Annotated in this window: 46 protein-coding genes and 1 pseudogene (1 of these 47 running past the window's edge); 29 read left to right on the top strand and 18 right to left on the bottom strand. The window is 71.8% G+C overall.

The genetic code is table 11. The features are described from left to right. Positions 1–318 carry the 3' portion of a hypothetical protein gene (locus ACFYW9_RS28420; RefSeq protein WP_389156065.1) on the top strand. The gene continues 969 nt to the left of window position 1, outside the view, so the window shows 318 of its 1,287 coding nt (coding positions 970–1,287); its start codon lies off the left edge, out of view; it ends in the stop codon at positions 316–318. 136 nt (positions 319–454) lie between these two features. Here ACFYW9_RS28420 and ACFYW9_RS28415 read toward each other — a convergent pair whose 3' ends face one another. Next, positions 455–1,960, bottom strand: a complete 1,506-nt coding sequence (locus tag ACFYW9_RS28415) for a peptide MFS transporter (protein ID WP_389155938.1) — start codon at positions 1,958–1,960, stop codon at positions 455–457. Positions 1,961–2,486: 526 nt separating this feature from the next. Between ACFYW9_RS28415 and ACFYW9_RS28410 the strand changes: the two genes are divergently transcribed. After that, positions 2,487–3,164 carry a response regulator transcription factor gene (locus tag ACFYW9_RS28410; protein ID WP_018566970.1) on the top strand — a complete coding sequence of 226 codons (678 nt, stop codon included), beginning with the start codon at positions 2,487–2,489 and terminating at the stop codon, positions 3,162–3,164. A 207-nt stretch (positions 3,165–3,371) separates the two neighbouring features. Further along, positions 3,372–4,655: an ATP-binding protein gene (locus ACFYW9_RS28405; protein ID WP_389155935.1), complete on the top strand. Its 1,284-nt coding sequence runs from the start codon at positions 3,372–3,374 to the stop codon at positions 4,653–4,655. A gap of 112 nt (positions 4,656–4,767) precedes the next feature. On the opposite strand, the gene ACFYW9_RS28400 is transcribed toward ACFYW9_RS28405, so the two are convergent. Then, positions 4,768–5,307 carry a GtrA family protein gene (locus ACFYW9_RS28400; protein ID WP_389155932.1) on the bottom strand — a complete coding sequence of 180 codons (540 nt, stop codon included), beginning with the start codon at positions 5,305–5,307 and terminating at the stop codon, positions 4,768–4,770. 208 nt (positions 5,308–5,515) lie between these two features. Between ACFYW9_RS28400 and ACFYW9_RS28395 the strand changes: the two genes are divergently transcribed. The 3 genes from ACFYW9_RS28395 to ACFYW9_RS28385 are packed head-to-tail and all read left to right on the top strand — an operon-like array spanning position 5,516 to position 8,414. Then, positions 5,516–6,676 carry a 5-(carboxyamino)imidazole ribonucleotide synthase gene (locus tag ACFYW9_RS28395; protein WP_351876196.1) on the top strand — a complete coding sequence of 387 codons (1,161 nt, stop codon included), beginning with the start codon at positions 5,516–5,518 and terminating at the stop codon, positions 6,674–6,676. Next, complete coding sequence (gene purE, locus ACFYW9_RS28390; protein ID WP_151471261.1) at positions 6,673–7,197, top strand: 5-(carboxyamino)imidazole ribonucleotide mutase; 525 nt, start codon at positions 6,673–6,675, stop codon at positions 7,195–7,197. Before ACFYW9_RS28395 ends, purE begins: the two co-directional genes overlap by 4 nt. A gap of 5 nt (positions 7,198–7,202) precedes the next feature. Beyond that, positions 7,203–8,414 (top strand): dipeptidase, encoded by a 1,212-nt coding sequence (locus ACFYW9_RS28385; protein ID WP_389155928.1) that lies wholly within the window; start codon positions 7,203–7,205, stop codon positions 8,412–8,414. Positions 8,415–8,634: 220 nt separating this feature from the next. On the opposite strand, the gene ACFYW9_RS28380 is transcribed toward ACFYW9_RS28385, so the two are convergent. Further along, positions 8,635–8,994 carry a VOC family protein gene (locus tag ACFYW9_RS28380; protein WP_328669481.1) on the bottom strand — a complete coding sequence of 120 codons (360 nt, stop codon included), beginning with the start codon at positions 8,992–8,994 and terminating at the stop codon, positions 8,635–8,637. 535 nt (positions 8,995–9,529) lie between these two features. Then, the gene (locus tag ACFYW9_RS28375) at positions 9,530–10,873 is read right to left on the bottom strand and encodes a UDP-glucose/GDP-mannose dehydrogenase family protein (protein ID WP_329300054.1); all 1,344 of its coding nucleotides are present in this window, start codon (positions 10,871–10,873) and stop codon (positions 9,530–9,532) included. A 191-nt stretch (positions 10,874–11,064) separates the two neighbouring features. Here ACFYW9_RS28375 and ACFYW9_RS28370 point away from each other — a divergent pair, with 191 nt between their 5' ends. Further along, complete coding sequence (locus tag ACFYW9_RS28370) at positions 11,065–12,222, top strand: acyl-CoA dehydrogenase (RefSeq protein ID WP_351874007.1); 1,158 nt, start codon at positions 11,065–11,067, stop codon at positions 12,220–12,222. Positions 12,223–12,366: 144 nt separating this feature from the next. Here ACFYW9_RS28370 and ACFYW9_RS28365 read toward each other — a convergent pair whose 3' ends face one another. Continuing rightward, entirely contained in the window at positions 12,367–13,059 is a 693-nt protein-coding gene (locus ACFYW9_RS28365; protein ID WP_351874010.1) for a tellurium resistance protein, read from the bottom strand. Positions 13,060–13,261: 202 nt separating this feature from the next. Between ACFYW9_RS28365 and ACFYW9_RS28360 the strand changes: the two genes are divergently transcribed. The 5 genes from ACFYW9_RS28360 to ACFYW9_RS28340 are packed head-to-tail and all read left to right on the top strand — an operon-like array spanning position 13,262 to position 18,269. Then, positions 13,262–14,752 carry a methyl-accepting chemotaxis protein gene (locus ACFYW9_RS28360; RefSeq protein ID WP_389155922.1) on the top strand — a complete coding sequence of 497 codons (1,491 nt, stop codon included), beginning with the start codon at positions 13,262–13,264 and terminating at the stop codon, positions 14,750–14,752. Continuing rightward, positions 14,749–15,222: a hypothetical protein gene (locus tag ACFYW9_RS28355; RefSeq protein ID WP_351874015.1), complete on the top strand. Its 474-nt coding sequence runs from the start codon at positions 14,749–14,751 to the stop codon at positions 15,220–15,222. Before ACFYW9_RS28360 ends, ACFYW9_RS28355 begins: the two co-directional genes overlap by 4 nt. 17 nt (positions 15,223–15,239) lie before the next feature. Then, entirely contained in the window at positions 15,240–15,905 is a 666-nt protein-coding gene (locus tag ACFYW9_RS28350; protein WP_389155919.1) for a VWA domain-containing protein, read from the top strand. Positions 15,906–15,915: 10 nt separating this feature from the next. Then, positions 15,916–17,316 (top strand): protein phosphatase 2C domain-containing protein, encoded by a 1,401-nt coding sequence (locus ACFYW9_RS28345; protein ID WP_389155916.1) that lies wholly within the window; start codon positions 15,916–15,918, stop codon positions 17,314–17,316. Beyond that, positions 17,313–18,269, top strand: coding sequence for a hypothetical protein (locus tag ACFYW9_RS28340; protein ID WP_389155913.1), 957 nt, complete (start codon positions 17,313–17,315; stop codon positions 18,267–18,269). The genes ACFYW9_RS28345 and ACFYW9_RS28340 overlap by 4 nt, the downstream gene beginning before the upstream one ends. A 127-nt stretch (positions 18,270–18,396) precedes the next feature. On the opposite strand, the gene ACFYW9_RS28335 is transcribed toward ACFYW9_RS28340, so the two are convergent. Then, positions 18,397–19,698: an LCP family protein gene (locus tag ACFYW9_RS28335; RefSeq protein ID WP_389155910.1), complete on the bottom strand. Its 1,302-nt coding sequence runs from the start codon at positions 19,696–19,698 to the stop codon at positions 18,397–18,399. Between the two features lie 118 nt (positions 19,699–19,816). Between ACFYW9_RS28335 and ACFYW9_RS28330 the strand changes: the two genes are divergently transcribed. Beyond that, a complete protein-coding gene (locus tag ACFYW9_RS28330) occupies positions 19,817–20,365 on the top strand; it encodes an acyl-CoA thioesterase (RefSeq protein ID WP_326787373.1) in 549 nt (182 codons plus the stop codon). Positions 20,366–20,394: 29 nt separating this feature from the next. Here ACFYW9_RS28330 and ACFYW9_RS28325 read toward each other — a convergent pair whose 3' ends face one another. Beyond that, positions 20,395–21,759, bottom strand: a complete 1,365-nt coding sequence (locus tag ACFYW9_RS28325) for an LCP family protein (protein WP_351874028.1) — start codon at positions 21,757–21,759, stop codon at positions 20,395–20,397. A 304-nt stretch (positions 21,760–22,063) separates the two neighbouring features. Here ACFYW9_RS28325 and ACFYW9_RS28320 point away from each other — a divergent pair, with 304 nt between their 5' ends. Further along, the gene (locus ACFYW9_RS28320; protein ID WP_328669463.1) at positions 22,064–23,095 is read left to right on the top strand and encodes a glycosyltransferase family 2 protein; all 1,032 of its coding nucleotides are present in this window, start codon (positions 22,064–22,066) and stop codon (positions 23,093–23,095) included. 156 nt (positions 23,096–23,251) lie between these two features. Here ACFYW9_RS28320 and ACFYW9_RS28315 read toward each other — a convergent pair whose 3' ends face one another. From ACFYW9_RS28315 to ACFYW9_RS28300, 4 genes are all read right to left on the bottom strand, one after another. Next, a complete protein-coding gene (locus ACFYW9_RS28315) occupies positions 23,252–24,958 on the bottom strand; it encodes an LCP family protein (RefSeq protein ID WP_389155905.1) in 1,707 nt (568 codons plus the stop codon). Between the two features lie 119 nt (positions 24,959–25,077). After that, positions 25,078–26,847: an LCP family protein gene (locus ACFYW9_RS28310; RefSeq protein ID WP_351874034.1), complete on the bottom strand. Its 1,770-nt coding sequence runs from the start codon at positions 26,845–26,847 to the stop codon at positions 25,078–25,080. Positions 26,848–27,094: 247 nt separating this feature from the next. After that, a complete protein-coding gene (locus ACFYW9_RS28305) occupies positions 27,095–28,363 on the bottom strand; it encodes an LCP family protein (protein WP_389155901.1) in 1,269 nt (422 codons plus the stop codon). A 197-nt stretch (positions 28,364–28,560) separates the two neighbouring features. Continuing rightward, on the bottom strand, positions 28,561–29,316 hold the full coding sequence (locus ACFYW9_RS28300; protein ID WP_351874039.1) for a TIGR03089 family protein: 756 nt from the start codon (positions 29,314–29,316) through the stop codon (positions 28,561–28,563). A gap of 128 nt (positions 29,317–29,444) precedes the next feature. Here ACFYW9_RS28300 and ACFYW9_RS28295 point away from each other — a divergent pair, with 128 nt between their 5' ends. Then, positions 29,445–30,845 (top strand): peptidoglycan recognition protein, encoded by a 1,401-nt coding sequence (locus tag ACFYW9_RS28295; RefSeq protein ID WP_389155897.1) that lies wholly within the window; start codon positions 29,445–29,447, stop codon positions 30,843–30,845. Between the two features lie 197 nt (positions 30,846–31,042). Next, positions 31,043–32,125, top strand: a complete 1,083-nt coding sequence (locus tag ACFYW9_RS28290) for a sugar phosphate nucleotidyltransferase (protein WP_389155894.1) — start codon at positions 31,043–31,045, stop codon at positions 32,123–32,125. 356 nt (positions 32,126–32,481) lie between these two features. Here ACFYW9_RS28290 and ACFYW9_RS28285 read toward each other — a convergent pair whose 3' ends face one another. The 4 genes from ACFYW9_RS28285 to ACFYW9_RS28270 all read right to left on the bottom strand — a co-directional run bounded on the left by ACFYW9_RS28285 (position 32,482) and on the right by ACFYW9_RS28270 (position 36,964). After that, positions 32,482–33,507 (bottom strand): DNA-3-methyladenine glycosylase family protein, encoded by a 1,026-nt coding sequence (locus ACFYW9_RS28285; RefSeq protein WP_389155891.1) that lies wholly within the window; start codon positions 33,505–33,507, stop codon positions 32,482–32,484. Between the two features lie 521 nt (positions 33,508–34,028). Continuing rightward, entirely contained in the window at positions 34,029–35,399 is a 1,371-nt protein-coding gene (locus tag ACFYW9_RS28280) for a coenzyme F420-0:L-glutamate ligase (RefSeq protein WP_389156062.1), read from the bottom strand. A gap of 5 nt (positions 35,400–35,404) precedes the next feature. Continuing rightward, positions 35,405–36,388, bottom strand: a complete 984-nt coding sequence (gene cofD / locus ACFYW9_RS28275) for a 2-phospho-L-lactate transferase (protein ID WP_326787383.1) — start codon at positions 36,386–36,388, stop codon at positions 35,405–35,407. A gap of 87 nt (positions 36,389–36,475) precedes the next feature. Further along, positions 36,476–36,964: a cysteine dioxygenase family protein gene (locus ACFYW9_RS28270; protein ID WP_326787384.1), complete on the bottom strand. Its 489-nt coding sequence runs from the start codon at positions 36,962–36,964 to the stop codon at positions 36,476–36,478. 728 nt (positions 36,965–37,692) lie between these two features. On the opposite strand from ACFYW9_RS28270, the gene ACFYW9_RS28265 reads away from it, so the two are divergent. From ACFYW9_RS28265 to ACFYW9_RS28255, 3 genes are all read left to right on the top strand, one after another. Further along, complete coding sequence (locus tag ACFYW9_RS28265; RefSeq protein ID WP_003975777.1) at positions 37,693–37,956, top strand: WhiB family transcriptional regulator; 264 nt, start codon at positions 37,693–37,695, stop codon at positions 37,954–37,956. Positions 37,957–38,186: 230 nt separating this feature from the next. Next, complete coding sequence (locus tag ACFYW9_RS28260; protein ID WP_389155886.1) at positions 38,187–41,927, top strand: glycosyltransferase family 2 protein; 3,741 nt, start codon at positions 38,187–38,189, stop codon at positions 41,925–41,927. Continuing rightward, the gene (locus ACFYW9_RS28255) at positions 41,924–43,441 is read left to right on the top strand and encodes a DUF5719 family protein (protein ID WP_389155883.1); all 1,518 of its coding nucleotides are present in this window, start codon (positions 41,924–41,926) and stop codon (positions 43,439–43,441) included. The genes ACFYW9_RS28260 and ACFYW9_RS28255 overlap by 4 nt, the downstream gene beginning before the upstream one ends. Positions 43,442–43,492: 51 nt before the next feature. Here ACFYW9_RS28255 and ACFYW9_RS28250 read toward each other — a convergent pair whose 3' ends face one another. Continuing rightward, a complete protein-coding gene (locus ACFYW9_RS28250; protein WP_351874086.1) occupies positions 43,493–43,942 on the bottom strand; it encodes a metallopeptidase family protein in 450 nt (149 codons plus the stop codon). Positions 43,943–44,212: 270 nt separating this feature from the next. Between ACFYW9_RS28250 and ACFYW9_RS28245 the strand changes: the two genes are divergently transcribed. The 9 genes and pseudogenes from ACFYW9_RS28245 (at position 44,213) to ACFYW9_RS28205 (ending at position 54,952) form a co-directional block, all read left to right on the top strand. Further along, complete coding sequence (locus ACFYW9_RS28245) at positions 44,213–44,686, top strand: DUF3499 domain-containing protein (RefSeq protein ID WP_351874054.1); 474 nt, start codon at positions 44,213–44,215, stop codon at positions 44,684–44,686. 246 nt (positions 44,687–44,932) lie between these two features. Further along, positions 44,933–46,550: pseudogene (locus tag ACFYW9_RS28240) on the top strand (L-lactate permease). A 93-nt stretch (positions 46,551–46,643) separates the two neighbouring features. Beyond that, the gene (locus tag ACFYW9_RS28235; protein ID WP_389155880.1) at positions 46,644–48,008 is read left to right on the top strand and encodes a phosphomannomutase/phosphoglucomutase; all 1,365 of its coding nucleotides are present in this window, start codon (positions 46,644–46,646) and stop codon (positions 48,006–48,008) included. A 321-nt stretch (positions 48,009–48,329) separates the two neighbouring features. Next, entirely contained in the window at positions 48,330–48,500 is a 171-nt protein-coding gene (locus tag ACFYW9_RS28230; RefSeq protein ID WP_078943765.1) for a Trm112 family protein, read from the top strand. A 310-nt stretch (positions 48,501–48,810) separates the two neighbouring features. Next, complete coding sequence (locus ACFYW9_RS28225) at positions 48,811–49,938, top strand: SIS domain-containing protein (protein WP_389155877.1); 1,128 nt, start codon at positions 48,811–48,813, stop codon at positions 49,936–49,938. A gap of 134 nt (positions 49,939–50,072) precedes the next feature. Next, positions 50,073–51,224: a mannose-6-phosphate isomerase, class I gene (gene manA / locus ACFYW9_RS28220; protein ID WP_351874067.1), complete on the top strand. Its 1,152-nt coding sequence runs from the start codon at positions 50,073–50,075 to the stop codon at positions 51,222–51,224. A 146-nt stretch (positions 51,225–51,370) separates the two neighbouring features. Further along, positions 51,371–52,345 (top strand): cation diffusion facilitator family transporter, encoded by a 975-nt coding sequence (locus ACFYW9_RS28215; RefSeq protein ID WP_389155874.1) that lies wholly within the window; start codon positions 51,371–51,373, stop codon positions 52,343–52,345. A gap of 392 nt (positions 52,346–52,737) precedes the next feature. Beyond that, on the top strand, positions 52,738–54,195 hold the full coding sequence (ahcY, locus tag ACFYW9_RS28210) for an adenosylhomocysteinase (protein WP_389155871.1): 1,458 nt from the start codon (positions 52,738–52,740) through the stop codon (positions 54,193–54,195). Between the two features lie 100 nt (positions 54,196–54,295). Continuing rightward, entirely contained in the window at positions 54,296–54,952 is a 657-nt protein-coding gene (locus tag ACFYW9_RS28205) for a hypothetical protein (protein WP_389155868.1), read from the top strand. 50 nt (positions 54,953–55,002) lie between these two features. Here the strand turns inward: ACFYW9_RS28205 and ACFYW9_RS28200 are convergent, their stop codons facing one another. Continuing rightward, positions 55,003–56,079, bottom strand: a complete 1,077-nt coding sequence (locus ACFYW9_RS28200; protein ID WP_389155865.1) for an RDD family protein — start codon at positions 56,077–56,079, stop codon at positions 55,003–55,005. A gap of 129 nt (positions 56,080–56,208) precedes the next feature. On the opposite strand from ACFYW9_RS28200, the gene ACFYW9_RS28195 reads away from it, so the two are divergent. After that, positions 56,209–57,216: a stage II sporulation protein M gene (locus tag ACFYW9_RS28195; protein WP_389155862.1), complete on the top strand. Its 1,008-nt coding sequence runs from the start codon at positions 56,209–56,211 to the stop codon at positions 57,214–57,216. 203 nt (positions 57,217–57,419) lie between these two features. Here the strand turns inward: ACFYW9_RS28195 and ACFYW9_RS28190 are convergent. Continuing rightward, on the bottom strand, positions 57,420–57,671 hold a 252-nt coding region (locus ACFYW9_RS28190; RefSeq protein ID WP_389155859.1), incomplete at its 5' end, for a hypothetical protein.

Genomic DNA, 57,671 nt, shown 5'->3' with positions numbered 1-57,671 from the left:
AAGCCGGGCGCGACCGGTAGTTCGACCCTGTCCCCGGGAGTGCTGACGGTGATGGCCCTGGGCACGACGACGACCTGCACCCCGACCAGGTCCGAGGTCTCCCTGACCCTGGACACCTCGGAGCAGGCGAGCGGCGCCTCGGGCGGCGGGTCCTCCTCGTCCGGCTCCGGTTCCGCCGGCACGTCCGCTGGCGGCGGCCTGGCGGAGACGGGCTCCGACAGCCACAGCGCGCTCAAGGCGCTCGGACTGGTGGCGGGCACGGTCGTCCTGCTGGGCGGCGCGGTCTTCACCTTCATGCCGAACCGCCGGACACGATGACCGGCACCGGCACCCGCCGGCCCTGACCGTGGCACTCGCCCCGGTCCCCGCCCCGGCCGCCGGCCGGCCGCGGAAACGGCGAGGGGCCGCCGCACCGAACGGTGCGGCGGCCCCTCGCCGTGTCGTGGGACCGACGTCAGTGGACGTCGCCCATGAGCTGCTTGACCTTCTTGCGGTACATCCACACCGCGACACCGGCGATCACGGCGAGGACGGCCTCCAGCGCCACGAAGCCCTTCGTGTCGAGGTTGACCCCGCCCACGGCCGGGTTGGACAGCAGGGCCGTGACCGAGTCACCCGCGGTGACCGCGAGGAACCACACGCCCATCATCTGGGACGCGTACTTGGCAGGCGCCATCTTGGTGGTGACCGACAGGCCCACCGGAGACAGCGTCAGTTCACCGATCGTCTGGACGAAGTAGATCGCGACGATCCACATCGCCGCGGCCTTGTGGCCGTCGCCGGCGATCGACAGCGGGACGAGGAAGAGGAAGAACGACGCACCGATCAGGATGAGACCGGCCGCGAACTTCACGGCCGTGCTCGGCTCCTTGCCACGCCGGTTCAGCCACAGCCACAGCCAGGCGAAGACCGGGGCCGCCGCCATGATCATGACCGGGTTGACCGACTGGTACCAGGAGACCGGGAACTCCCAGCCGAAGACGCTGTTGTCGGCCGACGAGTCGGCGAAGATCGACAGGGTCGTGGCGCCCTGGTCGTAGATCATCCAGAAGACGGCCGCAGCCACGAAGAACCAGACGTACGCGGACATCCGCGACCGCTCGGTGGAGTCCAGCCCCCGGTCCCGCTTGATGCGGGCGATGACCACGATCGGAACGATCAAGCCGATGACGGTGAGCGGGATCATGGCCCAGTTGAGCGTGAAGTGGCCGGTGAAGCCGACGACTCCGTAGAAGACCGCGGCGGCGGCCAGCCAGGTCAGGCCCTTGCGCAGGGTGGCGGACTTCTCCGCGGCGGACATCGGCGTCGGTACGACGCTGCTGCGCTCGCTCAGGTGGCGGCTGCCGAGCAGGTACTGGATCAGGCCCAGCGCCATGCCGAGTGCGGCCAGCGCGAAGCCGAGGTGCCAGTTGACCTTCTCGCCGACGGTGCCGATGATCAGCGGTGCGGCGAAGGCGCCCGTGTTGATACCGACGTAGAACACGGTGAAGCCACCGTCGCGGCGGGGGTCGTTCGGGCCGTCGTAGAGGTGGCCGACCATCGTCGAGATGTTGGCCTTCAGCAGACCCGAACCGAGGGCCACCAGGACGAGGCCGACATAGAAGATGCCGGACACCGGCACGGCCAGGGTCAGGTGGCCGAGCATGATGATCATGCCTGCGAGGGCGACCGTCTTGCGGGGGCCGAGCACACGGTCCGCGAACCAGCCGCCGGGAAGGGCGAGCAGGTACACGAGCGACACATACACCGATGCGATGGTGATCGCGGTCGCGGGGCTGAGGTGGAGCCCGTTGTCTGCCACCAGGTACAGCGGGAGCAGGGCCTTCATGCCGTAGTAGGAGAAACGCTCCCACATCTCGGTCATGAAGAGAGTGGCCAGTCCGCGGGGGTGGCCGAAGAAGGTCTTCTCGGAGCCGGAGATTCCCGGAGTCGCCGAGTCCTTCGTCAGGCTGGACGCCATTTCGATCCTTGCTGGTCGGGACGCGCTGTTGGGGGGTCCCCTCGTTCACGGGGAAACCGAGAGCTCGGGGGAATTGCGCGCCCATGGGGGTCGGCCGGCACCGGCGGGATGCGGCGTCCGTCCCCACGCCCACGGGGAGTCCGCCCCGGGAGTACCGGAGCGGCGGACGGCGACCACCGGGATCCACGCCCGTCACGCGTCAGCGTGTCCGGGCCCGGCCACAGGTCTTTCCTTCAAGGCTGGCTGTCACCAGCCCGCACACAGAAGAGACCTTCAGCATCAAGTTCGAGCCAAAGGTCCCGATGTGGTGCAACAGGCGTTCGGTCACCTTACGACATCACAATGCCCTATATGGAAGGACTTGAGATATGGATCACAGGCGATCATGGAACCGCGAGCGACCTTTCGAAGGTGCCAACAACGATCGCATCCCACACCCACAGGTAAGAAACACCCGGAGGAAGGGTGTGAATCACGGACGCGGATCACTGCCCGGGCGTACTCCACGGCGGACTACCATCACCCCATGACCCGTGTACTGCTCGCCGAGGACGACGCGTCCATCTCGGAGCCGCTGGCCCGTGCCCTGCGCCGGGAGGGTTACGAGGTCGAAGTCCGCGAGGACGGCCCCACCGCGCTCGACGCCGGAATGCAGGGCGGTGTCGACCTGGTCGTCCTGGACCTCGGACTGCCCGGCATGGACGGCCTGGAAGTCGCCCGCCGGCTCCGCGCCGAGGGCCACACCGTGCCCATCCTCATCCTCACCGCGCGCGCCGACGAGGTGGACACCGTCGTGGGCCTCGACGCGGGCGCCGACGACTACGTCACCAAGCCGTTCCGGCTCGCGGAACTCCTCGCCCGGGTACGGGCGCTGCTCCGGCGCGGCGCCGCCGAACCCCAGCAGCCGCCCGCCACCCACGGCGTACGCATCGACGTCGAGTCGCACCGCGCCTGGATGGGCGACGAGGAACTCCAGCTCACGGCGAAGGAGTTCGACCTCCTGCGCGTCCTCGTCCGGGACGCCGGCCGCGTCGTCACCCGCGACCAGCTCATGCGCGAGGTCTGGGACACCACGTGGTGGTCCTCCACCAAGACCCTCGACATGCACATCTCCTGGCTGCGCAAGAAGCTCGGCGACGACGCCGCGAACCCCCGCTACATCGCGACGGTACGAGGCGTCGGCTTCCGCTTCGAGAAGAGCTGAGGCATCACGGGAGACTCCCGGAGGGGGCCCGGTCCCGAAAGGGGCCGAGGCCCGGCCGGTCCGCTCGGCGACGGAGGACCGCGCCCCCGGACAACCGGTGACGTGCTCGGCGACGGAGGACCCGCGCTCCCGGACCGGTGACGTGCTCGGGCCGGAGCGGCGAACGTGCACACTGGTCCCGGTACAGCCATCTGCCCGGAGGGCCCCGTGCGTCGCCGTCTGATCCAGTCCACCCTCGCCGTCGTCCTCGTGGTGATCGCCGTCTTCGGTGTCTCCCTCGTCATCGTCGAGACCCGCACGATCAGCAACAGCGCCCAGGAGCGCGTGGACTCCGAGGCGCTGCGCCTGGCCAGCATCGTGGACAGCCGCATCGTCGGCGACGAGAACATCAGCGGCACGACCTTCAAGAACCAGGTCACCGACCGGCGCTACGCCGTGATCAGGATTCCGGGCCGCGCTCCCATTGAGGTCGGCAAGCAGCCCACCGGCGACGTCATCCAGTACACCGCCAAGGGCGAGTCGGGTGAGACGGTCACCGTCCAGGAGCCCCGCTCCTCGGTGACCAAGGAGGTCGGCCGCACGCTCCTGGTCATCGGAGCCGTCGCCCTCCTCGCGATCATCGCCGCCGTCCTGCTCGCCGTACGCCAGGCCAACCGCCTCGCCTCCCCCCTCACCGACCTCGCCGAGACGGCGGAACGGCTGGGTTCGGGCGACCCCCGCCCGCGTCACAAGCGCTACGGCGTCCCCGAGCTCGACCGGGTCGCCGACGTGCTGGACAGCAGCGCCGAGCGCATCGGCCGCATGCTCACCGCCGAGCGCCGCCTCGCCGCCGACGCCTCCCACCAGCTCCGGACACCGCTGACGGCACTGTCCATGCGTCTGGAGGAGATCACCCTCACCGACGATCCCGACACGGTGAAGGAGGAGGCGACGATCGCGCTGACGCAGGTGGAGCGCCTCACGGACGTGGTCGAGCGCCTGCTCACCAACGCCCGCGACCCGCGCACCGGCTCCGCCGTCTCCTTCGACCTCGACGAGGTCATCAAGCAGCAGCTGGAGGAATGGCGCCCGGCCTACCGCAGCGGCGGCCGGGCGATCGTCAGCTCCGGCAAGCGCCACCTCCAGGCGGTGGGCACCCCGGGCGCGGTCGCCCAGGTCCTCGCGGCACTGATCGAGAACTCCCTCATGCACGGCGGCGGCACCGTCGCGCTGCGTACCCGCGTGACCGGCAACCAGGCCGTCATCGAGGTCACCGACGAGGGCCCCGGAGTCCCCGCCGACCTCGGCGCCCGCATCTTCGAGCGCACCATCAGCGGCCGCAACTCCACCGGCATCGGTCTCGCCGTCGCCCGCGACCTCGCGGAGGCCGACGGGGGCCGTCTGGAAATGCTCCAGGCCCAGCCGCCGGTCTTCGGCCTGTTCCTGTCCCGCACCCCGCACAAGCGCCCGCCCCGGCTCGCCGAGGACGACGACGAGCGCACGGTCAGGTAGACGACGAGCGCACGGTCAGGTAGGGGAGAGGGCCGGGCAGGCGCGAACGCACCGGTCGGGCGGGAAACGCGCGGCCGGGCGGGAGCGGACCGTCACGCGGGGAGCGGACCGCTCAGTTCACGCGGGCCCGCGGGCGGTGCGACTCGGGCTCCTCGTCCAGGAACGATTCGGCGCTGGCCACCGCCTCACGGGCCGGAAGCGCCCGGAACACCCAGGTGCGGTAGGACCAGAAGCGGAAGAGCGTCGCGACACCGATGCCGAGGAACTTGAAGACGTTGCTCTGCAGCGGGGTGTCCCAGCCGAAGCCGTACGTCGCCGCGTACAGCACACCGTTCTCGATGACCAGGCCCACCGCGCTGAACAGCAGGAACAGCGTCAGCTCCTTGGTGCGCCCGCCCTTGTCGCGGTCCCGGTAGGTGAAGTAGCGGAATCCGATGTAGTTGAAGACGATGGACACGACCGTGGCGATGACACTGGCCCGCACGACCTGCAGGTCCGTGAGGTGGCGCACCAGGTTGAACACGAGCAGGTTGACGAGCAGCCCCGCACCGCCCACCGCGCCGAACTTGGCGACCTCGCGGAAGAGCAGGTCGAAGCGGCGCCGAACCGCGCTGCGAGGCCCGGCATGAGGCCCCGGTGTAGCACTGTCCATGGTGTCGCCAGCCCCCGTCGGTGGGTTTCGTCTGTGCCGCGCAGGTGAACGCGCGATGGAATACGCCAACCAGCCCATGCTAACCAGCGCTCCCGCACGGTGCCTGTGCATGTGCTCACAGGTAAGAAAAGACCCGGTCACCGGAAGGGAAAATCGGGCGAATCGCCGCGGAATCCGGCCACGGTGGCGCGGCCGATACTCTTGGAGCGTGACGTTCCCGGTAGTCGGCATGGTCGGCGGTGGCCAGCTCGCTCGTATGACACACGAGGCGGGCATCCCGCTCGGCATCAAGTTCAAGCTCCTCAGTGACACTCCGCAGGAGTCCGCGGCGCAGGTCGTCGGCGAGGTGGTCGTCGGCGACTACCGCGACCTCGACACGCTGCGTGACTTCGCGCGGGGCTGTGACGTGATCACCTTCGATCACGAGCACGTCCCCACCGAGCACCTGCGGGCCCTGGAGGCGGACGGCATCCCCGTCCGGCCGGGCCCCGACGCGCTCGTGCACGCCCAGGACAAGGGCGTGATGCGCGCGAAGCTCGACGCGATCGGTGTGCCGTGCCCACGGCACCGCATCGTGACCGACGTCGCGGACGTGGCCGCGTTCGCGGCCGAAGGCCTCGCCGAAGGGCAGGAGGGCGACGGCTTCCCGGTCATCCTGAAGACCGTCCGCGGCGGCTACGACGGCAAGGGCGTCTGGTTCGTCCGCTCCCTGGAGGAGGCCGCCGACCCGTTCCGCGCGGGTGTTCCCGTCCTCGCCGAGGAGAAGGTCGACTTCGCCCGCGAGCTCGCCGCGAACGTCGTCCGCTCCCCGCACGGCCAGGCCGTCGCGTACCCCGTCGTCGAGTCCCAGCAGGTCGGCGGCGTCTGCGACACCGTCATCGCCCCGGCGCCCGGCATCGCCGAGGGGCTGGCCCTGGAGGCCCAGGAACTCGCGCTGCGCATCGCCAAGGAACTCGGTGTCGTCGGGCACCTGGCCGTCGAGCTCTTCGAGACCCGCGACGGACGCATCCTCGTCAACGAACTGGCCATGCGCCCGCACAACTCGGGCCACTGGACCCAGGACGGCGCGGTCACCTCCCAGTTCGCCAACCACGTCCGCGCGGTCCTGGACCTCCCGCTCGGCGACCCGCGCCCGCGCGCCCGGTGGACGGTCATGGCGAACGTCCTCGGCGGCGACTACCCCGACATGTACTCCGCGTACCTGCACTGCATGGCCCGCGACCCGCAGCTGAAGATCCACATGTACGGCAAGGACGTGAAGCCCGGCCGTAAGGTCGGCCACGTCAACACCTACGGCGACGACCTGGACGACGTCCTCGATCGCGCCCGGCACGCAGCCGGCTACCTGAGAGGCACGATCACCGAATGAGCCCCGTTGTAGGCATCGTCATGGGTTCGGACTCCGACTGGCCGGTCATGGAGGCCGCGGCCCAGGCGCTGGACGAGTTCGAGATCCCCTACGAGGTGGATGTCGTCTCCGCGCACCGCATGCCCCACGAGATGATCGCGTACGGCGAGCAGGCCGCGGAGCGCGGGCTCAAGGCGATCATCGCGGGTGCCGGCGGCGCCGCCCACCTGCCCGGGATGCTGGCGTCGGTCACCCCGCTGCCCGTCATCGGCGTGCCCGTCCCGCTCAAGTACCTCGACGGCATGGACTCGCTGCTCTCCATCGTGCAGATGCCGGCCGGCGTGCCGGTGGCGACGGTCTCCGTCGGCGGCGCCCGCAACGCGGGCCTGCTGGCCGCCCGCATGCTCGCCGCCCACGACGAGGAACTCCTCGGCCGGATGCGGGAGTTCCAGCAGGAGCTGAACGACCAGGCCACCGAGAAGGGCAAGCGGCTGCGCGCCAAGGTCGAGGGCGCCGCCGGCGGCTTCGGCTTCGGGAAGTGACGCGGATGTCCTCGTCCACCCACGCCCCCCAGTCCTCCCTGCCCTCGATCGACCGTGCCCGGGCCCTGCTCGACGAGTTCCCGGTCGTCGACGGACACAACGACCTGCCCTACGCCCTGCGCGAGCAGGTCCGCTACGACCTCGGCGCCCGTGACATCGCCGCCGACCAGAGCGCCCACCTGCACACGGACCTGGCCCGGCTGCGCGCGGGCGGCGTCGGCGCCCAGTACTGGTCGGTGTACGTCCGCTCGGACCTGCCCGGCGCCCTCACCGCGACACTGGAGCAGATCGACTGCGTACGGCAGCTGATCGACCGGTACCCGGCCGACCTGCGGGGCGCGCTGACCGCCGCGGACATGGAGTCGGCCCGCGCCGAGGGCCGTATCGCCTCCCTCATGGGCGCGGAGGGCGGTCACTCGATCGACAACTCCCTCGCCGCCCTGCGCGGGCTGTACGCGCTCGGCGTCCGCTACATGACCCTCACCCACAACGACAACATCGCCTGGGCGGACTCGGCGACGGACTCTCCCGTGGTGGGCGGTCTGTCCGCCTTCGGCCGTGAGGTCGTACGGGAGATGAACCGCGAGGGCATGCTCGTGGACCTCTCGCACGTGGCCGCGACGACCATGCGCGACGCGCTCGACACCTCCGTCGCGCCGGTGATCTTCTCCCACTCCTCGGCCCGCGCCGTGTGCGACCACCCGCGCAACATCCCGGACGACGTGCTGGAGCGGCTGCCCGCCAACGGGGGAGTCGCGATGGTGACGTTCGTGCCGAAGTTCGTCCTCCAGGAGGCGGTCGACTGGACGGCGGCGGCCGACGAGAACATGCGCGCCAACGGCTTCCACCATCTCGACACCACCGCCGAGGGCATGAAGGTCCACCGCGCCTTCGAGGAGGAGAACCCGCGCCCGATCGCCACGGTCTCGACGGTCGCCGACCATCTCGACCACATGCGCGAGGTCGCCGGAATCGACCACGTCGGCATCGGCGGCGACTTCGACGGCACGGCGTTCACCCCGGCCGGGCTGGACGACGTCTCCGGCTATCCGAACCTGATCGCCGAGCTCCTCGACCGCGGCTGGTCGTCCAGCGACGTGACCAAGCTGACCTGGCAGAACGCCGTGCGCGTGCTGGGCGCTGCGGAGGACGTGTCCCGTGACCTCCGGTCCCGTCGGGCACCGTCGAACGCGACACTGGAGCAGCTGGACGGCTGAGGGCCGGCCCGGCGAGGGCCGACCGAGCGTCGAGGGCGGAGGGTCGGCCGGTCCGGTGGCCGACGGCTCCCGGCAGCCGCCGGCCGGCTCGGTGACCGGCGGTCCCGGGCGGCCGGAGGCCCGCCGCCCCCGGCCCACCGGTCACCGAGCCACAGGCGTCGCCGGCCGCCCGCCCTCCTCCGCGAGGACCGCCGACCCGGCCGGCCGGCGTCGGACGCCTTCAGCAGGCACAGAGGCAGAACGGGTGCCCGGCCGGGTCGGCGTACACCCGGAACGAACGCGCCCTGTCCTCGGTGTCCAGGGGCGTCGCGCCGAGCGCCAGCACGCCCTTCTCCGCCACGTCCAGGTCCTCGACGGCCAGGTCCAGATGGAACTGCTGCGAGCCGTCGGGCGAGGGCCAGCGCGGCGGTACGTACGCGGGTGACCCCTGGAACGCCAGCTTCCGCCCGCCGGGCACCTCCAGGTCGACCCAGTCGGTCTCCTCCGTGATGGTGCCGCCCAGCACCCCCGCGTAGAACTCGGCGAGCGCGAGCGGGTCGGGACAGTCCAGGACGACGACGTCCAGTTCGGCAAGAGCCATGACTTCCTCCGTGGGATCTCCGGCAGCACGGGCTGGTTACCCGTCAACCGCTTCGAGCGGTAACGGTCACCCCATGCTCCCGCATGCGCTTCGGTCCGACGGCGGGCGAGGCGGCGGGGGCCGCGCCAAGACGCGCCGCTACCGCGCCGAGCAGCCTCCGGCCACGGTAAATCCTGCGGACGGCGGGGCCGGGAGCCGGACGCGGTCCGGCGGTCTCCGGTCACCGCACAGCGAAGTGGTGCAGAATGCAACCGGCGCCGGTCCGGCCGACTGAGCCTCGGCCGGACCGGCGTCCTGCCCGGACCGGCGTCCCGCGCCCCGGCCCCGGGCCCTTGTCGGCACTGCCCGGTGTCCTGCGCCTAGGCCCCGGCCTTCGCCCGGCCGTTGCCCCGCCCGACGCCCGGCCGCAGTCCCGCGCGGTGCCCGGACCTGGGAGCCTGCCCGGCGTCCCGCCCTGAGCCCGGACCCGGGGTCTGGGAGCCGGCCCGGAGCCGGGAAACCCGCGCCCCGAGCGACGTCCGCCCCCGGCAGGGGCTCAGGCGGTGGGCCGCCCCATCGCCCGGTACGTCCAGCCGGCCCGGCGCCACGTCTCCGGGTCCAGCGCGTTCCGCCCGTCAAGGAGCACCCGGGACGTCGCCGCCTCGCCCAGCACCGCCGGGTCCAGCTCGCGGAACTCGCGCCACTCCGTCAGGTGCAGCACGACATCGGCACCCCGTACGGCCTCCACGGCGGAGCGGGCGTACCCGAGCGTCGGGAACAGCCGCTTGGCGTTCTCCATGCCCTTCGGGTCGTACACGGTGACCTGGCCGCCCTGGAGGTGGATCTGCCCGGCGACGTTCAGCGCCGGGGAGTCGCGCACGTCGTCCGAGTCCGGCTTGAAGGTGGCGCCGAGCACGGCGACCCGCTTGCCGAGGAACGAACCGCCGCCGAGCGCGTCGCGGGCCATCTCCACCATCTGCCCACGGCGCCGCATGTTGATGGAGTCGATCTCGCGCAGGAAGGTCAGCGCCTGATCGGCGCCCAGCTCACCGGCGCGCGCCATGAAGGCGCGGATGTCCTTGGGCAGACAGCCGCCGCCGAAGCCGATCCCGGCCCGCAGGAACTTCTTCCCGATCCGCTCGTCGTGTCCTATCGCCTCGGCCAGCTTGGCGACATCGCCGCCGGCGGCCTCGCAGACCTCGGCCATCGCGTTGATGAAGGAGATCTTGGTGGCGAGGAAGGAGTTCGCGGACGTCTTCACCAGCTCGGCGGTGGGGAAGTCGGTCACGACGAACGGCGTGCCCTCGGCGACCGGCGTCACGTAGACCTCGCGCAGCAGTTTCTCGGAGCGCTCGCCGCGCACGCCCACCACGATCCGGTCGGGGTGCAGCGTGTCGTTCACGGCGAAGCCCTCGCGCAGGAACTCCGGGTTCCAGGCCAGCTCGGCGCTCTCGCCCGCGGGTGCGAGCTCGGCGAGCCGTGCGGCCAGCCGCTCAGCCGAGCCGACCGGCACGGTGGACTTGCCGACCACGAGGGCGGGACCGTGCAGATGCGGGGCCAGCGACTCGAAGGCCGCGTCGACGTACGACATGTCGCAGGCGTACTCGCCGTGCTTCTGGGGCGTGTTCACGCACACGAAGTGGACGTCGCCGAAGGCGCCGACCTCGGCCCAGTCCATGGTGAAGCGGAGTCGGCCCGTGGAGCCCTCGATCCCGGCCACGTGCTTGCGCAGCAGCTCCTCGAGACCGGGTTCGAACATCGGGACCTCGCCCCGCTGGAGCATCTCGATCTTCTCCGGCACGACGTCGAGCCCGAGGACCTCGAAGCCGAGCTCGGCCATGGCCGCGGCGTGGGTGGCGCCGAGGTAGCCGGTGCCGATCACGGTGATCTTGAGGGCCATGGATGCTCCTGAGGTGTGCGGCGCGTAGGTGCGCGCCTGAGCATAGTCGGGGCTTCGGGGAGCGCTTTCACGGGCGGTTTTACCCCTGTCGCCAAGCTCACGTATCCGTCTCGCGAGCGGGACCTTTAAAATTGTGTTACTTAACGGTAGTTAGCGCCGCCAGCACAGCACCTTTTGGAGCGTGAGAGACCTTGGCCGGATCGGCTGATTTCGACCTGTACCGCCCGTCCGAGGAGCACGACATGCTCCGGGACGCGATCCGCTCGCTGGCCGAGGCGAAAATCGCGCCGTACGCCGCCGCCGTGGACGAGGAAGCCCGCTTCCCGCAGGAGGCGCTGGACGCCCTGGTGGCCAACGACCTGCACGCCGTGCACGTCCCCGAGGAGTACGGCGGCGCGGGCGCCGACGCCCTCGCGACGGTCATCGTGATCGAGGAGGTGGCCCGCGTCTGCGTGTCCTCCTCCCTGATCCCCGCGGTGAACAAGCTGGGCTCGCTGCCGGTGATCCTCTCCGGCTCCGAGGACCTGAAGAAGAAGTACATGACCCCGCTCGCCAAGGGCGACGGGATGTTCTCGTACTGCCTCTCCGAGCCGGACGCCGGTTCGGACGCGGCCGGCATGAAGACGCGGGCCGTCCGCGACGGCGACTTCTGGGTCCTGAACGGCGTGAAGCGCTGGATCACGAACGCGGGCGTCTCCGAGTACTACACGGTCATGGCGGTGACCGACCCGACGAAGCGCTCCAAGGGCATCAGCGCGTTCGTCGTCGAGAAGTCCGACGAGGGTGTCTCCTTCGGCGCCCCGGAGCGCAAGCTCGGCATCAAGGGCAGCCCGACCCGCGAGGTCTACCTCGACAACGTGCGCATTCCCGCCGACCGCATGATCGGCGAGGAGGGCACCGGCTTCGCGACCGCCATGAAGACCCTGGACCACACCCGCGTCACCATCGCGGCCCAGGCCCTCGGTGTCGCCCAGGGCGCCCTCGACTACGCCAAGGGCTACGTCAAGGAGCGCAAGCAGTTCGGCAAGCCGATCGCCGACTTCCAGGGCGTCCAGTTCATGCTCGCGGACATGGCCATGAAGATCGAGGCCGCCCGCCAGCTCACGTACGCGGCCGCCGCCAAGTCGGAGCGCGGCGACAAGGACCTGACCTTCCAGGGCGCCGCCGCCAAGTGCTTCGCCTCGGACGTCGCCATGGAGGTCACCACGGACGCCGTCCAGCTCCTCGGCGGCTACGGCTACACCCGTGACTACCCGGTCGAGCGCATGATGCGCGACGCGAAGATCACGCAGATCTACGAAGGCACGAACCAGGTCCAGCGGATCGTGATGGCGAGGAACCTGCCGTAGTACGCCCCCGTCGGCACCGGATCGCGGATCGGTGTTCGGTGATCGCCGATGGGCAGCAGAGGTGAGAGGCACCCGGTGTGCCTCTCACCTCTCGCGTTTCCGGGGGTCATTTCCGGAGGTCAGGTCAGGTCAGGTCGGGGCAGGTCAGTCCTTCCGCATGCGGACCCAGGTGAGACCGAACCCGTAGGCGCTGTCCATCTGCTCCTGGACCGAGCGCCGGAGGGTGCCGGTGAACCAGCGGACCTCGCGGCTGACCGTGAGGCCGCCCTCGGCGGGTGTGGCCAGGGCGATGGCGCAGCCCGTGGCGCCCTCGGGCGAGTCGTCGAGGGCGATACGGAAACCGCCGGACGGGGCGGTCACGGTGGCCGTGGCGCCCAGGCTCCGGAAATCCACGGCGCCGCTGTACACGTAGACGTGGAAGAGCAGCTGCCGGAAGAGTTCGCGCCGCTCCAGGTCCACCCGGACCGTCTCCCCGTCCGAGGACGCCCCGGTGCGGTCGTCCTGGTCGAGTTCCATGTACGGCCACCGCGTCAGCGAGCCGAAGTTGTTCCCCAGCGGCTGTACGGCCGCGCAGGTGCCGTCCGTGAACGCGGCCATGCAGCCGAGGTCGAGGTCGGCCCCGGTTCCCGGCGGCCGGTTGAGGTTCACCTGAAGGACTCCGCGTCCCGTGATGCGGGCCTGCGGCGTCGACCTGGTCAGCATCGTCTCGGTCCGCGCGGCGGGAGGCCGCGTCGCTTCACGGGCCGCGGGGGCCGCGCGCTGCGTGCCGGTTCCGGGCCGGGCGCCGGGCGCGGGCCTCAGGCGGATGGTCGCCCGTGGACGTTCGTCGTTGCTCAACTTTTCCCCCTCGCGCCGCCGTCGGGGAGAGTGGCGGGTGCCGCGAGTTTATGCGCGGAGCGTGTCCGCTGGAGTACTCTCTGTGCCCTCGGTCACGCGTCTGGTGCGTGTGAACCGGCGGGGGCACGGCGGCACATGACACGGGTGGGGATCCACGGCGCCGTCAACGCGTCCCCGCGTCCGTCGTGTTGTGGGGGTGGGCATGCCGTCAGGCGCCCTGATGGACCGTCATGTGATCGCGCAGAGCATCGAGGAACTCGCGGAGCGGCCGGCGCTCGGCACCCGTAGGGAAGAACTGACCGCGCTCGCGGCGGCACTTCGGAAGCAGGACGCCCACGAACTGGACCCGTGGTCCGAACTCGATCTCCTCACCGCCTACGCCCGCCCCGAGAGCCTCCGGGCGGCCGGCGCGCGGGGCGGGGGCCACCCGCTCTGGTCCTACGCCGAGGGCGTGCTGGGCGCGCTGGTCTTCGTGCCGCTGATGCTCACCTGGTTCGGACTGACCCGGGCGTCGAGCGCGTACGGGGCGCTGACGGGAGCGGATCCGAGGGCCGCCTCCCGGCCCTTCCTCCATCTGTGGCAGTCCGGTTTCGAGGGGCACCTCACCGGCGCCTTCACGTTCGGCCATGTGGCGATGAGCGCCACCGTCGCCATCGCGCTGCTCTTCGCGCTGGTGCTCGTGCACGGTCTGCGGCGGTCCGCCGTCGCCCGCCGGGAGGAGGACGCCGATCGCGGCCGCGAGGAACTGATGGCGGCGCTCGTCCCGGCGCTGACCCGCGCCCAGCTCGTGCTGAACGGGCAGCGGTCGAGCTCCCCGCAGCGCTTCGCCGCCGAGCTCACCGAGGCCGCCGCGACGCTCGAGCGGCTGGGCGACAAGGCGGTCCGGGTCCAGGAGGACCTGACGACGGCCGCCTCGGCCGTCGGTGACGCGGTGCGGGGCGCCGAACGCAGGCTGGCCGGGGTCGACACCTCCGTCAAGCCCCTGGAGATCGCGGTGGGCCGCGTCGAGGCCGCCGTCAGCGACGGCGGGGCGCAGGTCCGCAAGGCGCTCGACGACGTCCGCGACGCGAGCGGTGAGGTGCGGCTCGCCGTGCAGGGCGCCGGTGACCGCGTCGAGGACTCCGTCACCGTGCTGGCCGCGTCCCAGCGGGCCTACACCACCGGCATCGAGGTGACGTCGGACATCTCGGCCCAACTCCTGGGCCGGTTCGACGAGGTGGCGGAGGGTACGGCCCTCGCGGTCGAGGAGTCCCAGCACGCGGTGCGTGAACTGAACTCCCAGAGCGGCGCGTTGCGGGCGGTCGCCGACGAGTTCGCCCGGCTGGTGGCCGAGTTGAGGGCGGGCGGCCCCCCGTACTTCGGCCCTCCGGGCAAGGGGGGCCAGGCAGGGCAGGCGGACCGGGCGGGGCAGGCAGGGCAGGTGGTGACCTGGTCGACGGGTGGCCACACCCACGGGCATCTCCGGTCCCCCGACGCGGGCCGTGCCTCCTCCGCCGACGCGGGCCACGCTCCCTCCGCCGACGCGGGCCACGCTCCCCCGGACCGGTTCGGGTCGCCCGTGGAGCAGGCCGACGCTCCCGCCGACCGATTCGGGCCCCCCTCCGGTGACCCGGGCCACCCCGGCGCCTCGCGGCCCGACCCCCGCCGTCAGCCCCCGCCGCTGCCTCCCGCGCCGTTGACCGAGGCCCGATGAGGCGCGGGGGAAGGTTCCAGCCGCTGCACATGGCGGGCTGGCTGTTCGCGGACATGCTCCTCGTCCTCGCCCTGGTGGCCATGGGGGACCAGGGCGACCCGCAGGCCGCCGGCAAGCGCCCCGCCCCCGCGTCCTCCGCCGACGGGAAGAAGGCCCGGCACACCGGACCGAGGGCGGTGGTCCGCACACCGGTCAGGGTGGCCGTCGACGCGCAGGCGGGCGACGGCGAAGGCATCGTGCGGGCACTGCGCGCCGCGACCACGCGCTACCGGGGACGGCAGGCCGCCTTCGTGCTGACCTTCGGACGCCACACCGACCCGGGCGCGGGAGGCCGCTACGCCCACGAGGTCAACGCCCTGCTGGAGAGGGCCCGTCCGGACATGTTCCGCGCCGCCACCACCCGCGACTTCTGGAAGGGCGGAGCCTCCCCGGGCCACGCCGACATCGAGATCTACTTCTACACGTACTGAGCCGGAGGTACGAGACCTTGCAGATCCTGCCCTTCTACCTGCTCTGCGACGAGTCCGGGTCGATGATCGGCGAGCCGATCGACGCCATCAACGGCGCGCTCCCGGACCTGCACCACGAGATCAGCACCAACCCGACCGTCGCCGACAAGACGCGCTTCTGCCTGATCGGCTTCTCCGACACCGCCACCGTGCTCCAGCCGCTCGTCGACCTCAGCGGCATCGACTCGGTCCCCGCGCTCGCCGCGGGCGGGCTCACCTCGTACGGCGACGCCTTCCGCACCCTGCTGCGTTGTGTCGAGGCCGATGTGGCGGGACTGAAGGCGGAGGGCCACGAGGTGTACCGCCCCGTGGTCTTCTTCCTCTCGGACGGCATTCCCACCGACCCGGACTGGGACCAGGCGTACAAGGAGGTCACCCAGTCACGGTTCTGCCCGAAGATCATCGCCTTCGGCATCGGTGAGGCACAGGAGTCGACGATCGCCCGGGTCGCGAACTTCCGGGCGTTCATGCAGAAGGACTCCTCGGTGTCACCGGCGCAGGCGCTGCGCGAGTTCGCCTCCAGCCTCACCCGGTCGATCGTCCGGTCCGCCGAGGGCATCGCCGCGAACGGCGGCAACGGATTCACCCTGGCCGTGGACGACACCGTGCCCGGCTTCTCCATCGTCTCTCTCGACAAGCTGTGAGGTCGCACCGATGGAGAACGACATGAACGCCGCCGGACGGTCCCGGACGGGCCCGCGGCAGTCCGACCTGCACAGGCCCGACCTGCGCGAGCCCGACACGCGCCGTCCCGATCTGCGCGAGCCCGACACGCGCCGTCCCGATCTGCGCGAGCCCGACACCCGCCGTCCCGACCTGCGCGAGCCCGAAGCGCGCCATCCCGATCTGCGTCAACCCGAAGCGCGGCATCCGGACCCGGGACATCCGGACCCGGGACAGCCGGAGGGGTGCCAGCACGACCCGCGGCGGACGGAGTTCAGCTGGCCGGACGCGCGGGAGCCCGACCCGCTGGACGAGACCTGGCAGAGCGTCGACCTGTTCTTCAGCGACCAGCCGGAGCCCGGGGCGCCCGCCGCGGTGCCCGGGACGTCCCCGGCGCGGCCCGCCGGGCCGACCCCCCTGTCCTACGGGCAGGGCCCGCGGCCCTCGCCGGCGGCCGACGGGCCCGCCGCGCGGACCGGATCCGTCCCGGCGCTCGGCGCGCCGTTCCACTCCGGCCCCAAGCCCCCGCTGTACGCCCCGGAGCCCCGCGAGCTTCCCTCGGTCCGGGAGGATCCGACCGCGGCGCTGACGCCCGACATGGTGGTGGACGGCGCCGGGTACGGCCCTCTGACCGTGCGGGCGGCGTCGGTGCGCGGCGACTCGCACCGCTATCAGGGCGAGCCGCGCCAGGACTCCCTGGCCGTGGTGCGCCTCGGGACCCTCGGCCCGGACGGGCTGCTGCTGCTCGCGGTGGCGGACGGCGTAGGATCGGCGGCCCGCTCGCACGTCGGCTCCCAGGAGGCCTGCCGGCTCGCCGCGATGGAGCTGGACGCCGTGTCCGCGGAGCTCGCGGAGACCCTGCGCACGGGCGACCGGCCGGGGTTCGCCGCACTGGTGGACACCGCCGTGGGCCGGGTCGCGACCCTGCTCGCGCACCGCGCCCGCGAACACGGCGACGACCCCGCCGCGTACGCCACCACCCTGCGCGCCCTGCTCGTCCCGCTCGATCCCCGGGTGCGGGCCCGCGGCTTCCTGGCCGTCGGCGACGGCGGCACGGCGCTGCTGCGCGCCGGGGAGTGGAACCTGTCCCTCACGGACCCCGAGCACGACGGCGACGGAATGATCGACACCCGCACCGCCGCCCTGCCGCACGGGCACCGCGCCCGCGCCCTGCTCCTCGCCCCGGCCCTGCCCGGCGACGTCCTCGTGCTGTGCACGGACGGCCTGTCCACACCGCTCGCCGGTGACGCGGGGATGCGGGACTTCCTGGGGTCCGGATGGGGCCGGGGGGCCGCGCCGGCACCGGCCGACTTCCTGTGGCAGCTCCAGTACCGGGTGAAGTCGTACGACGACGACCGCACCGCCGTCGTCCTGTGGGAGGCCGGGCCGTGAGCACCGACGACGGCGCCGACGTGACGCTCGGCTCGCTCACCCTCGGCGTGCGCGTCGGCGACGGCGGCCAGGGCGAGGTGTACGACGTCGCCGGTCCCGGCCGGCTGCTGTACAAGAGCTATCGCGAGCCGGGGAAGGCCGACGCCGGTCGACTGGCGGCGCTCGTGGCCCTGCGCCAGGGGCTCGCCCCGGCCGACCGGGAGCGCCTGGACCGGGAGACGGCGTGGCCGCTGTGCCGGGTCATGGACGGCGGCAGGGCGACCGGCTTCCTGATGCGCCGGGCGCCGGACTCCATGACCTGGCCGACCTCGCGCGGCGAGACCCGGCTGACCGACCTGTCCTATCTGCTCCGGCCGCCGAGGGCGGCCTGGCAGGCCGTCGCGCAGCCGTCGCCGGCCGAGCGGTTCGCGCTGCTCGTCGCCTTCCTCGGGCTCTTCCGGTGGCTGCACGCCCTGGGGCTGGTCGTCGGTGACGTGTCCCACGCCAACGTGCTGTGGACCGTCCGGCCCGCACCCGCCCCGTATCTCCTGGACTGCGACGGCGTCCGCATGGCCGGGCGACCCCCGGTCCTGGAACAGGCGGACACCCCCGACTGGCACGACCCGCTGGCCGCCGCCGGCAGCGCCACGGTGGACAGCGACCGCTACAAGGCGGCTCTGGTGGTGGGCCGGGTCGTGAGCCAGGACGCGTACGTGACGCCCGGCAAGCCCCTGAAGCCGCTGTCCGGCGTGCTCGACGACCGGCGGGCCGACGCGGTCCGTGACCTCTGGGAGGAGGCGTCGGGCCCGCGGGGCACCCGCCCCCACCTCGCCCAGTGGTGCACCGCTCTCGCGGGCCGCGACACCATCCGTCTCATGGCCGCGGAACCGGCCCCGAGGCCCGTCGTCGACCGCTCGAAGTTCGACGGACCGCGCACCCGGGGCCGTATCACCCTGCGCTCTCTACGCAATTGACCCACCGACACCGTAGAAGGCGGTGTCGGTGGGTCAAGGGGACCGGCGACCTCGTGCGATGCCGGGCCGGAGCGCCGACGGCGGTCCTGAACGGGACAGGCCGCCGTCAACGCCGTTCGGCGACGGGTCAGTTGCCTGTCACCGTGACCTTCTCGTCGTTCTTGAGCTCGTCCACCAGTGTCTTGACCTTCGCCTTGTCCCAGACGAGGTTGCCGCCGCTGGAACCGGAGATCGGCATGTTCATGGACGTGCCGTCGCCGCCGGTGACGCCCTTCATGGCCCAGAACATGTCGGCCAGGTCCCACAGGCTCATGTCCTTGTCGACGACCAGCGAGTCGAGGCCCGCGCTCATCGTCGGGTAGAACTTGAAGGGGTTCAGGACGGTCGACGGGGTCGCGGCCTGGTGGGCCAGGGCGGCCAGGAACTTCTGCTGGTTCTTGGTGCGATCCAGGTCCGAGGCCGCGAGGGCGTACCGGGTCCGGACGAAGGCGAGGGCCTGCTCGCCGTTCAGCGTCTGCTTGCCCGCCTTGAAATCGGCGCCGGAGTACTTGTCCTTGAAGCCCTTGTCGAGGGTCATCTCGACACCGCCGACGGCGTCGACGATGTTCGCGAACCCGCCGAAGCCGATCTCCACGTAGTGGTCGATGCGCAGACCGGTGTTGGCCTCGACGGTGCGCACGAGCAGCTCGGGTCCGTCCATGGCGTAGGCGGCGTTCAGCTTCAGGTGCCTGCCGGTGCCCTGGTACGTCTTGCCGGACTCGGAGCCCTTGAACGTGGGGATCTCGACGTCGGAGTCACGCGGCAGCGAGACCAGCGTCGAGCCGTTGCTGCCGGTGTGCAGGATCATCATCGAGTCCGTGCGCTTGCCCTGGGCGGAGCCGGTGTGCAGCTTCTTCTTCTCCTCGGCGGACATGCCGGCGCGGCTGTCGGAACCGACGATCAGGTAGTTCGTTCCCTCGCCGGTCTCCGGCCGGTCTATGACCTTGGAGAGATCCACGTCACGGTGGAGCTTGGAGTCGGCCCAGAAGTACGTTCCGACGGAGACCACGACCAGCGCGGTGACCAGCGTGATCGCGGTCCACTTGATCCGCTTCCGCCAGTTCGGCGCGGGGCGCCGCGGGTACGCGCCGTCCCCGCCGGGGCCCTGCGGGCCGCCGGGGCCGTTCCCGTACACGTGGCCGGTGTTGTAGCCGGAGTCGTACCCGTTGTCGTAGCCCTGGCCCTCGTCGTAGCCCTGACCGTCGACGTACGAGGGCTGCCGGGGCACCCCGGCGCCGTACGGCGGCGCGCCCTGGCCCGGTGCGGGTGCGGCGGGCCCACGGCGGACCTGGCGCATGACGCGGGCGCTCTCAGGCTGTGCGCCTGCGCTGCCGCGTCCGTAGCGGTTGCTGCGGTTGTCGTCGGACCGCCCGTCGGGCCAATCATTCATGCGGACCAGTGTGCCGCTCTCCACCAGGGGCCTTACAAGAGAGCAGGGAGATCTGGGTCACGCCTGTTGCAGAGCTGATGCAAATCGACCGCCGCGCACCCGGCATAAGGTGGAGGACATGACAGACCAGGCCCCCAACCCGGAAAACGACATCCCGGGCAAGCCGACCTCCGCGTCCAGAACCACCCTCAGTCACATCATGACCCACAACGACACGAACCTTCTGGGATCGGTGCACGGTGGCGTGATCATGAAGCTCGTCGACGACGCGGCGGGCGCCGTGGCGGGGCGGCACTCCGGCGGACCCGCCGTCACCGCCTCGATGGACGAGATGGCCTTCCTCGAACCCGTTCGCGTGGGTGACCTGGTCCATGTGAAGGCCCAGGTCAACTGGACCGGACGGACCTCGATGGAGGTCGGTGTGCGGGTCCTGGCCGAGCGCTGGAACGAGTCCACCCCGCCTCAGCAGGTCGGTTCGGCCTATCTCGTCTTCGCCGCCGTCGACGGCGACGGCAAGCCCCGCCGGGTGCCACCGGTCATCACCGAGACCGAGCGTGACGAGCGCCGCTTCCAGGAGGCGCAGATCCGCCGCACGCACCGGCTGGCCCGCCGCCGCGCGATCATGGAACTCCGCGAGAAGCGGGCGGCGGAAGGCCTCGACGAGTAGGGCCTGCCGTCCGGATCACGCGTCCCGGGTCAGGGGCACACCACCTGGTCTCCCGTGATCACCCCGGACTCGCCCTGAGCGGGGTCGTCGGCCCGTACCCGGGTCACCCGCTTGAAGTCCGCGCCGGCGACCACCTTCAGCAGCGGGCCCTGCCCGCGGACCGCGCGCAGCTCGGCACCGGGCAGCGCGGCCGCGAGGGACTTCGCCGAGCGGTCCCAGCGGGGGTCGTACGCGACGACGGTGCGCCGGACCGTGGGGCCGTGGGCCGTCGTGGGACGGCCCGTCGTCCGGAAGCCGGTGGCGGCGAGCGCGCCGTCGACCCGCTTGCCGAGACCCGTCGTGGAGGTCCCGTTCTCGATCTGGACCCGGATCCGCTGCGGGGCCACCGCGACCCGGACGGCCTTCGGCCGCGGCGCCCGGGGAGCTGCCAGCGGCTTGTCCTCGCGCAGTTCCTGGAACAGCTTCCGCGCCTTCGGCCCGTCCCATTTCAGGGTCGAGCCGATGCCCTTGACGGCATAGGCCATCTGCCCGATCGGCACGGTCGTGAACTCGGACGAGGACGGGGAGAAGTTCCGCATCGCCCGGCCCAGGTCCAGCAGCTCGTCCGTGCCGAACCCCTTGTCGGCCCGCACCGAGCCCAGCACCGCCCGGGTCACGTCCCGGAACTTCATCGGGTTCAGCAGCACTCCGGACGACGTGGCCCGGGAGACGAGAGACGCCAGGAAGCGCTGCTGGCGCTTCATCCGGCCGAGGTCGGAGGAGCCGTCGGTGTGCCGGGACCGTACGTACTGAAGCGCCTGTCCGCCGCCCAGCACATGCGGGCCGGCCGCCAGGTCGAGGCCGGTGTACCTGTCCTTCAGCGGCTGCGCGGTGCAGATCCGGACGCCGCCGAGCACGTCGACGGTCTTCATGAAGCTGGTGAAGTCGACCTCCATGTAGTGGTCGATCTTCACGTGGGTCATGTTCTCGACGGTCCGCACGGTCAGGGTCGGGCCGCCCTCCGCGTACGCCGCGTTCAGCTTGAGGGGGTGGGGGGCGTGCCGTCTGCCGGTGACCTGGTCGGTGTGCGCGGGCGCCTCGGCGTAGGAGTCGCGCGGCAGGCTGACGATGCTGGCGCGCTCCCGGTCCTCCGAGATGTGCACGATCATGACCGTGTCGGTGCAGTGGCAGGGCGCGCCGCCGAGCCGGTACTTCCGCCGCTCCGCCTCGGTGATCTTCTCCCGGCCGTCGGTGCCGACCATCAGCAGATTCATGCCGTGGCCGCCCTCGGGCCGGTTCTTCATGTCCTTGAACGGGTCGACCCGGGCGATGTCCGCGTCCAGGCCGCTCAGCACCGCGTGTCCGATGCCCGCCGAGGCGAGGACCACCACGGAGACGGTGGTCAGCGCCCGCATGGCCCAGCGTGGCCTCCTGCGCCGTACGGGGCGTACGGGCCGTCCGCCGGAGCGCCGGACAGGACGCCGCGCGGGAGACGGCTGCGGGGGGCGCTGAGGGCGGACGGGGGAGCGGGGCGGCGTGGGCAAGGAGGACACCTCCGCGAGGCTGGACGGGGGAGGGAAGCGTTCCGCGGGGCCGGACGGAGCCGCGTTCCGCTGGCATGGGGATCCGTGTGCACGGTAGGCCCATACGATCTGCGGCCCGGTCCTTACGCCGGGCGGCGCGCGACCGTGTCCCCCGTTCGCGGTAACGTGAGCTCCGATGAGCGAGAAGTCTGACGTGCGGTCCCCCGCCGTTTCTGTGATCATGCCCGTCCTCAACGAGGAGCGGCATCTGCGCGGGGCCGTCCAAGCGATCCTGGCGCAGGAGTACGACGGCGAGATGGAGGTCGTGATCGCCATCGGTCCCTCAACGGACCGGACGGACGAGATCGCCGCCGAACTCGTCCGTGAGGACCCGCGCGTCCACACGGTGCCGAACCCGACCGGGCGCACGCCCGCGGCCCTGAACGCCGCGATCAAGGCGTCCCGGCATCCCGTCGTCGTGCGCGTCGACGGGCACGGCATGCTGTCCCCGAACTACATCGCCACCGCCGTACGGCTCCTGGAGGAGACCGGCGCGCAGAACGTCGGCGGCATCATGCACGCCGAGGGCGAGAACGACTGGGAGCACGCCGTCGCCGCCGCCATGACGTCGAAGATCGGCGTGGGCAACGCGGCCTTCCACACGGGAGGCGAGGCGGCCCCGGCCGAGACCGTGTACCTCGGGGTGTTCCGGCGCGAGGCGCTGGAGCGGCAGGGCGGTTACAACGAGGAGTTCATCCGCGCCCAGGACTGGGAGCTGAACTTCCGGATCCGTGAGGCCGGCGGGCTCATCTGGTTCTCGCCCGAGCTGAGGGTGTCGTACCGGCCGAGGCCGTCCGTCAAGGCGCTGGCCAAGCAGTACAAGGACTACGGCCGCTGGCGGCACGTCGTCGCCCGCTACCACGAGGGCTCCATCAACCTGCGCTACCTCGCCCCGCCGACCGCCGTCTGCGCGATCGCGGCGGGCGTGGTCGTCGGCGCGGTGCTGACGCCCTGGGGCCTGATCGTCCCGGCCGGCTATCTCGCGGCCATCGGGCTCGGCTCGCTGCCCGCGGGCAAGGGTCTGCCGGCGAAGGCCCGGCTCCAGATCCCCGTGGCCCTCGCGACGATGCACATGTCGTGGGGCTGGGGCTTCCTGACGAGCCCCAGGTCCCTGGCGAAGAAGGTCATCGCGTCCCGTCGGCCGGCGGTCGTCGGCGCGACCCGCTGAGAAGGCGTCGCGGAGGGGCCTTTCCGACGCCCGGGCCGATACGCACGCCCGGGCCGGCAAGGAGACCCTGATCCCCGCGCCGCCGTCCCACCGGACATGAATCGGGCCCCTCTCGACTTCGAGAGGGGCCCGACTGCCGTTCACCGTCGGCCGGTTCTACGACCAGGTGTAGTCCGGGTTGACGTGCATGCAGGCGCTGGTGTCCGAGCCCTTGTCGAGCTTCGCGGACTCGGGCGCCGAGTCGTCGTCCTCGGGTGCCTCGTACGCCGTGCCGTCCCGCCAGTCGGCGCCGACGACGAGCGTGACCCCGGAGACGTCCGCCGACTTCTCCACCGCGTGGGTCGACATCCCGAGGGCCTTGGCGAGCCGCAGGGCGTCACCCTCCAGATCGGCGCTCGGGTAGCGGATGACCGTGGTCGCCTCGGTGGTCACCGTCGACGGGTCGGCCTTCGCCTGCGTGAATCCCTCGCCGACGAGCAGCTCGCTCACCGCGCTCGCGCGTCCGGACACCGGGGCCAGCGTGCTGGTGCGGGTGCCGTTCTGCACCTGCACGGCGATCTTGTCGTCCGCCGCGGCCGGATCCGAGGAGGTCTTCTCCGCGGTCTTCTTCTTGCCCTTGCCGTCCAGCCCGATGTCCTCGCGCAGCAGCCGCCAGACCTTGTCCGCGTCCGTCGGCTTGGGCAGCACCCGGTTGCCGTCGCTGGAGTACACCCACGGCATCGTGGTCATGGTGATGCGCTTGGTCGGGACCTTCTTCAGCTCTTTGCTGAGGTCGTAGAGCTTGGTGACCGAGCCCAGGCCCTGGTCGACGGTCAGCGCGCTGGTGGCCGTCTCCGCGAGGCCGCGCAGCTTGCCCGGGTTGCTCAGCGTGGCGTTCTCACGGAGCTGGCGCACCATCGAGTTCATGTACTGGTGCTGGGCCTTGGTCCGGCCGATGTCGCTGCCGTCCTCGAAGCCGTACCGCGTGCGCAGCCACTGCAGGGCCTGCTCGCCCTTGATGGACGTCGTGCCCTTCTCGAGCTTGAGTCCGGAGCCGTGACCGGTGGAGGTGTGCGAGTAGATGTTGGCGTCCACGCAGACGGGGACGCCGCCGATCGCGTCGGCCATCGACACCACACCCGCGAAGTCGACCATGATGAAGTGGTCGATGTGGATGTCGGTCAGCTTCTCCCAGGTCGCGACCGTGCAGCCGGGGCCGCCGCGGCCCAGCGAGTCGTTCGTCATCGTCAGCGACGAGCTCGCGGCGTAGGTCTTCCCGGTTTCCGGGTCTGTGCAGTTGGGTATCTGGAGCAGCGTGTCGCGCGGCATGCTCACGACCGACATGTTGGTGCGGTCCGCGGACAGGTGCAGCAGCATCTGGACGTCCGCGCGGGCCGGTGTGCCGAAGGTGTCCTTCGCGCCGCCGAGCTTCTGGTTCTCGGTGGAGTTCCGGGCGTCCGAACCGATCAGGAGAATGTTCAGCGGGGTCTGGCCCGCCGCGTTCGGTTTCGTCTTCGCGGCGCGGTCCTTCGCGTCGCCGATGTTCAGGTCTTCCTGCTTGAGGTTGCTGTTCAGGTGCCGGTAGTAGAGATAGCCGGCACCGGCGGTGCCGAGTATCAGGACCGACAGCACCATCGCCGACCAGCGCAGTATTCGGCGTCTGCGCCGGGGGCGGCCCGTGGTCCCGTGCCGTCCGTCGTCGTCCCCGCCGTACGGACCCTGCCCCTGCGGCCCGGTGCCGTCGTCGTCGGTCCGGGTGCTGCCGCCGTCCGCCGTCCGGACGGACTCGCCGCCCTCCTCGTACATGCTGTCGTCCCAGCCCAGTTCGCCGGCCTGCGGGACACGTGGTCGTGCTCCCTCCCCGCGCACACTGCTTCGCGCCATCTCCCAGCCTCTCCCCACCCTGCGCCTGACAAACGGGTCCGTCGAGCGTCGGGCCGGACGCTTCCACGCCCGGCCTGACACCGCTCGCGTCCTGTAGGACGCCTGACGGACCCGTTAGGTCACTTCGCGCACACCGTTTTGTCCGCCGTGGACTTCTCCACGTCCGGCGCCTTCGTCGCAGCGGTCAAAGGCACACCGGCGCCCTTGAAGTCCTTGCCCAGGGTCAGCACGATCGCGGGCAGCCCCTGTGAGTTCTTCTCGCTCTTGCCGGGCTTCATCGCCGAACCGGACAGTCCCATGAGATCCGCCAGCTTGCGTGCCTGGTCGGCCTGGTCGGGAGAGTACTCGAGGGTCGTCCTGCTCAGCGGTGTGTCGGCGTTGCCCAGCTGGCTGGACTTGAGCACGCCCTCATCATTCTGCAGCCAGTTAAGAGTTTCCTGTGCGGAGCCGGACTTGGCGCCGCCGTTGTAGATGTCGACGCGGATCTCGGAGGCGGCGGAACGGGAGCCCTTGAGGCGGGCGGCCACCGCGGCCTTCTCCTTCTTCTCCTTCTGCTTCACGGCGCTGAAGGAGACGTCGTTCTTGATCGCGTCGAAGACCGACTGGGCCGTGTTCGGGTTGACCACGACCGTGGCGTGCACCTTCTCGGCCGGGTTGTCTATCACCGGGACCGTGGTGAAGGTGATGTTCTTCGGCGGCACCTTCTTCAGCTCCAGGGCCATGTCCTTGAGCGTGTTGACGCTGCCGATGCCGGTGTCGACGGTGAGCGCCTTGGTGGCGGCCTCGGCCAGCTTGACCAGCTTGGTGGGGCTGGTGAGGGTGTCGCCGGAGCTCATCTTGCGCATCAGGGAGCCGATGAACTGCTGCTGCACCTTGATGCGGTCGAGGTCGCCCTGGTTGCCGAAGCTGTGCCGGGTGCGCACGAAGGCGAGGGCCTGCTCGCCCTCGATGGTGTGCTTGCCGGCGGAGAGCTTGAGGTGCGAGTCGTCGTCGTCGACGTCCTTGGCGAGACAGACCTCGACACCGCCGACCGCGGTGGTCAGCGTCTTGACGGCGTTGAAGTCGGCCATCATGAAGTGGTCGACCGTGATGCCGGTGACCGCCTTGACCGTGTCCATCGTGCAGCCGGGGTTCCGGCCCTCCTGGCCGAGGCTGGTGTTGAAGCGGACGTCCTCCGAAGGCTGGATGACCTTCTCGGTGCCGTCCTCCTGCTTCGACCTGCACTCGGGGATGTCGACGATCAGGTCGCGCGGGATGCTCATCGCGGTCGCGTTCGTCCGGTCCTTGGCGACGTGCAGCAGGATGTTCGTGTCCGCGTGCCCGACGCTGTTCTTGTCGCCGTATCCCTCGTTGCCGGAACCGGTGCGCTTGTCGGTGCCGATGATGAGGATGTTGAAGGCCTCGTCCTTGCTGAAGCCGTCCTTGGCGGAACCGCCGACGTCCTCGGTCTGGACATTGCCCTCGAGGTGCTTGAGGTAGGCGTACGCGGCGCCCGAGACGGCCACCAGGACCAGCGCCATGGTGCCGCCGGTCCAGAGCACTATCTTCTTCGCCTTCGATTTCTTGGGCGGCCTGTTGCGGCCGCGCCTGCGCCCCGGCAGGGGCTCCGGCGGCTCGGCGCGCCGACGGCGCGGCCCCGGTACGTCGGGGCCGGGTTCCTCACGGTCCCGTCCCGGTGCGTCACGGTCCCGGCCCGGTGCCGCGCGGTCCCGTCCCGGCGCGCTTCGGGTGCGCGTGGCCGCGGAGGGAGAGCCCCTCCGCGGTCGCGGCACGCCCGATTGCGCTCCGGAAGGGGGCAGTCGCAGTTCGTATTCACCGGTGTTCGGGTTGAGCACCCACTGGTCTGCGGGGTCGATGTCGTCCGCCCGCCCACGGCCTTGCGCGTCCACGGTTGTCTGAATCCTCCGTCGGGGCCACGCGGCGCCCTTTTCCCCCTCAAAAGGCGCTCGGGTCTCGGTCAAGCAGTGCGCGACCCCCAGGACGGACCTCGTGGCCGGGTGCACCGGATCGCTCACACTATCCGCCCAGTTCAGCGTCCAGCGACGGCCGTGACAAATTCAACGTTCCTACAACCGGGCAATCCGCCCTATTTTCAGAGACTTCTTAGCTCAGCTGTTCCCCGCCTTGGTGTGCGCTTTACCCGCAGGCGTCCTGCGCCGCCGTGTTGCCTCGGAAAGTCGGGGCCGGATCGGGTGTGCCGGAGAGGCGGGCACCCCCTATTGCCGTCGACATTCCGTCGCCGTTCGACTCCTCTTCGTAATCGCGCGAGGAGTTTCCGTACAGGCTTACGGAATGCGGCGCCTGGCCCTGGGCGGGTCGCGCCGGCGGTTCCTTCACGACCACGACGGGCTTGTCCGCGCGCAGCCGCTTGAAGAGCCGGGCCGCCGCGGGCTCCATGAGCTGATCACGGTTGGCGTTGAGGACGTAGGACGTCCGGGGCACGGTCAGGAACTGGATGCTGTCCGTGGGGATGTCGCGCAGGCCGCGGACGAGGTCGTACAGGCCGCGCAGGCTCGCCAGCCCCGGGTCGGTGGTCAGCGACGAGGTGGCCGCGTCCAGCACCGGATACAGCTTCGCCGGGTTGAGCAGGACGTCGTCGCTGCGCACCTTGCTGATCAGCGCGCCGAGGAACTTCTGCTGGCGGTCCATCCGGTCGGTGTCGCTGCCGTTGCCGATGCTCTTGCGGGCGCGTACGTAGCCGAGCGCCTGCTCGCCGTCGAGGACGACCTTGCCCGCGGGCAGGTTCAGCTTCGCCGCCTTGTCGTGGATCGGCTTCCGCAGGCACACCTGGACGCCGTCCACCGCGTCGACCATGTCCTTGAAGCCGTGGAAGTCCACCACCATGTGGTGGTCGACGCGGATGTTCGTGAGCTTCTCGACGGTCCGGATCGTGCAGGCCGAGCCGCCCACCTCGAAGGCGTAGTTGAACATCGCGAACATGGGGTCGGTGCGGGTCCCGTCGGGGCGCCGGCAGCCCGGCACGTCCACCATCAGGTCGCGGGGCAGCGACATGGCGGTCGCGCTGCGCCGGTTCGCCGCGAGGTGCAGCAGGATCGTGGTGTCGGACCGTTCCGTCCCCGAGTCGCGGCCGTACTTCTTGTTGCCGGCCCCCGAGCGCGAGTCGGACCCGATCAGCAGGATGTTCTGCGCGTCGCGCACGAGCGCGGTGGGCCGTTCCCTCTCGTACCGGGCGAGCTCGGCCGCCGTGTCGTTGTCGGCCCTGATGTTCCCGTTCAGCTTCTCGTACGCGGCCCAGCCGACCGCCACGGCGCCCAGGACCACCACGCTCACCCCGGTCGCCGTCCAGCGCAGCCAGCGCCGCCGCCGGCGTCCCGCCCCGGTGGGCGACGCTCCCCGCTCCCGCTCCTCGGGATTTCCGGAGGGAGTGCCCGCGGTGTCGGTCACGTCGGGACCACCACCCCTCATGGCGTACGAACGGGTCCTGCTGTTCCTACGACCATGTCCCGGCGCGGCGGGTGAGGGGGGCCGATGATGGGCCGAACGGGCGACGCCCCCGGCGCGGACGATGCCCCTAGAGGGCCACACCGGGAGGCGGGCACCCCTTGAGGGCCCGTCTTCCCGGCCCGTCTTCCCGGCCCGTCCTACCGGGCCGTCGCGGTCACCCGCTCGCTCTCGATCCGCCGGGCGAGCGCGTCGTCGTCCAGCCCGCCGAGATTGCGGCACAGCACCACGGACCCGCCGGTCGCCAGCGGCGCGTACAGGCCCGCGGTCACGCCCTCCCAGGTGTCGTACGAGAGCGCCGACAGGATGCGTGAACCGGGGCCCGTCAGATCCAGGCCCGGGGCGTCGGCGCGGGCCTGCTCCACGACCTCGGCGCCCGTGTACGCGGCCCCGGCGACGATCAGGGCCCGCTCCTCCGGGTCGACGGGCGCGTACGGCGCGAAGCGGTCGCCCTGGCTCGGCACCTCGACGGCGTAGTCGGCGTATCCCGCGGGCGGCGTCGGGAAGCGGCGGCCGAGCGGCGCGAGCGAGAGGGCGACGCGCTCACCGGAACAGGCGAGCCCGGCGTCGAACCGGCCGGGGCCCGCCACGACGTGGTCGGCGGCCGCCGGGTCACCGCCGAGATCCGCGACGACGCCCACCGAGGAACAGGCGAGCAGCCACACCGCCGTCTGCCAGTGCGCGGGCAGCAGCAGCGCGACCCGCTCACCGGGCTCGGCGGACATCTCGCCCTGGAGCAGGTTGGCGGTCTTGGCCACCCAATTGGCGAAGGTGGCCACGGACAATTCGACCCGTTCGCCCGTCGCGTCGTCGTAGAAGGTCACCAAAGGACGTGCGGGGTCCTCGGAGAGCGCGGATCGCAGCAGGTCGGCAGGGGTGCGGTCGGTGGCTTTCACGCGAGCAAGCGTACGCGGGGACGCCGCGCGGCACGGGCGGCGCGCACCACCGGTTCGGCGGAGCGCGTCCGACGGTCCGTCAATTCCGCGATGGACAGATATGTATGACTATGTCCAGGATCAGGAGCATGCGTGGATTCCTTGCTTCCTCGGTCGGCGTCACCTGCGCGGCCGCTCTCGCCCTTCCGCTGACCCTGCCCGCCACCCCGGCCGAGGCCGGGCCGTCGACGCTGACATCGGAGGCCGCCGCCCCCGGCAGCACCCAGTCCCTGCCCCTCGTCCCTCTCAGCCGTAAACGGTCTCTCGGCCCTGCCGCACCGACCCAGGGCCTGACGCGCCGGAACGTAAGGCCCTTCTCCCTGGTCGGTGTCGTCTGGGACGACCCGGGCAGTGAGCTGAACGGCCGTGTCCAGGTCCGTACCCGGGCCGTCGGCACCGGTGACTGGTCGGACTGGCAGGACGTCGAGGCCCACAACGACGAGCACGCCGCCGACCCGGACACCGCCGAGAGCGCGTCGAGCCGGGTGCACGGCTCCACCGCTCCCCTGTGGGTCGGGAACTCGGACGGCGTCGAGGTCCGCGTCGAGGCGGAACGGGCGGCGTGGGACGCCGGAGAGGCTTCGGAGCCGGAGGACGACGCCGGAGGCGGCCCCGAGTACGGACGCGAGGCCGCCCCGGCTGCCGCGTCGCTGCCCGGCGGCCTGCGCCTCGAACTGGTCGATCCCGGCGGAGATCCCCCGAGCCGGGACGCCCGGACGGCCGGACGGGCCGGGGGCGCGCCCTCGGGCCTGCGCGCCAGGAGCGCGCACCCGGGCGTGACGGGCGGCGGCGGCGCGAAGGCCACCGTGATCCCCGCGCTCTCCCGCGAGGAGACCGCGCGCACGTACTTCTCCGACGGCACGGACCAGCGGCGCGCGACGCCGTACATCGGCCCGCGCCCCCGCATCATCACGCGGCACGGCTGGGGCGCGAACGAGAATCTGCGCGAGCGCGGCTTCCTCTACACGAAGACGGTCAAGGCGGCCTTCGTGCACCACACGGCGTCGGGCAACAAGTACAGCTGTTCGCAGGTGCCTTCGATCATCCGCAGTATCTACCGCTACCACGTGGTGAGCAGCGGCTGGCGCGACATCGGCTACAACTTCCTCGTCGACAAGTGCGGCAACATCTACGAGGGCCGCGCGGGAGGCGCCGCGAAGGCGGTCATGGGCGCCCACACCCGCGGGTTCAACACGAACAGCATGGGGATCGCCGTGATCGGCACGTTCGGCGCCACGAAGCCGACCGACTCCGCGCTCAAGGCCGTCTCCCGGCTGACGGCATGGAAACTCGGTCTGTACGGAGCCAATCCGCGTGGCAAGACATACCTGAAGTCGGCCGGTGGCAATCTCTACCGAAAAGGAAAGAACGTACGACTGAACGTGATCTCCGGCCATCGGGACGGGTTCGCCACGGAGTGCCCCGGACGGCTTCTCTACGGCAAGCTCGGCTCCGCCAGGACGACCGCGGCCCGCTACCAGGGCCGTTAGAAACGCCGTACGGCAGCCAGGAACGGCCCGGTCGGCGACGGACCGGCCGGGCCGCGCCGGCCAGGGATCACCCGACGTCACGGCAGAGGCCCGTCGAAGGACACCGCACGGCCATCGAGGGCGCCATCGAACGGTCTGCATACACTGGCCGGCCGAAAGACAGTTCGGCCGGTCCCGGCAGGAAGCAGAGACGACAGGTGACAGAAGCGATCCTCCTGGTCGGCGGCAGAGGCACCCGGCTGCGCCCGCTCACCGTGCGCACACCCAAGCCGATGGTCCCGGCGGCCGGGGTCCCCTTCCTCACGCACCAGCTCGCGCGGGCGCGCGCGGCGGGCGTCGAGCACATCGTGCTGGCGACCTCCTACCTCGCCGAGGTCTTCGAGCCGTACTTCGGTGACGGTTCCTCGCTGGGCCTCCACATCGAGTACGTCACCGAGGAGGAACCACTGGGCACCGGCGGCGCCATCCGCAACGTTGCCTCCCGGCTGCACTCGGGCCCCGACGACCCGGTCCTGATCTTCAACGGCGACATCCTCACCGGCCTGGACATCCCGGCGCTGGTGGCGGCCCACGAGACGACGGGCGCGGAGGTCTCCCTGCACCTCACCCGCGTGGAGGACCCGCGCGCGTTCGGCCTGGTCCCCACCGACGCCACCGGGCGCGTCACGGCCTTCCTGGAGAAGCCGCAGACCCCCGAGGAGATCGTCACCGACCAGATCAACGCGGGCGCGTACGTCTTCCGCCGCTCGGTCATCGACACGATCCCCGCGGGCCGCCCGGTCTCGGTCGAGCGCGAGACCTTCCCGGAGCTCCTGGCCACCGGCGCCCACCTCCAGGGCATGGTGGACTCCACCTACTGGCTGGATCTGGGCACCCCGCAGGCCTTCGTCCGCGGCTCCGCCGACCTGGTGCTCGGGCGCGCTCCGTCCCCGGCGGTACCCGGCCGCTGCGGCGACCGTCTGGTCCTGCCCACGGCCACGGTGGCCCCCGACGCCAAGCTCACCGGCGGCACGGTGGTCGGCGAGGGTACCCGCATCGGCGAGGGCGCCCGGATCACCGGCAGCACGGTCCTGGCCGGCGCGGTCGTCGAGCCCGGTGCCGTCGTCACCGACTCCTTCGTCGGCGCCGGCGCCCGCATCGGCGAACGCACCGTCCTGACCGGCACGGTCATCGGCGACGGCGCGGTCGTCGGCCCCGACAACGAACTCCGCGAGGGAGTCCGCGTCTGGTGCGACGCCCGGATCCCGGCAGCAACGCTCCGCTTCTCCTCGGACCAGTAGAACCACCACCTCGCCGGAGGGGCAGCCCCCAGCCCTGGACCCCAGCCCCTCCGGCATCCTCTCGCCCACACGGGCGGATGCCAGTCCCTCGGGATCTCCTCGCCCACACGGGCAGGTTCCAGCCCTCCGGCGCCCTTTCGCCTGCACGGGCAGATTTCAGTCCCGCGGCGTCCTTTCGGCCGCGGGGCAGATTTCAGCCCCTCCGGCGTTTGAGGAGCGGGGTCTGGGGCGGAGCCCCAGGTACGGGAAGGGCAGGGGCGGAGGGGGCGAAATCCCGCTTGTGCTCAGGCATGACCGCCGGGGGCGACGCAAGCGGGGCGGCTGGAGACGGCGGACGCCAGACCCGCCAGGCCCGCCTAGAGCAGCCCGATGTCCATGCGAGGCATCTTCGGCGCGCGCCGAGGCGGAGTACGCCCGGCCAGCAGAATCAGCCGAGCGGCCCGATGCCGCTGCCCGGCATAGGGCTCCAGCAGCTCCAGCATGACGGAGTCGTCCGCGTCCCGGTCCCCGGCCAGCGCGTACCCGATGATCCCCGGCAGATGCAGATCCCCCACGGTCACGGAATCCGCCGACCCATGACTGCGCTGCACGACCTCCGCCGACGTCCACGGCCCGACACCGGGCACCAGCTCCAGCCGCCGCCGCGCCTGCACGGGATCGAACCCGACGGCCTCCTCCAGCCGCGCCGCGACCCGTACGGCCCGCAGGATCGTGGCGGCCCGCTTGTCGTCGACCCCGGCCCGGTGCCACTCCCAGGACGGGATCAGCGCCCAGGTCCGCGGCGCCGGCATGACGTACATCCGCTCGGGAGCGGGCCCCGGCGCGGGTTCCCCGAACTTCCGCACGAGCAGCCGCCACGCCCGGTACGCCTCGTCGGTGGTGACCTTCTGCTCCAGGACGGACGGGATCAGCGACTCCATGACGAGCCCGGTCCGCACCAGCCTCAGACCGGGCCGCCGGTGCCGGGCGAGCGCGACCAGCCGGTGCCGCGGCTCGAAGGCCTCGGGATCGTCGGCGGCGCCGAGCAGGTCGGGGAGCCGGTCGAGCAGCCATTCGGCTCCAGGGCCCCAGGCCTCGCCCCGGACGACCCCGCCGCGCAGAGCGACCCGCAGTGTCCCCGGCCCGGCGGGCGTACGGCTGGTCCGCCACACGGAGCCGTCGGGCGTCGTACGGAACGTCGGATCACCCGGTCCGCGCCGCAGCGGCCCGAGCACGAGCCCGAGGTCCAGCGGCCAGGCGGCTGTCCAGGTGCGGACGTGTCCGGGCCCGGCCGCCTGGCGGGGCACTCCGCCCGGCGCGTCGCCAGGAGTCCCACCGGGCACCACGACATGCCCGCCGCGCACGGTCGTACGCGTCGGCCGGGGAGCGAAACGTCCAGACACGGATGAGGTCCTAGAGATTCTCGGGCTGCCCTACGAGAGTAGGCGCTCCCCCCACGACACGGTGTCCGGACACAGAGGACGAACCCCCCGAACCAGAACCCACGCCAGACCAGCACCCACGACGAGCCGACCCGCCACCCACGAGGCACCCAGCCCACCACCCACGACGAACCCGGCCCGGCACCCACGCCGGAACGCAACCGCCACCCACTAGGGACCCGGCCCGGCACCCACGGGGGACCCGGACCGATACCCAGGAGGGACCCGGCCCGCCACCCACGAGGGAATCGCACCGGCACTCACGACGACCCGGCCGGGCACCCACGCCGGAACGGAACCGCCGCTCACGAGGGACCCGGCCGGGCCCCCACGCAGGGCCGGAGGGCCACTTACAGGGCCGGAGGGCCACCATCCCCCGCTCAAGGCACCCCCGGTAGAGGCGCCCCGCCCGCTCAAGGCACCCCCGGCAGAGGTGCCCCGCCCGGCCAAGGCACCCCCTGGTCAAGGCGCCCCCGCCAGAATCAGCGCAGCTCGATGAACGCGGCGCCGTCCCGCTCCGGCCGGGCTCTCGGCTCCTCCGCCGCGTGCCCGACGGCCACGGCCCCCATCGGGTCCCAGTTCTCCGGCAGTTCCAGCACCTCACGGACGACGTCACGGCAGAACATCGTCGACGACACCCACGCGGAGCCCAGCCGCTCCCCGGCCAGCGCGACCAGGAAGTTCTGCACGCCCGCCCCGGTGGCGACCACGAACATCTCGCGCTCGGCGCCGTCCCGCCGTCCGTCGCCGTAGGTGTGCGAGCCGTCCATGACCAGGCACGGCACCACGAGGTACGGCGCCTTGCGCAGCACGTCGCCCCTGCGGACCCGTCTGGCGATGGACTCCTCGCTCTTCCCGTCGGCGCGCAGATCCGCGATCCACGCGTCCCGCATGGCGTCGAGCAGCCGCGTCCGCGACCCGGCGGACTCCAGGAGCACGAACCGCCAGGGCGTGGTGTGGTGCGGCGCGGGAGCGGTCACCGCCGCCGCGACCGCACGGCGCACGGCGCCCGGGTCGACGGGCTCGTCGGTGAAGGCCCGCACCGTACGCCGCTGGGTCACGGCCTCCCGTACGGCCTCCGAGGTGCCCAGCCGGAACATGTCGTCCCGCGCGTCGCGCACCATCGCCCGCGCGCCCGTGTCCTCCTCGTCGGTCACCAGATGCGCCAGACCGCGCACGACGGCGACGGGCAGCCCGGAAGCCTTGCCCTTGACCAGGTCGCCGGCGGCGGCGAGTTCGTCGGCCGTGGCCACGACGGTCGCGCTCAGCGGGTTGCCGTGCGCGTCGGTGCGGCCGCGCAGGTCGTCCAGCACCCGCACGCCCGCGGCCCCGATGGCGACATCGGTGAGCCCGGTGCGCCAGGGCCGGCCGAAGGTGTCCGTGATCACGACACCGACGTCCACGCCGAGGGCGTCCCGCAGTCCCGCACGGATCGCCCGCGCGGAGGCGTCGGGGTTCTCGGGCAGCAACAGCACTGTCCCGGCGGGGGTGTTGGAGGCGTCGACCCCGGCGGCGGCCATCACGAGACCCTGCCGGTTCTCGACGATCCGCAGCGCGCCGCGCCGTGCCACGACCCGGACGGTCTCGGCGTCGATGGCGGCCTCCCGGTCGGTGGCCTCGACCATCCGGCCCTCGGCCTTCGAGACGATCTTGGAGGTGACGAGCAGCACGTCCCCGTCCACGAGTCCGGGCCCGGCCGTCGCGATGAGCTTCGCCAGGTCGTCCCCCTGACGCACTTCGGGAAGCCCGTCCAGTGCCCAGACCCGGTAGCCCGCGCCGGCGGGCCGCTCCCGGGGTTCCCCGCCGGTCTGTCCTCCCGCGCGTCCCGCCTCGCCGCGAAAGGCCGCGTCCATGGTGCTCACGGCGTCCGTACCTCCTCCGCCAGTGCCAGCGCCTCCCGCGCCATGCGCGCCGTCGCGTCGAGGTCGGACATCATCAGCGGTACGGCCCGGCAGCGGATGCCGGCCGCCTCGACGCGCTCCACGACGGAGGCGTCGACCGTGTCGACGAGCCAGCCGTCCAGCAGGCCCGAGCCGTAGTGCTCGGCGACCGCGGCGGCGGTGGACTCGACGCCCACCGCGGCCAGCACCTTGTCGGCCATGCCCCGCACGGGCGCGTCACCGACGATGGGGGAGAGGCCGACGACCGGGACGCCCGCCTCGGCGATGGCCTCGCGGATGCCGGGCACGGCGAGGATGGTGCCCACGGAGACCACGGGGTTGGACGGAGGGAAGAGGATGACGTCCGCCCCGGCGATGGCCTCCAGCACCCCGGGAGCGGGCTTCGCCTGCTCGGCGCCGACCGGCACGATCGCCTCGGCCGGCACGGAGGCCCGCAGCCGCACCCAGTACTCCTGGAAATGGATCACCTTGCGCTCGCCCGCGGCCCCGGCCGGGTCACCCTCCGGCAGCGTGACGGCGACATGGGTCTCGACCCGGTCGTCGGACATGGGGATGAGACGCACGCCCGGCTTCCACCGGTCGCACAGGGCTTCCGTGACGGCGCTGAGCGGATAGCCCGCGCCCAGCATCTGCGTCCGCACGATGTGCGTCGCGAAGTCCCGGTCGCCGAGCCCGAACCACTCGGGTCCCAGCCCGTACGCCGCGAGCTCCTCCTTCAGGTGGAAGGTCTCGTCGGCCCGCCCCCAGCCCTGCTCCTCGTTGATGCCGCCGCCGAGCGTGTACATCACCGTGTCGAGGTCCGGGCAGACCTTCAGCCCGAAGAGGTGGATGTCGTCGCCGGTGTTGCCGATGACCGTGATGTCGGCGTCCGGCACGGCCCGCTGGAGACCACGCAGGAACCGTGCACCACCGATACCGCCTGCCAGAACCACAATGCGCATGGGGTTCAGTCTCGCAGGCGGGTACGACAACGTGTCAGCCGGTTGCTAGACCCCGGTGACGGCGGGCCGCTCTCCGGCGCGATCGCGTCACACGGTTTCGGCGACAGCGCAACGCGCCGCGTGCATCGGCATCTCGGTGAGGCCCGGGTAGTAGATGTGCAGGCTGACGGCCGGTTCGAGCGCGTCGTTGACGACCTCGTGGACATAGCCGGGCGCGAACACGCGCTGCGCGCCGGATCCCAGGGCGCGCGTGCCCCGCTCGGTGTGCTCGGTCAGCGCGCCGTCCAGGACGGTCAGTACGCCGGAGGATCCGCCGTGGTCGTGCAGCCCGCTGCCCTGTCCGGGCACCCAGGACAGGAGCCACACCTCGTAGCCGGGCCCCGTGCGCAGCCGGTGGTACCAGCGCGAGGAGGCGTCGTAGCGGACGAGGTGTTCCCACTGGGACCGGTCGGCGGCGATGGAGCGCGCCAGGCCGGCGAACTCGGCCACGGTGGAGGGGTGTTCGCGCGGCGGCTGGAGCAGGTGCGGGACTTCGAGGATGTCGCCGGCGATCTGGAGGTCGTTGTCGCTGTTCATGGATGCGGTGGTTCCTCGGCGGGAGAGTGCTGGGGTGTCGCTGGCCGTTTCCGCCCGGGTCGCGGGCGGGGATTCCGCCCGGGTGGGGAGCGGGGAGGAGCCCTGGTGCGGGCAGTGGCCCCGGTGGGGGCGGGATGCGCCTCAGTGGCGGCGAGGCAGCCGGAGCGCGGTAGGGCTCAACAGCTGGAACAGCAACAACAGCTACAGCGCGCGTGGGCAGCACCGAGGGACCCGGCGGTGCGGGTCGAGGTGGTTGCCAAGTGCGCGAGCATGCCCACAAGGACACCGGTTCACACCTCGACTGTCAACTGCATGTCCGGTATGTGGGAGATGTTTCACCTCATCCGGTTCATCTGGCAGGCGAAAGGTTTGTTCAGGCGACTCCCCGGACACATGGCGCACAACCGGGTGAACAAACCTTGCCGCGGACCCGTGATCTAAATGTGATCAGATTCGCTTCGGGGTCTGCGTCGGAACGAGATCGAACATCTGGACGTCCCCCTCTGTGAGGAGACGGGCGTCTGACCTGGACCTCTTGGGCTGTCAGGGTTTATGCCGATTTGAACACTTTCCGCATACCCTTGGTTCCGCAGAGTGAATAAGGGGCCCAATAGCAGATCTCGGCTTGACTGGCCCGGATCGGCACACTTGTAATTTCACTCGTGTCGTTCAGCCGGGATCGGTAACGGCAGCATCACGGGGACGCGAAAGACAGACGAGGGGCGCACATGACCGAGCTGGTGCAGCAACTGCTGGTCGACGACGCGGACGAGGAACTCGGCTGGCAGGAGCGCGCGCTGTGCGCCCAGACCGACCCCGAGTCCTTCTTCCCCGAGAAGGGCGGCTCCACCCGCGAGGCCAAGAAGGTCTGCCTCGCCTGCGAAGTCCGCTCCGAGTGCCTCGAATACGCGCTCGCCAACGACGAACGGTTCGGCATCTGGGGCGGTCTGTCCGAGCGGGAACGACGCCGCCTGAAGAAGGCCGCCGTCTGAAAACCGTCGCACGGAGAAGCGGACGCGGAACACCGGTGGCACCCGCGGGTGCCACCGACCAAACGGCACACACTCTTACGTAAGGAACGGTCCGTCGCGTGTGGGTTATCCACAGGCGGCGGGCCGCCGTCTTTCCCAGCCGTTAGTGTGGGCCCTCGTCCGAGACGTCCCGCTGTCCCCGCCGGACACAGACGTCCACCGCAGTCCATCGAACCGGGGCCCGTACCTCGATGTCCGTGCACAGCCTTTCGGCAGCCAGTAACGACGCCGCTGCCGCTCCTGAGTTTCCGCGCCACGTGGTGACCGCGGTGCTCGTCTCCCACGACGGCGCCCGCTGGCTGCCACAGGCGCTCGCCGGGCTGCTCGGCCAGGACCGCCCCGTGCAGAACGCGGTGGCGGCCGACACCGGCAGCGCGGACGAATCCGCCCAGCTGCTCACCGAGGCGCTCGGCGCCGACCGCGTGCTGCACCTGGCGCGGCGCACCGGCTTCGGCCAGGCCGTCGAGGAGGTGTCCCGCACCGCCCCCGAACTGACCCCGGACGACCTGCCCTACCTCAAGCGTCCGAGCGGCTGGGACCCCGTCACCCGCAGCTGGCGCGACGACGCCTACGACATGCCCGACCTCCCGCACGGCGAGCCCGAGCAGTGGCTCTGGCTGCTGCACGACGACAGCGCCCCCGAGCCCGACGCGCTGGCCCAACTGCTGCGCGTCGTGGAGAACGAGCGGGAGCTCGGCCAGGACGTGGCCGTCGTCGGCCCCAAGCTCCGCGGCTGGTACGACCGCAAGGCGCTCCTCGAGGTCGGCGTCACCATCGCCAACTCCGGCCGCCGCTGGACCGGTCTGGACCGACGCGAGCAGGACCAGGGACAGCACGACCACGTCCACCCCGCGCTGTCCGTGTCCACCGCGGGCATGCTGATCCGGCGCGACGTCTACGAGGAGCTCGGCGGCTTCGACCGCCGGCTGCCCCTCATGCGCGACGACGTCGACCTGTGCTGGCGCGCCCAGGCCGCCGGCCACCGGGTCCTCGTCGCCCCGGAAGCCGTCGTACGGCACGCCGAGGCGGCCTCCCGCGAGCGCCGCGCCGTCGACTGCGTGGGCCGCACCGCCGCCTCCCCGCACAAGGTCGACAAAGCGGGCGCCGTCTACACCCTCCTCGTCAACGCCCGCACCGCGCAGCTCCCCTGGATCCTGATCCGCCTCGTCCTCGGCACCCTGCTGCGCACGCTCGCCTACCTCGTGGGCAAGGTCCCCGGGCAGGCCGTCGACGAGATCCGCGGCCTCCTGGGCACCCTGCTGCGCCCCGAGCGGATCATCGCCGGACGGCGCAGGCGCGGCCGCCCGCAGGTCGACAAGGGCGAGCTGCGCCCCCTGTTCCCGCCTCCGGGCGCCACCGTCAGGGCCACCCTCGAACAGGCCGCCGGCAACCTGACGAGCCGCTCCGACGCCGACGTCACCACGGGCGCCGGACGCCACGGAGGCGCCGTCGAGTCCGGACCGGGCGGCGACGACGGAGACTTCCTGGAGATCGAGCAGTTCGCCCGGATCAAGCGCATCGCGCGCAACCCCGGCCCGATGCTCTTCCTGGTGCTCCTGTTCGTCTCGCTCCTCGCGTGCCGCCAACTGCTCGGCGGCGGGGCCCTCGCGGGCGGTGCGCTGCTGCCCGCCCCCGCCGACGCCTCCGAACTGTGGGCGCGCTACCTCGACGGCTGGCATCCGGTCGGCGCGGGCTCCACCCGGTCCGCTCCGCCCTACCTCGCGCTCGTCGCCCTGCTCGCCTCCGTGCTCCTCGGCTCCACCGGACTCGCGGTCACCGTGCTCCTCGTGGGATCCGTGCCGCTGGCCGGCTTCGCCGCGTACTTCGCCTCACGGCCCCTCGTCGAGTCCCGGCTCCTGCGGGCCTGGGCGTCCGTCGCCTACGCCTTCCTGCCCGCCGCCACCGGCGCGCTGGCGGGCGGCCGTATCGGCACCGCCGTCCTCGCGATCCTGCTGCCGCTCATCGCGCGCGCGGGCGTCGCGGCGAGCGGTCTCGCGAACGGCTCCCGCGCGCGCGGCAGCTGGCGCGCGACCTGGGCGTACGCCCTGCTGCTGACCTTCACGACGGCGTTCACCCCGATCGTGTGGCCCATCGCGCTGGTCCTCGGCGTCGCGCTCCTCGTGGTGCGACGCAGGGAGATCCCCGCCTACGGGCTGCGGTTCCTGGCCCAGCTCGGCACCCCGCTGCTGGTCCTCGCCCCCTGGTCGCTGACCCTGCTGCCGTTCGGCTTCTTCCGGCAGGCCGGCCTGGACTACGGCGCGAGCACGGCCTCCGCGCTCGACCTGCTCAGCGCCGGCCCCGGCGGGCCGGGCACCGTCAGCGGACTGATGCTCTTCGGCATCGTGCTGGCCGCCCTGGCCGCACTGCTGCGCTCCGAGCGCCAGGCGGGGATCAGGACCGCCTGGGTCGTCGCCGTCGTGGCACTCGTCTTCGCGGCCCTGTCCAACCGCTCCACCTGGGCGGGACCCGCGACCCTCGTGTACGGTCTCGCGCTGCTCGCCGCCGCAGCCGTCGGCTCCGACGGGGCACGCGCGCGGGTCGCCGAGCAGAGCTTCGGCTGGCGCCAGCCGGTGGCCGCGCTCATCGCCTTCGCGTGCGCCGCGGGGCCCCTGCTCGTCGCGGCCGGATGGATCATCCGCGGTGCCGACGGACCCGTCGAGCGCCGCGACCCGGTGCAGGTGCCCGCGTTCGTCGCCGAGGAGAGCGGTACGCGCGACCAGGCCCGCACCCTCGTCCTCGACAGCAGTTCGGCCGCCAGGGTCGGCTACGTCCTCGTCCGCGGCTCCGGCGCCCGTCTCGGCGACGCCGAACTCGCCTCGGCCGGCGGCGAGAACAAGAAGCTCGACAAGGTCGTCGCCAACCTCGTGGCGGGCTCCGGCGCCGACCAGGCCGACCAGCTCGGCGGCTTCGCCGTGCGCTACGTCCTGGTCCGCAAGGGCGCGCCGCGCGAGGTGAGCCGTGTCCTGGACGCCACCACGGGCCTGTCCCGGCTGAGCCAGCAGGACGGCAGCGCCCTGTGGCGCGTCGACCAGCAGGTCTCACGCGCCGCGATCGTCCCCGCGTCGGGCGCCCCGGAGTCCATCGCCGCCGGTCCGGTCGAGGTGCACACCACGGTCCCCGCCGGTGACGAGGGCCGCCTCCTGCGGCTGGCCGACAGCGCCGACGCCGGCTGGACGGCGACCCTGGACGGCAAGCCGCTGACCCGCACCACGGTCGACGGCTGGGCCCAGGGCTTCCGGCTGCCCGCCGACGGGGGCAGGCTGGACGTCACGTTCGACGCACCGCTGAGCCACACGGCCTGGCTGTGGGCCCAGGGCACCCTCGCCCTGGTCCTCGTGGTGCTCGCCCTCCCCGGGCGGCGCCGGGACATCGACGACGACCTCCCCGAGGAGCAGCAGCCCGTAACCGCCGAGGACATGACGGGCGACGGCCGCCGCGCCCGGCGTCTGCGCGCCCAGGCCGAGGCCGAGGCGGAGTCCGGACGGCCGGACGCGGACCCGGAGTTCGACGGAGGGTTCCCCGCGGACGCCGACGAGGACGAGGACGAGGAGATCCCGGCCGTCGTCCCGCATCAGCAGGCGTACGGCGAATGGGACAGCCCGAGTTACGCGAACGCCGAGTACGACACCTACGGCGGCGAGCAGTACGAGGGACAGCAGGGACAACAGGGGCAGCAGGGGTACCCGGCGGGTACCTACCAGCAGCCGTACCAGCCGGATCCCTACCAGGGCGGCCAGTACGACCCGTACGCCTACGGCGGCACGGCGGCGTACGACCAGAACTACGGCCAGGGCTACGACGCCGACGGCAGGCCCTTCGATTCGCGGGGCCAGGGCTACGAGACGGGCGAGCAGGGCTACGACCCCGCGTACGACCCGACGCGGCCCCCGCACGGCAACGACAGTGAGCGCCCCGACGGGAGCCATCAGTGAACCGCACCACCCTGTCCCTGATCGCCGCGGCGACCGCGCTCGCCGCCGTCACCGGGTTCGCGACCCTCAAGCCGGCCGGCACCTCCGACGGCAGCGCGTCCGCCACGGCCGCGCGGCTGCCCGTGGAGCGCACCAGCCTGCTCTGCCCGCAGCCGAGCGCCTCCGACATCGCGGACACCACGTACACGTCCTTCACGCCCGTCGTGGAGGGCGCGAGCGGCAGCGGCAAGGCTCAACTCCAGGCCGCCACCGAGAAGTCGGCCGACGGGGCCGACGGGGACGACTCCTCCGACGGCAAGAAGAGCGGTGCCAAGGCCGCCAAGCCCGTCGTCCAGCCCAAGGAGCCCGGCAAGCCGGCCGCCGGCGACACCTCGGGTGCCGACGCGCCCGCCCTCGTCGGTCTCGCGTCGGGCAAGTTCGCGCCCGGCTGGACGGTCCAGGAGACCACCGAGGTCGCCGCGGGCGCCGGGCGAGGTCTGCTCGGCACCAACTGCACCGCGCCCGACACCGAGTTCTGGTTCCCGGGCGCCAGCACCGCCGCGCAGCGCACCGATTACGTACATCTGACGAACCCGGACGACGCCGCGGCGGTCGTCGACATCGATCTGTACGGCAAGGACGGCACGCTCAAGTCCACGGTGGCCGACGGGATCACGGTCCAGGCGCACGCCAGCGAACCGATCCTGCTGAACACCCTGACCGGTGATCCGCAGGCCGACCTCACCGTGCACGTGAAGGTCCGCAGCGGCCGGGTCGGAGCCGCCGTGCAGGCGCTCGACGCCAAGACCGGCGGCGACTGGCTGGCGTCCTCCGCCGACCCCGCGGGCAGTCTCGTCATGCCGGGCATCCCCAAGGACGCCACCTCCGTGCGCCTGGTCGCCTTCGCGCCCGGTGACACGGACGCCGACCTGAAGGTCCGCCTCGCCTCGCCCTCCGGGACGATCACCCCGGCGGGCAACGAGACGCTGCACGTGAAGGCCGGTATGACCGCCGCCGCCGACCTCGGGGACGTCACCCGCGGCGAGGCGGGCTCCCTGGTGCTCACCCCCACCGGATCGTCCGTGCCGGTCGTCGCCGCCCTGCTGGTGGTGCGGGGCAAGGGCGCCGATCAGGAGACCGCGTTCATTCCTGCCACCGCTCCGGTGGGCGCCCGCGCGACGGTCGCCGACAACACCGCCAAGGGGTCCACGCTCGCCGTGACCGCCCCGGGTGAGGGGGCCAGGATCAAGGTCACCGCGTCCGCGGGCAGCGGGGCCGGCACGGCCGTGTCGAAGACGTTCACCATCAAGGGCGGGACCACCCAGAACGTCGAGGTCCCCGTCCCGAGCGGTCTCAAGGGCACGTACGCCCTGACCGTCGAGCCGGTCTCCGGAGGCCCCGTCTACGCCTCCCGGATGCTCTCGGCGAACCAGGACGGCGTTCCCGCGTTCACCATCCAGGGTCTCCCGGACGACCGCGGGACGGTCTCGGTGCCGGACGCCGAACAGGACCTCTCGGTGCTGCTCAAGCAGTGACCGGGGACCGGTGATCCGCCCGGGCCGGAGCGAACGTTCCCCGGGCGGTTCTCAGTCCTCGCCGTACCGCGGGTCGACCGTCTCCGGCGTCAGGCCCAGCAGTTCCGCGACCTGCTCCACGACAACCTCGTGCACCAGGGCGGCGCGCTCGTCGCGCCCCTTGGTGCGGATCTCGATCGGACGGCGGTAGACGACCACGCGCGCGGGATGTCCCTCGCGCGCCGCGATCGTGCCGCCCAGCGGCACCGCCTCGTCGCTCCAGTTCTCGCCCGAGCGCTCCAGGCGGGGGACCTCGAGGACCATGAAGTCGATGTCGGCCAGCTGTGGCCAGCGTCGCTCCAGCCGTTCCACGGAGTCCTGCACGAGGTCCGCGAAGACCTCGGCACGGCTCGCCGAGAGCGGTACCTGGGGCGGCGCCACGGGGCCGCGCATGCCCCTGCCGTGGCGGTCACGACGACGGGGACCGGCTGCTGCGGCACGGGGGGGTACGGGGTTGTCCATCACTGACGAAGAGTAGTCCCCGCCCGGCCCGGCCGCCCGGTCCCACGCGGCGGTCGCCGGCGGCCCGGCGGCGGCCCGGCGGCCGGTGGCCCCCGGCCCGGCCCGTCTTCGAATGACGCCCGATGACCGTTCCCGTCAGGATTCGGCTCGATTCCGCATCTCTCCAAGACCGTCTCTGGCATGGCAATTGGCATGATTCGCACCAAGTAGTGACCGGATTCAGGTCTGTTCGGTATCTCGACACCCGATGTCGCCCCAGGTCAGGGTCTGATGCTCCGGAAGCGGTGTGGGGCGTCTCACAGGACGACACGGGGGGATGACCTGGGGGAGAGTCGTCGCGGCCCGCTCAAGAGTGCGGTACCGTCCAACGTCGTGAGCCTTGTACGTCGCTGTTCGCGCACCGCTTGCGGCCGTCCCGCCGTCGCGACGCTGACGTACGTCTACGCCGACTCGACCGCGGTTCTCGGCCCGCTCGCCACCTACGCCGAACCCCACTGCTACGACCTGTGCGCCGAGCACTCCGAGCGCCTCACCGCGCCGCGCGGCTGGGAGGTCGTCCGCCTCGCCGACTCCTCCGGTCCCGCGCGCCCCAGCGGCGACGATCTGGAGGCGCTGGCGAACGCGGTGCGCGAGGCGGCCCGTCCGCAGAAGCGTGCGGCGGAGGGCGGCAGCGCCCGCTCCGTGGACCCGATGGAGGTCGCGCGCCGCGGCCACCTGCGGATCCTGCGCTCGCCCGAGAACTGAGCGCTCGCCCGAGAACCGGGCGTCGCCCTCGCGGACGCGCGCGGTTCTCCGCGCCGCGCTCTCCCGCCGTACCCCGCGGCCCGCCTCTCCGCCGCACCCTTCCCGGACACCGCTTCCCGGACGCCGCTTCCGGACGCCGATTCCCTTGGGCGGCGCACACCCATTGACGTGAAATTGTCGCGGACATGACGATTCTGGTATCCGTGTGAAATCGCTTTCCGCATCGCGGAATCCGGGGAGGCGTCCGTGTGCGTCCAGGAACTGCGACCCGTCGCCGACTCGCTCGGCCTGTCCGCCCTCGTGGCGACCCTGCCCCTCCTCGTCGTCCTGATCCTGCTCGGCGGCGTCCGGCTCAAAGCCCACCTGGCGGGCCTGGCGGGCCTTCTGGCGGCCTCGCCGGTCGCCTGCCTCGCCCTACGGCATGCCCGTGGACCAGACGCTCTCCAGCGCCGCCCAGGGCGCCGCGTTCGGCCTGTTCCCCATCCTGTGGATCGTCGTCAACGCCCTGTGGGTGTACCGGATGACCGTCCGCACCCGGCACTTCGACGTCCTGCGCCGCTCGTTCGGGCGGCTGTCCGACGATCCGCGCGTCCAGGCACTCGTGGTCGCCTTCTGCTTCGGCGCGCTGCTGGAGGCCCTCGCCGGTTTCGGCGCACCCGTCGCGATCTGCTCCGTGATGCTGGTCGCCCTCGGCTTCGACCCGGTGCGCGCGGCGGTCGTCGCCCTCGTCGCCAACACCGCGCCGGTCGCCTTCGGCGCGATGGCCACCCCGGTCGTGACCCTCGCCCAAGTCACCGGCCTGCCCCTGGACTCCGTCGCCTCGCTGGTGGGCCGGCAGACCCCGCTGCTCGCGCTGGTCGTGCCCCTCGTCCTGGTCGGGCTCGTCGACGGCCGGCGCGGACTGCGCGAGACCTGGATACCGGCCCTCGCCTGCGGAGTCGCCTTCGCCGCCGTCCAGTTCGCCGCCTCGAACTACGTCTCCGCGCAACTCGCCGACATCGGCGCCTCCTTGGCCGGAGCCGCCGCCCTGATAGCCGTACCGCACGCGCGCGTGCCCGCGGCCGAGGCCGTACGGGCGTCGGTCCTGACCGGTGCGCGCAGCGAGGAACTCGACGAGAGGGACCCGCGCCGCGAAGTCGTGCGCGCCTACGCCCCGTACGCCCTGATCGTCACGGTCTTCTCGATCGCGCAGATCCCGGCCGTGAAGGACTGGCCGGCGCGGGCGACCCGGACGTACGACTGGCCCTTCCTCGATGTCGTCGGCCCGAACGGCCTGCCGGTGGGCGGGAACGTCTTCACCTGGCCGATCGTGTCGACCGGCGGCACCCTCGTGCTGCTCGCGGGGCTGTGCACGGCCGTCGTACTCGGGGTGCACGCGCGCGTGGCGGTCCGGGAATGGCTCGCGACCGTGCACGAGTTGAGGTTCTCGATCCTGACCGTGACGTCCGTGCTGGCCCTCGCCTACGTCATGAACCTCTCCGGACAGGCCGCCACGATCGGCCACTTCGTGGCGGCGGCCGGATCCGGACTCGCCTTCCTGTCACCCGTTCTGGGGTGGTTCGGTGTGGCGGTCTCCGGCTCCGACACCTCGTCGAACGCCCTCTTCGGCGCTCTCCAGGTGAGCGCGGCCCGGGAGTCGGGGCTGTCGCCCGAACTCCTCGCCGCCGCCAACAGTTCGGGCGGTGTCCTCGGCAAGATGATCTCGCCGCAGAACCTGACGATCGCCTGCGCGGCCGTCGGGCTCGACGGCCGCGAGGGCGACCTGCTGCGCAAGGTGCTGCCCTGGAGCCTCGGACTGCTGCTCATCATGTGCCTGATCGTGGTGGGACAGAGCTCGCCGGTCCTCTCCTGGATGCTGCCCTGAGCACGGACGTGCCCCGCTCCGGCCGGCCACCGCCCGCCGTCGACCCGGACGGGTAGTTTGGGGTGACCGAAGTGGACTCCTGGAGGGTTGGCCGTGACTGCTGATCTGTCGCAGCTCGTGAAGGCGTACGACGTACGCGGGGTGGTCCCGGACCAGTGGGACGAGCCGCTCGCCGAGCTGTTCGGTGCCGCCTTCGTCCAAGTGACCGGAGCCGACGCCATCGTGATCGGGCACGACATGCGGCCGTCGTCGCCCGGCCTCTCCCGCGCCTTCGCGCGCGGCGCCGCGGCGCGCGGGGTCGACGTGACCGAGATCGGCCTGTGCTCCACCGACCAGCTCTACTACGCGTCGGGCGCGCTCGGCCTGCCGGGCGCCATGTTCACCGCCTCGCACAACCCGGCGCAGTACAACGGCATCAAGATGTGCCGGGCGGGCGCGGCCCCCGTCGGCCAGGACACCGGCCTCTCCGAGATCCGCCGGCTCGCCGAGACCTGGCTCGACTCCGGCGCCGCCCCGGCCTCGGACGCCACGCCCGGAACGATCACGCGGCGTGACACGTTGGAGGATTACGCGGCCTACCTCCGCTCGCTCGTCGACCTGACCTCGATCCGCCCCCTGAAGGTCGTCGTCGACGCGGGCAACGGCATGGGCGGGCACACCGTGCCCACCGTGTTCTCCGGTCTGCCGCTGGAGCTCGTCCCGATGTACTTCGAGCTGGACGGCACCTTCCCGAACCACGAGGCCAACCCCCTCGACCCGGCGAACATCGTGGACCTCCAGAAGCGCGTCCGCGAGGAGGGCGCCGACCTCGGGCTCGCCTTCGACGGCGACGCCGACCGCTGCTTCGTCGTGGACGAGCGGGGCGAGCCGGTCTCCCCGTCCGCCATCACCGCGCTGGTCGCCGCCCGCGAACTGGACCGGAACGGCGGCGGCACGGTCATCCACAACCTCATCACCTCCTGGTCGGTCCCGGAGGTCGTCCGCGAGCACGGCGGCACCCCGGTCCGCACCCGCGTCGGCCACTCCTTCATCAAGGCCGAGATGGCCACCTCCGGCGCGATCTTCGGCGGCGAGCACTCCGCGCACTACTACTTCCGCGACTTCTGGAACGCCGACACCGGCATGCTGGCCGCCCTCCACGTCCTCGCCGCCCTCGGCGGGCAGGACGGCCCGCTCTCCGGGCTCGTCGCGGAGTACGACCGCTACGTGGGCTCCGGCGAGATCAACTCCACCGTGGACGACCAGGCGGCCCGCCTGGCCGCCGTCAGGGCCGCCTACGAGGGCCGCGAGGGCGTCGTCCTCGACGAGCTCGACGGCCTGACGGTCACCCTCGGGGACACGTGGTTCAACGTCCGCCCCTCCAACACCGAGCCCCTTCTCCGCCTCAACGCCGAGGCCCGCGACGAGGCGACGATGGCAAGGGTCCGGGACGAGGTACTGAAGATCATCAGAGCCTGACCCCCGCTCCCGCCACCGGGAGCGCGCGGTGGTCCCGACCGGCCGCCGCGACTGCCCCGGCCGGTCCGCCGTGCCCAGCAGGCTCCGCCCGACCCGGTCCGCCCGAGGCCGGGCCGGGGTGTCCGGTCACGGTGCCGGTCGGGCGGCCCCCGTCGCCGGCCGGCGCTGGGCCGGTGCGGGCGCGGACAGGAAGCGGACGCGGGCCGCGGCGACCCGCGTACCCGTTCCGCGCGCCGGGCGAACCGGTGGCGCGCCCCGGCGACAGGCTTCCCGCAGCGGTACCCTGACCAGGCCGCATCCACCGTTTCGGAAGGACACCCCATGCCGCTCGAAGCCGGCCTCCTGGAGATCCTCGCCTGCCCGGCCTGCCATGCCCCGCTCAAGGAGCAGGAGACCGAGCTGATCTGCACGGGAGCGGACTGCGGCCTCGCCTACCCGGTCCGCGACGGCATCCCCGTACTCCTGGTCGACGAGGCCCGGCGCCCCGCGTAACCGACGCATCCGCCTCGCGCACAGCGGCCCCGCGACCGCCGTACGCGAGGCGACAGCGGCGCCGTCCCCGCCCGCGGGCGGGGAGACGGCGCGGCAGGCACGACGACGAGCCACGGCACCCGAGGACGAGCGACGGCACAGCCGCCCGCACGGACGACGGCGACGCGGCCGTCCCGATCGGCGACCGGCGCACACCAGGCCGGCACCCGGTCCGACCCAGCACCGCTCGGCACCTCCCGCGAGCGACCCCGTGCAAGCGACCCCGGCGGCTCACGCGCAAGCGCCCCGGCGATCGGAGGCTACCGACCCCATGCTCGACGAATCGCTCCTCGACGATCCCGACGCGCTCACCCGGGCGGACCGGCGGGCCCTGCTCCGCGGTGCCGCCGAGGCCGGCGCCCGGGTACGCACCGCGGTCCGGCACGCCAACGAGGCGGGCATCTCCGAGCTGAAGCCCGACGGCCGCCCGCGCGCCGTCCTCATCGCGGGCCCCGGCATGGCCGCCACCGGCGTCGCCGAACTGCTCGGCACCCTCGCCGGAGCGAGCTGCCCCCTCACCCGGCTCACCCCCACGGGCGTCGCCCCCGCCGGAGGCGCCCTGCGCTGGGACCTGCCCGGCTGGGCGGGCCCCGTCGACCTCCTGCTGATCGCCACTCCCGACGGCAGCGAACCCGGCCTGGAACTGCTCATCGAGCAGGCCTACCGGCGCGGCAGCACCGTCGCGGCCGTCGCCCCCGCCGGCTCACCCCTCTCCGAGTGGGTGGAAGGCGCCCACGGCCTCTTCGTACCGATGGCGACGGCCCCGTACGAGCAGGACGGGACCCAGGCGGCCTCGGCCCCCGGCGTGCTCTGGGCGCTGCTCACCCCGCTGCTCGTCCTCCTCGACCGCACCGGCCTGGTCTCGGCCCCGCCCCAGGCGCTGCAGAAGGTCGCCGACCGCCTCGACCGCGTCGCCGAGCGCTGCGGCCCGGCCATCGCGGCCTACAGCAACCCCGCCAAGACGCTCGCCGCCGAACTGGCCGAGGCGCTCCCGGTGATCTGGACGGAGGGCACCTCGGCGGGCCCGGCCGGCCGTCGCTTCACCGCCGCGCTCGCCGAACTCGCCGGCCGCCCCGCGCTCACCGCCGAACTGCCCGAGGCGCTCGCCTCGCACAGCGTGCTGCTCGCGGGCGCCCTCGCCGCCGGCGCGGACCCCGACGACTTCTTCCGGGACCGCGTCGAGGAGGCACAGGCACTGCACGCGCGCGTGGTGCTGCTCCGAGACCGTCCCATCGGCGGGATCAGCGCCGCCCCCGCCGCCCGCGAACTCGCCCTCAGCCACGACACCGCGATCAGCGAACTCGAACCCGAGGAGGGCGGCGAACTGGAAACCCTCGCCGAGCTGATCGCCATCACGGATTTCGCCGCCGTTTACCTGGCGCTCGCTTCGGGGGCCTGATCTTGGGCGTGACCTCGCGCCCGGCGCCCGTAGAGGGTGTCCGGTCCCGCGTCCGGCGCCCCTGACACCACGCTTCCCGACCGGCGCCCGCGTCCAGCGGGCCGCGCAGCGCACGTATGGAGAAGAAGACACCGATGGACCGCCTCGACAACACCGTCCGCCCCTACGCCTGGGGTTCCACCACCGCCATCCCCCGGCTGCTCGGCCTGGAGCCGACCGGCGAACCGCAGGCGGAGATGTGGATGGGCGCCCACCCGGGCGCACCCTCGCGCACCGGGCGCGGTCCGCTCAACGAGGTCGTCGCCGAGGACCCGGCGAAGGAACTCGGCCGCGCCGCCGTCGCCAGGTTCGGCCCCCGGCTCCCGTTCCTGCTGAAGCTCCTCGCCGCCGGCGCCCCCCTCTCCCTCCAGGTGCACCCCGACCTCGAACAGGCCCGGGAGGGCTACGAGGACGAGGAGCGCCGGGGCGTTCCGATCGACGCCCCGCACCGCAACTACAAGGACGCCAACCACAAGCCCGAACTCATCTGCGCCCTCACCGAGTTCGACGGCCTGTGCGGCTTCCGCGCCCCCGAGGAGGCCGCCGCGCTCCTCGCCGCCCTCGACGTCGACTCCCTCAAGCCGTACGTCGACCTGCTGCGCGCCCACCCGGAGGAGGCGGCGCTGCGCGAGGTCCTCACGGCGGTGCTGAGCGCCGACCCGGACGACATGGCCCGTACGGTCGCCGAGACCACCGCCGCCTGCGCCCGCCTCGGCGGCGACTACGCCCCGTACGCGGGCCTCGCCCACCACTACCCGGGCGACCCCGGAGTCATCGCCGCGATGCTCCTCAACCACGTCCGGCTCCAGCCCGGCGAGGCCCTCTACCTCGGCGCCGGCATCCCGCACGCCTACCTGAACGGCCTCGGCGTCGAGATCATGGCCAACAGCGACAACGTCCTGCGCTGCGGTCTGACCCCCAAGCACGTCGACGTCCCCGAACTCCTGCGTGTGGTCCGCTTCGAGGCGGCCGACCCCGGCGTCCTGCGCCCGGAGGCGTCCCCCGACGGCGAGGAGGTCTACGCGACCCCCATCGACGAGTTCCGCCTCTCCCGGTACGTCGTCGCCGAGGGCGCCGACCCGCGCGACCTCACCCGCGAGACCCCGCAGATCCTGCTCTGCACCTCGGGTTCCGTGCGCGCCGACGGCATCGACCTGACCCCCGGAACCTCGGTCTTCGTACCGGCCGGCGAAAAGGCCGAAGTGTCCGGGTCCGGCACGATCTTCCGTGCGACAGTTGTCGCCTGACGGGATGGCGGGACCTACCTGAGGCGCGTCACCGGCGAACCGGGCTGCAAGAATGGCCTACCGCAAAGGGCGGGCAAAGTCCGGACCGGGCGGGGTACGAGGGTACGAGCGGGTCCGGACGGCGTACGAAGGGACAGCAGGAGCAGATGAGCGCTTCAGGCGGCACCAAAGCGATCGTGGCGGCACTCGGCGCCAACCTCGCGATCGCGGTATCGAAGTTCGTGGCGTTCGCGTTCAGCGGCTCCTCCTCGATGCTCGCCGAGGGCGTTCACTCGCTCGCCGACTCCGGCAACCAGGCACTGCTCCTGATCGGCGGCAAGAAGGCCCAGCGCGAGGCGACCCCGCAGCACCCGTTCGGCTACGGCCGCGAGCGCTACATCTACGCCTTCCTCGTCTCGATCGTCCTGTTCTCGGTCGGCGGCATGTTCGCCGTCTACGAGGGCTACGAGAAGATCAAGCACCCGCACGAGATCGAGCACTGGTACTGGCCGGTCGGCGTCCTGGTGTTCGCGATCATCGCCGAGAGCTTCTCCTTCCGTACGGCCATCAAGGAGTCCAACGAGCTGCGCGGCTCCCACTCCTGGTCCCAGTTCATCCGCCGCGCCAAGGCCCCCGAACTGCCCGTCGTCCTCCTGGAGGACTTCGGCGCGCTCATCGGTCTGGTCCTCGCCCTCGGCGGCGTCGGTCTCGCCCTGCTCACGGGCGACGGTGTCTGGGACGGCATCGGCACGGTCTGCATCGGTGTCCTGCTCATCCTGATCGCCCTGGTGCTCGCCGCCGAGACCAAGTCGCTCCTGCTGGGCGAGTCGGCGGGTCCGGAGGACACCGCGAAGATCGAGGCGGCGACGGTCGACGGCGCCACCGTCACCGGCATCATCCACATGCGCACGCTCCACCTCGGCCCGGAGGAACTCCTGGTCGCCGCGAAGATCGCCGTCAAGCACGACGACACGGCCGCCCAGGTCGCCACCGCCATCGACGCCGCCGAGTCCCGCATCCGCGCCGCCGTCCCGATCGCCCGGGTGATCTACCTGGAGCCGGACATCTACAGCGACGCCGAGGCGGCCAAGGGCCCGGACCCCTCCGCGACCCCCGGCGGGCCGACGCCGGCCGGCCACTGACCCCACCCGCTCGTACGCCGCCGGGGCCCGTCCGACAACTCGGACGGGCCCCGGCGGCGTTCCCGCCTCCAGCGTCCGTCTCCGCCGCCCAGGACCTCGGCCGAGTCCCTCGGCCCGGGCCTGCGGGGGCCGCTTTGTCCAAAGGCGGACTGGGGAGGGACAGCCTCACCGGTGTAGCTTGGGTGCTGAGCCAGACGTCGCTGCTGATGGCGGTCGGGCGGTCCCACCGCGGACCGGCCGAGGGAGAGAGGGCCTCCGACGGATGCGCTGCGCGCACAGGGCACACCTGTGCCCTGCCGGTGCACGTCCGTGCCCCGGTCGGGCACGCGTACGTGCCGCCGCCGCGCAGGACAGCCCTATCCACCTCGCCCCGATTCCGAGGAGCAGCTCGTATGACGACTGTCGACAACCGACAGGACTTCAAGGTCGCCGACCTCTCCCTGGCCGCCTTCGGCCGCAAGGAGATCACCCTCGCCGAGCACGAGATGCCCGGCCTGATGTCGATCCGCCGGGAGTACGCCGAGGCGCAGCCCCTCGCGGGCGCCCGCGTCACCGGCTCCCTGCACATGACGGTGCAGACCGCCGTCCTCATCGAGACCCTGGTCGCCCTGGGCGCCGAGGTCCGCTGGGCCTCCTGCAACATCTTCTCCACCCAGGACCACGCGGCCGCCGCCATCGCGGTCGGCCCGGACGGCACGCCCGAGAACCCGCAGGGCGTCCCGGTCTTCGCCTGGAAGGGCGAGACCCTGGAGGAGTACTGGTGGTGCACGGAGCAGGCGCTGACCTGGCCGAACACCCCCACCGGCGGCCCGAACATGATCCTGGACGACGGTGGTGACGCCACCCTCCTCGTCCACAACGGCGTCCAGTACGAGAAGGACGGCAAGGTCCCCTCGGTCGACACCGCCGAGTCCGACGAGCACCGCGTCGTCCTCGAACTCCTGCACCGCACCATCACGGACGGCTCGCAGAAGTGGACCCAGCTCGCCTCGGAGATCCGCGGCGTGACCGAGGAGACCACGACCGGCGTCCACCGCCTGTACGAGATGTACCGCGACGGCACCCTGCTGTTCCCGGCGATCAACGTGAACGACGCCGTCACCAAGTCGAAGTTCGACAACAAGTACGGCTGCCGCCACTCGCTGATCGACGGCATCAACCGCGCCACCGACACCCTGATCGGCGGCAAGACCGCCGTCGTCTGCGGCTACGGCGACGTGGGCAAGGGCTGCGCGGAGTCCCTGCGCGGCCAGGGCGCCCGCGTGATCATCACCGAGATCGACCCGATCTGCGCCCTGCAGGCGGCGATGGACGGCTACCAGGTCACGACCCTCGACGAGGTCGTCGACAAGGCCGACATCTTCGTCACCACGACGGGCAACAAGGACATCATCATGGCCGCGGACATGGCCAAGATGAAGCACCAGGCGATCGTCGGCAACATCGGTCACTTCGACAACGAGATCGACATGGCCGGCCTCGCCAAGATCCCCGGCATCGTCAAGGACGAGGTCAAGCCCCAGGTCCACACCTGGAAGTTCCCCGACGGCAAGGTCATCATCGTGCTGTCCGAGGGCCGCCTGCTGAACCTGGGCAACGCGACCGGCCACCCGTCCTTCGTGATGTCCAACTCGTTCGCGGACCAGACCCTGGCCCAGATCGAGCTGTTCACGAAGCCCGAGGAGTACCCGACCGACGTCTACGTGCTGCCCAAGCACCTGGACGAGAAGGTCGCCCGTCTCCACCTCGACGCGCTCGGCGTGAAGCTCACGACGCTCCGCCCCGAGCAGGCCTCGTACATCGGTGTCGAGGTCGACGGCCCGTACAAGTCGGACCACTACCGCTACTGAGCACGCCCGCCGAGCAGCGGTACCACCGCTCGGCGTCCGGATGTCAGCAGGCCCTCGCCGTCCCGGCGGGGGCCTGTCCCCGATGAGGACCTGAACGCCCATGCCCCGCGGCCGCTATTCGCTCCATGATCCGCACGATCACACCCCCCTCGCCGACGAACACTTCCACTGCGCGCCCGGCCCTTCGGGCTGGCGCTATGTCTCCCAACTCACGGCCCCCTCCGGCACGGCGTCCGACGGCCTCCCCGCGCCCGCGACGACGACGGTCACCGGCTCCGTCGACCTCGCCCTCGACGATCTCGGCCGCCCCATCCGCCTCGAACTGCACGCGGCGGGCTGGCAGGTGCGGGGCGCCGCCCTCGACGGCGTGACCTGGGTCCGCACCGATCCCACCGGGACCGAGGCCACCGAAGGCAACGTGTCCGCCCACGCCTTCACCGGCACCTCTCCCGCCTTCCTCGTCGCCACCGCCCGCCTCCTTCGCCTCACCCCTTCCGCCGCCCCCTCGGCGACCCGTGTCCGCCTCGTCGCCTTCACCGACCCGGTCCTCGCCCCGCGCACCCTCGACCAGTCCTGGGCCTTGATCGCAAGCGAAACACACGCCACCGACAACGGCCCGCTGACCGTGGACGAATACCAGGTCACAGCGCTGGACACGGGGGAACAGCACGCCGTGCACATCGCCGGCGACGTGGTGCTCGCGGCTCCCGGCATCGAACTGGAACACCTCGAGTCACCGCCGTCGGTGTTCACCTGACGGCGGTGCCGGGCCGTTCTGAGCCACCGCCGATCCGGTGGCGAGGGCGGCTACGCGGGCGGCGCGAAGCCGGTCGACGGACGCTCGTCCGGGCCGGCGTGCTCGACCGGAGCGACCGGGTTCGCCGGGGAGACCGGGTCGGCCGAACCGGCCGGAGGCGGGGCCGGCTGCTGAGGCGCGGCCCCGTACCCGGCGGGGGCCGGCCGGGTGAAGTGAGCGCCGGGTCCCGGATGGAACGGGTGGCTGACAGGAACGCCTGGCCGAGGGGGACGGCCGGCGGGCGCGCCGGGCTGCACGGGGTGGCCGACAGGCCCACCCGGTTGCCCCGGCTGCGGGAAGTGATGGCCACCGGGTGCGGGGGACGCGAATCGGCCCGGCACGGCACCGAACGTCCGACGGGCCTCGCGGGTCTGCCGCTCGTGCACGACAGCCGCCAGATACGCGCCCGCCGGTACTCCCTGCGGCGCCGGAGCCCCGGTACGAGCGGCGAGATCCACGGCGAGCCGTTCCGCCATCGCCCCGCCGATCTGCGGATCCAGTTGCCGCATCCGCGTCAGGTACTGGCGGATGGCCAGCCACAGCCCGTCCGGTACGGCGGACAGATCGAGCTCCGCGAACCGTCCCGCCAGCCAGGGCGGCGGCGCGGGAACGTACGGCATCCGTCCCACCGGAATCCGCTCCCGCACGACGAGGGTCCCCGCGAACACGTCACCGAGCCGCCGCCCGCGCTCCGACACGAGCGAAGCGATGCACGCGACGATCCCGAACGTCATCAGGATCTCGACCACCCCCACGGCACCGCGCACCAGAGCGTGCCGGAACCGGATCGGCCCGCCGTCGTCCCGCACCACCCGCAGCCCGCACGCCAGCTTTCCCAGGGAGCGGCCGTGACTGAGCGTCTCCACGGCGATCGGACCGCCCACCAGCACCAGCAGGAAACTCGCGATCGAGACGGCGATCTGCGCCGCGTCGTCCAGCGTGGCGGTCGCGGCGACCAGAGCGATGGTCACGACGATGTAGACCGCCACCGCCAAGGCCAGGTCGAGCACCACGGCAAGCGCCCGGCTCGGCAGTTTCGCGGGCCGCAGCTCCAATGCCACTGCCTCGCCCGTCACCAGCTCACTCACGCGCGCCGCCCTTCCCCTGACCTGCCCCGACAACCGCCAGTCTGCCAAGCTGAGGGCGCATCGCGCCCCAGTAGGACAAGCTGACATCCACGATGAGCCCCCGATGCGCAGCGAGGAGCAGGCAAACCGATGGACCTCGACGTCTTCGTCTCCGCCCACCGAGCCGAGTGGGACAGACTCGACGCCCTGCTGCGCCGCCAGCGCCGACTGACCGGGGCCGAGGCCGACGAGCTCGTCACCCTGTACCAGCGAACCGCCACCCATCTCTCGCTGATCCAGTCCAGTGCGCCCGACCCCCAGCTGACCGGGCGGCTCAGCCAACTCGTGGCACGCGCGCGCAGCGCGGTGACAGGCACCCGCCGAGCCTCGTGGCGCGACGTCACCCGCTTCCTGACCCACGGTTTCCCCGCGGCCGTCTACCGCTCCCGCCACTGGTGGGTGCCCACGGCGCTCCTGTCCACGGCGATAGCCGCCCTCCTCGGGTGGTGGATCGGCACCCACCCCGAGGTCCAGGCCGCCATCGCCGCCCCTGACGAACTGCGTTCCCTCACCCGCCCCGGCGGTGAGTACGAGACGTACTACTCCAGTCATCCCGCCGCCTCCTTCGCCGCCCAGGTGTGGACGAACAACGCCCAGGCCGCCGCCGTGTGCCTGGTGCTGGGCGTCTTCCTGGGCCTTCCGGTCCTCTGGGTCCTCTTCGAGAACATGCTCAACCTGGGTATCGGCATCGGCCTGATGTCGTCGGCCGGCCGCCTCGACACCTTCCTCGGCCTCGTCCTCCCGCACGGTCTGCTGGAACTGACCGCCGTCTTCGTCGCCGCGGGGACGGGACTGAAACTGGGCTGGACCGTGATCGACCCGGGCCCGCGATCCCGTCGTACGGCTCTCGCGGAAGAGGGACGCGCCGCGCTGGGCATGGCGATCGGACTGGCGCTGATCCTGTTCGTCTCGGGTGCCATCGAAGGCTTCGTCACGCCGTCGGGCCTTCCGACCTGGGCCCGTATCGGCATCGGGATCGCTGCTGAACTGGCCTTTCTTGCGTACGTCTATGTCCTCGGAGGTCGCGCGGCACGCTCCGGCGAGACCGGAGACGTCACGGCGTCCGAGCGCAGCGCCACTCTGCCCACGGCCGCCTGATGTGCGCGTGCCCCGGCTGACCTGCTAGCCTTCTCGTTACCCCAGAAAACTCGTTGACACGGGTTGAGCGGGGAGGTAGATTTGAACAGTTGCCTAGAACTGGACACATCCGGTGGCAGCAGTTAGAGTCTGCTCGCTTCTCAAAGCAATCGACACGTCGATTCAGAAGAAGCCCCTCCTGACGATTCAGAAATGGTTGCCGGTCAATCCGGCCCACGGATTCTGATAAAGTCGGAGTCGCCGAAAAGGGAAACGCGAGAGCGGATTACCTTGAAAGCACCGAGGAAATCGGGCCCGAAAGGTTCTGATAGAGTCGGAGCCGCCGGAAAGGGAAACGCGAGAGCGGAAACCTGGAAAGCGCCGAGGAAATCGGATACGGAAACGGTCTGATAGAGTCGGAAACGCAAGACCGAAGGGAAGCGCCCGGAGGAAAGCCCGAGAGGGTGAGTACAAAG

Source organism: Streptomyces sp. NPDC002698 (assembly GCF_042888945.1).
Classification (GTDB): Bacteria; Actinomycetota; Actinomycetes; order Streptomycetales; family Streptomycetaceae; genus Streptomyces.
Note: the sequence above shows the minus strand (reverse complement) of the source record. Positions and strands in the feature narration are given on the sequence as shown.

Excerpts from the sequence above, each read along its gene's own strand:
- ACFYW9_RS28415 (WP_389155938.1), bottom strand. The coding sequence starts at position 1,960 with ATGGCGTCCAGCCTGACGAAGGACTCGGCGACTCCGGGAATCTCCGGC.
- ACFYW9_RS28410 (WP_018566970.1), top strand. The coding sequence starts at position 2,487 with ATGACCCGTGTACTGCTCGCCGAGGACGACGCGTCCATCTCGGAGCCG.
- ACFYW9_RS28400 (WP_389155932.1), bottom strand. The coding sequence starts at position 5,307 with ATGGACAGTGCTACACCGGGGCCTCATGCCGGGCCTCGCAGCGCGGTT.
- purE (WP_151471261.1), top strand. The coding sequence starts at position 6,673 with ATGAGCCCCGTTGTAGGCATCGTCATGGGTTCGGACTCCGACTGGCCG.
- ACFYW9_RS28385 (WP_389155928.1), top strand. The coding sequence starts at position 7,203 with ATGTCCTCGTCCACCCACGCCCCCCAGTCCTCCCTGCCCTCGATCGAC.
- ACFYW9_RS28380 (WP_328669481.1), bottom strand. The coding sequence starts at position 8,994 with ATGGCTCTTGCCGAACTGGACGTCGTCGTCCTGGACTGTCCCGACCCG.
- ACFYW9_RS28375 (WP_329300054.1), bottom strand. The coding sequence starts at position 10,873 with ATGGCCCTCAAGATCACCGTGATCGGCACCGGCTACCTCGGCGCCACC.
- ACFYW9_RS28360 (WP_389155922.1), top strand. The coding sequence starts at position 13,262 with ATGCCGTCAGGCGCCCTGATGGACCGTCATGTGATCGCGCAGAGCATC.
- ACFYW9_RS28355 (WP_351874015.1), top strand. The coding sequence starts at position 14,749 with ATGAGGCGCGGGGGAAGGTTCCAGCCGCTGCACATGGCGGGCTGGCTG.
- ACFYW9_RS28345 (WP_389155916.1), top strand. The coding sequence starts at position 15,916 with ATGGAGAACGACATGAACGCCGCCGGACGGTCCCGGACGGGCCCGCGG.
- ACFYW9_RS28335 (WP_389155910.1), bottom strand. The coding sequence starts at position 19,698 with ATGAATGATTGGCCCGACGGGCGGTCCGACGACAACCGCAGCAACCGC.
- ACFYW9_RS28330 (WP_326787373.1), top strand. The coding sequence starts at position 19,817 with ATGACAGACCAGGCCCCCAACCCGGAAAACGACATCCCGGGCAAGCCG.
- ACFYW9_RS28325 (WP_351874028.1), bottom strand. The coding sequence starts at position 21,759 with ATGCGGGCGCTGACCACCGTCTCCGTGGTGGTCCTCGCCTCGGCGGGC.
- ACFYW9_RS28320 (WP_328669463.1), top strand. The coding sequence starts at position 22,064 with ATGAGCGAGAAGTCTGACGTGCGGTCCCCCGCCGTTTCTGTGATCATG.
- ACFYW9_RS28315 (WP_389155905.1), bottom strand. The coding sequence starts at position 24,958 with ATGGCGCGAAGCAGTGTGCGCGGGGAGGGAGCACGACCACGTGTCCCG.
- ACFYW9_RS28295 (WP_389155897.1), top strand. The coding sequence starts at position 29,445 with ATGCGTGGATTCCTTGCTTCCTCGGTCGGCGTCACCTGCGCGGCCGCT.
- ACFYW9_RS28280 (WP_389156062.1), bottom strand. The coding sequence starts at position 35,399 with ATGGACGCGGCCTTTCGCGGCGAGGCGGGACGCGCGGGAGGACAGACC.
- cofD (WP_326787383.1), bottom strand. The coding sequence starts at position 36,388 with ATGCGCATTGTGGTTCTGGCAGGCGGTATCGGTGGTGCACGGTTCCTG.
- ACFYW9_RS28270 (WP_326787384.1), bottom strand. The coding sequence starts at position 36,964 with ATGAACAGCGACAACGACCTCCAGATCGCCGGCGACATCCTCGAAGTC.
- ACFYW9_RS28265 (WP_003975777.1), top strand. The coding sequence starts at position 37,693 with ATGACCGAGCTGGTGCAGCAACTGCTGGTCGACGACGCGGACGAGGAA.
- ACFYW9_RS28260 (WP_389155886.1), top strand. The coding sequence starts at position 38,187 with ATGTCCGTGCACAGCCTTTCGGCAGCCAGTAACGACGCCGCTGCCGCT.
- ACFYW9_RS28250 (WP_351874086.1), bottom strand. The coding sequence starts at position 43,942 with ATGGACAACCCCGTACCCCCCCGTGCCGCAGCAGCCGGTCCCCGTCGT.
- ACFYW9_RS28245 (WP_351874054.1), top strand. The coding sequence starts at position 44,213 with ATGCTCCGGAAGCGGTGTGGGGCGTCTCACAGGACGACACGGGGGGAT.
- ACFYW9_RS28230 (WP_078943765.1), top strand. The coding sequence starts at position 48,330 with ATGCCGCTCGAAGCCGGCCTCCTGGAGATCCTCGCCTGCCCGGCCTGC.
- ACFYW9_RS28225 (WP_389155877.1), top strand. The coding sequence starts at position 48,811 with ATGCTCGACGAATCGCTCCTCGACGATCCCGACGCGCTCACCCGGGCG.
- manA (WP_351874067.1), top strand. The coding sequence starts at position 50,073 with ATGGACCGCCTCGACAACACCGTCCGCCCCTACGCCTGGGGTTCCACC.
- ACFYW9_RS28215 (WP_389155874.1), top strand. The coding sequence starts at position 51,371 with ATGAGCGCTTCAGGCGGCACCAAAGCGATCGTGGCGGCACTCGGCGCC.
- ahcY (WP_389155871.1), top strand. The coding sequence starts at position 52,738 with ATGACGACTGTCGACAACCGACAGGACTTCAAGGTCGCCGACCTCTCC.
- ACFYW9_RS28205 (WP_389155868.1), top strand. The coding sequence starts at position 54,296 with ATGCCCCGCGGCCGCTATTCGCTCCATGATCCGCACGATCACACCCCC.
- ACFYW9_RS28195 (WP_389155862.1), top strand. The coding sequence starts at position 56,209 with ATGGACCTCGACGTCTTCGTCTCCGCCCACCGAGCCGAGTGGGACAGA.